The following is a 56,929-nucleotide window of genomic DNA, read 5'->3' on the forward strand; positions in this document are numbered from 1 at the left end:
TATTTACGTGGATGACGGCGGGACGACGGCGCAGGTGACGATGTGCGTTGATCAAAGAAAAATGACGATGCTTGACGAGAGCGGCAATGACGTGACGACGCAGGCGCACAGGATCCAGGTGCCGTTAGCGACAAGGATGACGCTTTCCGGTAATAACTCCTGGCTAGCCATTCAAGAACAGCAGGGAAAGGACGGGGAATGCTCTGTTGACTAAGGGGTGCGAGATGAGAAAGACGCGTTTTTCAAGGACTAGCTTATTCGTTATGCTCATAGTTGCAGGGCTCGTCTCATTTTCTTCTGTCGCAGAGGCAAGAAAAACTACTGCTGGTGGGGGTGCGTCGGCGTCGGGTGATGGTGGTGGTGAGATTGTGGCGTCGGTGACGGTGGAGTACACGACGGTCGGGTCGGGTGGTGGCGGTGGGGGTGTCACATCCTCGTCGTCGGAGACGGTGACGGTGGACCCGCTTTGCAAGTATGTTCACTTCATGAGTCCGGCCGAACTTGCGGCCAAGGGCGGGGGCAGCGCGAGCGGCAGTGTTGGGGACCTGGGCGGAGCGCAGACCCATTACACCGGTCAGGGTCTTCCGGACTATGAGAAGCACAAGAACGATACTCAGGGGAGCTGGTACGTGCGGTCCTGCGACATGCTGTACCTGTCTCCCGCTCTTGGTGGCTCTCCTGTCTCTGAGGAGGAGAGGGCTGAGGACGCTCGGGAGATCCGTGAGTTCTATGCGAGTAATCCTGATGAGTTCATCTGGGTCGAGCCCGGCGCCGGCCCGCCGGCTCCCCGCGTCTCGGCCGGTCGGCTCGCCCGGGCCGCATGGAAGGTCGTCAAGATCCCGGCCCCGACGGTGGAGACCAATCCCAAGGTCGGGGACCGGGGTGCCACCCTGGTGGGGATGGACACCTGGGTGTGGGCCACCGGGGAGACGCCGACGAGTGTCAAGGCGACGGCCACGGCTGGGGCCACGTCGGTGACGGTGAGCGCGTCGTCGTCGGGCTTGCAGCTGTCCGCCCCTGACGGCAAGGCCTCCTGCCAGGGCTTCGGTGTTGCGTGGCACCAGGGGATGCCGGAAGGGTCAAGTCCCTGCACGATCTCCTTCAACCGCTCCAGTGCTCACCTGGGCGGCACCACACCCTTGAGCATCCAGGTGGCCTACTCCGCCTCCTACACCGCCACCGACGGGACCAGCGGGACCCTGCCGGCCATCACCACCACCAGCACCGTGGACCTGCCCGTCGCCGAGGTCCAGACCCTGAACACCAACAGCAACAACCCACGCCAGAACTGACATGACAACAATGCCTGACCTCCAGGCCCCCACTGAAGTACCTCGCCCCCAGCGGGAAGGACGGGACCGTCAACACTGGTCGCGTGGAAGCGCTATCAAAATACGACTGGAGCTGGGACCCGGCAGGATTCGCAGGGCTCACGGCAGCAGTCGCCTCGGTGTCCAGCAAACGCGCCTCAACGGTGGAGAGCCCTACAGGCGGCGCCTCCGAAAGCGAGCGAGCGCACCAACTCACTGGTGTCGCCATTCATGAGCTTGCGGCGAACGTGCCTGACTACGATCCCGATGAGTGGCCGTGGCAGCAATCAGATAATGCCGTCAAGTATAATGGTGACGCAAAGGCCAACCTCGGGACTCTTCTGGCGAACTGCGCACCTGAGCTGACCCAGGCCTGGAACGCGGGCTCCGCGACCGATGCTCTAACAGGTTTCACAACAGTGGCCACAGGAGGCCTCAGCGCCCCATTCCAGACAGGAGCATCCCTGGCAACAACAACCCTGACAACCCCTCTGGTGACCGACGAGGTGTTCGGCGCAAACAAGGTCGAGTCGACCATGAATACCAACCCCGACGAGCAGATGTGGGCCTACGCGGTGCGGGACGCGGCGAACGCAAGACTGCTGGACGAGAAAGACTTCTCCGTGCCGGGCTCCGAGCAGTACGCTTGGATTACCACCAACAGCGATGGAACACACGGAATCGACCTGTCCAACGCATCCCAGGAGGATCTGAAAGACGTCAAGTCCTGGACCGACACCATCTCCAGGCACACCTCAACGATACCGGACTCCAGCGCGCCCGACGGACAAAGAACCGTCGCAGGAGACCCCTCCCTCACAGCACTAAGCAAAGAATTTATGGGAAAATCCGCTAAGGGGCGCGAAAACGGAATCGAAGACGCTAAGAACCGAAAAGGGTAGGAACAAGTTGAAAATGACAGTGAATACTCTTGTCTCACCGAGAGTGCTGTGCGGGGCTGCAACTGTTCTTCTTATTTTGAGTGGATGCTACCCTATAAACTCCATGAGAGCGGCGAAGGCATCCGCCTCAAGCACGGCAGCAGTAGCAAATAATATCCCACTGTGTGAAGTAGGCGTCACAGGAGACATCGAGAGAGTGCTGGGTCAGCAAATTCGAAAGTTTTTCTACTATCACGACAACAGTCTAAAACCTTCTTATTCTTGCACAGCGTACACATTCTCCGAACCGCAGGTTGAGGTAGCTCACTTTGAGGTGGAATATAAATCGTCTGCGGAAATAGATGTTGCAGCACTGTACGGCATCCACAATTACTCGGAGGCTGCAGCACAGCAGGACGCAACCCGCTTCACCATTGAGGGTGTCGACGGCGAAGGTGTGACGTTTCCGCTGGACACTAACAACTGGACAGCGGTGTGGCAGTACCCGGACGGCACGCTTCTCATCACACTCGTCGTACGAAACAGCTTCTATGTCGAGAAGATCTCGAACGGCGGTGAGATAGCGTCGTCTATCACCAAGATCTTCGCACCGAAAGTCCCTCAAATAGCAGCAGGACCCAGCCAGGACCTGACTTACTACCCATAGATCCAGCTAGCACTCGGAATGGACGACGCAGCACCCCTGACGCCACGACCCTCACCATCGCACTGACAACGACACCAGCCCTCCGTTATTCCAAACCAACACATGCACCGAAATAACGACGTCTAATTTACGGGTCTCAAGACAGATTATTGACGGCATGAGGATTACTCTCGGCGGCCTCAGTGGCCTCGGCAGACTCGCCCCGGAGGGCCCGGCGGCGCTCGCGGCGGGCGGCCTGCACGGCCGGGTCGGGCACGGGCACGGCCGCCACCAGGCGCCGGGTGTAGTCCTGGCGCGGGCGGGCCAGCACCTGCTCGGTGGGCCCGGACTCCACGACCCGGCCGCCACTGAGCACCACGGTGCGCGCGGCGATGGAGTCGACGACGGCCAGGTCGTGGGAGACGAACAGGCAGGCGAAGCCCAGCTCGGCCTGCAGCGAGCGCAGCAGGTCCAGGACCACCGCCTGCACGGAGACGTCCAGGGCGCTGGTGGGCTCGTCGGCGATCACCAGGCGGGGATCCAGGGCCAGGGCGCGGGCGATCGCCACGCGCTGGCGCTGGCCGCCGCTCATCTCGTGGGGGTAGCGCTCGGCCATGGCGGCCGGCAGGCGCACCGCCTCCAGCAGCTCACGCACGCGGGCCCGCCTGGCCGGGGAGTCGAAACCGCCGTGGATGAGCATGGGCTCGGCGATCGAGGCCCCCACGGTGCGCCGCGGATTGAGGGAGGAGGCAGGGTTCTGGTAGACGACGCCGGTCGATCGGCGCACGGGCAGCAGGTCGCGGCGCCTGGCCCCGGCCACCTCGACGCCGTCGACGCGCACGCTGCCCGAGGCGATGGGCACCAGCCCCGTGAGGGTCCCGGCGATCGTGGACTTGCCCGAGCCGGACTCACCCACCAGCCCCAGGACCTCGCCCGGCGCGATCGTCAGTGAGGCGTCCTGCACGGCGTGGACCGTGCGCCGCCCGTTGCGGTAGACGACGTTCAGGCCCTCGACGGCGACGACGGGCTCGGAGTCCTTCCCACCCGGCGCCTCGGACTCGCGCGCGACCGCGGCGAAGGGGTCCTCCTGGCGCAGGGAGTCCAGGCGCGGCACGGCGGCGAGCAGCTCGCGGGTGTATTCATGCCTGGGCGCCTCGAAGATCTCACGCACGGCGCCGCGCTCGACGATGCGCCCACGACGCATGACGGCGACGTCGTCGGCCACGTCCGCGACGACCGCCATGTCGTGGGTGATGAGCAGGACCGCCACGCCCTCGTCCCGGGTCAGGGAGCGCAGCAGGTCGAGGATCCCGGCCTGGACGGTGACGTCGAGGGCGGTGGTGGGCTCGTCGGCGATGAGCACCGGCGGGTCGCAGGCCATGGCCAGGGCGATGCAGGCGCGCTGGAGCTGGCCGCCGGAGAGCTGGTGGGGGTGGGAGCGGGCGATGCGCTCGAGCTCCTCGCCGCCCTTGCCGCCCAGGCCCACGCGGGTCAGCAGCTCGCGCACGCGGGCGTCGACCTCGGCGCGGCCGAGCCTGCGGGGCCCAGCGGACCGGCCGGCCCGTCCCGGTCGACGACGGCGCCCGGCACCGGCCGCTGCACCGGCCCCGCCGCCGGTCTTGCTGCTGGGCTCAGTACCGGCCTGGGTACCGGCCCGCCGGAAGGCGCCGGGGTGGGCGCGCACGGCCTCGCCGATCTGGAAGGCGATGGTCTCCAGGGGGTTCAGGGCCGTGGTCGGCTCCTGGAAGATGGTGCCGACGAGCCGCCCGCGCACGTCGTCGAGCACCGGGCGGGAGGCGCCCACGAGCTCGACGGCGAGGGCGGCGGCCCCAGCAGCGGCCCCAGCGGCGCCGGTCCCGTCTCCGTCACCGGCGGGGTCGACGACGCGCGCCGAGCCGGAGACGGTGGCGGTGGGAGGCAGCAGACCCAGGGCGCCCAGCGCGGTCACCGACTTGCCGGAGCCGGACTCGCCCACGAGGGCCTGGACCCGGCCGGGCCGCAGGTCCAGGTCGATCCCGGTGGAGGCGGGCGCGTCGGAACCGGCGAAGGTGACGCCGAAGCCGCGCAGGCTCAGCGCCGCCCCGACGGCGTCGAGCTGGGCAGGGCCGGCGGCACCAGCAGCGTCAGCCGCCCCAACCGCTCCGCCGGCGCCGTCGGCCGGGGGCTGGGGCACCTCGTCCCTCGGCGCACCGGCGTCCCGGGTCCGCTCACTCATGAGGCGCTCACTCCGATCACCTGGTAGCTGGGGTAGGCGGGGTAGGACTCGACGAAGAGCCCGGCCACGCCCGAGCCGTGCAGGAAGGAGTTGCGCCGGTAGGCCAGGGGCACCACGGGCACCTCCTCGGCGATCCTGCGGTCCAGGGCCGCCCACTGGGTCTGGGCCGCCGTGGCGTCGAGATCGGCCTGGGCCTGGGTGATGGCAGCGTCGACCTCGGCGTTGGAGTAGCGGGCGTAGTTGACGCCGCCGGAGCCGATCTCGGAGGAGGCGAACAGCGGCTGGATGTTGGCGTTGGCCGAGGGGTAGTCCGGGTTCCAGCTGGCGATGGCCAGGTCGTAGGTGGAGCCGTCGCCCTTGGTGGCGCGCTCGGTGAAGGTGTCGGGCTCGACCGCCTCGATGGTCACCTGCAGGCCGGCCTCCTTGAGGGACTGGCCCACGGCCTCGGCGACCGCCTTGGAGGCGGCACGGTTGTCGGTGAGCAGCACCAGGCCCGGCACGGTCTTGCCGGTCAGCAGCTCCTTGGCCCTGGCGGCGTCGTGGGGGTAGAGGTCGTAGTCCTGGCGGCCGGGGATGCCCGGGGTGATGTAGGTGGTGGCCGCCTGGGCGCCCAGCTCCCCACCCAGGGCGGCGACGACGGCGGCCTTGTCGACGGCGTGGGCGATGGCCTTGCGCACGTCGAGGTCGCTGACGCGCTCGACGTTGATGGCCAGGAAGGTCAGCGGCCCGCCCTCGGGACTGGTGGCCAGGCGCGACTTGGCGCTCTCGTTGGCCGAGACCTGGGCGAGCTGGGCGGCCGAGACGAGGTCGGCGCCGAAGGCGTGGCGGTCGTCCCCGGAGTCGGCGATGAGCCGCTGGGAGGCGGTGGTCTCGTCCTGGCCCAGGGAGAAGGTGAAGGTGTCGGGCAGGGCGAGGCGCACGTCGTCGGTGTCCTTGGACCAGCTCGGGTTGCGCGTCAGCGTGATGGACGAGCCCTGCTTGTACTCGCCGACCTGGTAGGGCCCCGAGGCGACGGGCTCATGGGAGTAGGTGGCGGGGTCGTCGCCCTCGGGGACCGGGGCGAAGGCCGGCTGGGCGACGATCCAGGGCCAGTCGCCGAAGGCCCGCGCGAGGTGGAAGACGATGGTGGACTCGTCGGGGGTCTCGATGGAGTCCAGGTGGGCGCCGGAGTAGGGGCCCTGGTAGCCCTCGGCGCCGGCCAGGAGGGACTTGTGGTAGCCCAGGCCGCCGGACAGGGCCGGGGCGAAGGAGCGCTCGACGCCGTGCTTGATGTGGGCCGAGGTGATGGCTGAGCCGTCGGAGAGCTTGAGGCCCTTCTTGAGGGTGAAGGTCCAGGTCCGGCCGTCGTCGGAGACCTTGCCGGTGTCGGTGGCCAGGTCGGGGGCGAGCTCGACGGGCTTGCCCGGCGCCAGCCTCCAGGTGGTCAGGCGCCGGTGGACCAGGCCCAGCGAGGTCATGGGCATCGACTGGCTCTTGGCGGGGTCCCAGCCGACGTCCGAGGCGGAGGTCAGGACCGTCAGGTTGCCGCCGGCCTTGGCGCTGGCCGAGGCGCCCGACGACGAGCGCGAGTTGGCCCCGCAGGCGGCCAGGGTCAGCGCAGTCAGGGCGGTCATGCCGGTGCCGGCCAGGAAGGCGCGGCGCGAGCCGATGAGGGTGCGGTGGGTGTCAGACATGGGTGTCCTTCCTGTGCTGCGGTCGACCCGTGGTGGGCCGCCGGGTCGGGGTCCCGACGCCGTCGGCGCCGGAGGAGGGGTGGGAGGGTCCGGCGGGGCCAAGAGGCTGCCGGCCGGCTAGAGGCGGGGGTCGATGAGGGTGGCGACGACGTCGGCCAGGAGGTTCGCGACGATGACGAAGGCGGCCGCCACGAGCGTGACTCCCATGACGACGGGGACGTCGGAGGTGCCGACGGCGTCCATGAGGAGGGCGCCCAGGCCCTGCATGGAGAAGACGCGCTCGGTGATGACCGCGCCGCCCAGCAGGCCGCCCAGGTCGAGGGCGAAGTAGGTGACCACCGGCAGGGAGATGTTGCGCATGACGTGGCGGCCCACGACCCGCCGCTCGGGCAGGCCGACGGCGCGGGCGGTGCGCACGTAGTCCTCACCGAGGTTCTCCAGCATCTCGCCGCGCACCATGCGGGCGTAGACGGCCGCGGAGATGAGGGCGAGCACGCACCAGGGCAGGATGAGGTGCCAGGCCCAGTCCAGGGGGCTCTCGGCGAAGGGGACGTAGCCGGACACCGGCACCATGTCGAGGGTGAAGCCGAACAGGAGGATGCCCAGCAGCCCCACGAGGTAGGCCGGGGAGGAGACACCCAGGACGGTGCCGGTCATGATGGTGCGGTCCAGGCGCGAGCCGCGCCTGAGGGCGGAGACAACACCGGCGCCCACGCCGATGGCCAGCCACAGGACGGCGGCGCCCACGGCGATCGAGGCGGTCACGGGCAGGCGGGTGGCCACGAGGTCGCTCACCGGCGTCGACAGGCGGAAGGAGTAGCCCAGGCAGGGGGCGGCGCAGGAGATGGCGCCGGAGCCCTCGCCGAAGGTGCGCCCGGCGACGATTCCCTGGAGGTAGTGCCAGAACTGGGTGTACCAGGGCAGGTCGTAGCCCATGAAGGTGCGGGCGCGCTCAAGGTTCTCCGGGGTGCAGGGCTTGCCGCAGGCCAGGGTGGCCGGGTCGGAGGGCCACAGGGAGAAGATGGCGAAGGTGATGAAGACGATGATGACGAGGGTGAGCAGGGTGCGGGCCAGCCGCAGGCTCAGGAAGCGCAGGCGGTTCATCGTCTCTCACCGGTCCTGGGGTCGAGGGCGTCGCGCAGGCCGTCGCCGAAGAGGTTGAAGGCCAGGGTCACCAGGAACAGGGCGGCGCCCGGAAAGACGAGGTACCAGGGGTCGGTGGCGACCCAGGTGATGGCCGAGCCGATGGAGCGGCCCCAGGACGGCGTCGGCGGGGGCACGCCCACCCCGAGGAAGGACAGGGCGGCCTCGGCGGTGATCTTGCCGGGGATGGAGATGGTGGTGAGCACGATGATGGTGGCCACGAGGTTGGGCAGGACCTGGGTGGTCATGATGTGCAGGCCTCCGGCGCCCATGGCGCGCGAGGCGCCCACGAAGGTGCGCTTGCGCACGGCCATGGTCCGCGAGCGCAGGACGCGGGCGGTCGAGGGCCAGCCGAGGATCCCGATGATGAGGATCATGACCGGTAGGCGCGGGGCGGTGGCGGGGATGATCGCGGAGATGGCGATCATGAAGACCAGATGGGGGAAGCCGAGGGTGATGTCGGTCAGGCGCGAGACGATGGCGTCCCACCAGCCGCCGAGGTAGCCGGCGCTCAGCCCCAGGGCGATGGCGATGGCCATCGACAAAACGGTGGCGCCCATGCCGATGGAGAAGGAGGTGCGGGTGCCCTCGACGACGACGGCGAACAGGTCGCGGCCCGTCTGCGGCTCGACGCCGAAGGGGTGGGCGGCGCTGACGCCGCCCAGGGGGCCGGCTGGGACGCCGGAGGGGGTGAGCAGGTCGAGGTGGTAGGTGTAGGGGTCCACGCCGAAGGCGCGGGTGATCCAGGGGGCGAGGAGGGCCACGAGGGTGGTGGCGATGACGACGGCGCCTCCGGCCAGGGCCCAGCGGTCGGCGGCCAGGCGGCGCCAGACCTGACGGGAGCCGCCGGGGCGCTCGTGGAAGGCGCGGTCGGCCGCGGGGGCCGGGGCGTCGGCGAGGTCAGTCGGGTCGGCTGCGCCGGTCGCGTCAACGGTGGAAGCGGCGTCGACGGAGTCAGCGGGGCTGGTCGTGGCGGCGTCGGAGACAGGGGTGTCCGGGGTGGACGAGTGCACGGGGGCACCTCACAGGGTGTCAGGAGCAGGGCGCTCAGCGAATAGGACGAGGGGCTGTCGTCAGCGACAGCAACAGCTCCACATTCGCTTGCCCATGACGTTCTCCTTGACGGCGCCTGAAGATAACGAGCAGACAGTAGCAGGAAGTCTGACGAACCGGGAAAGTCGTCTCAGTCACGCAGGCCGGAGCCGCGGGCGCGCCTCCCGACCCTCCGCACTCCGCAGCGCTCCTCATTGCTCCGCGGCTCGTATCGAGTTCGTAGGGTAGGCCTCGCGTTCGTACCCTCTACCCCTCGAATGCGAGACATAAGGTACGACCGCGGCGTCGGCGGAGCGCCTGCTCCGCTGCCTCTCACAGTCGGGCGGTGCGAGTGGGGTCGAGGCGCAGGTCGACGCGCTCGCCGCAGGCGTAGGGGCGCTGGGCCAGTGCGGTGGCACGGGCGGGTTCGCCTTCACTGTCATCACCGGCGACGGGTGCGGCACCGGCCCGCTCGGCTAACTCGGCCCGCTCAGTCAGCTCAGCCAGCCCGGCGAGCTGCGCGGGATCCAGCTCGACCTCGGCCTCCCACTGGCCACGGCGTAGTCGGGAGGCCCGCACGGTGCCATGCAGCATCGGGTTCTGCAACACCGGGAGCTCAGCCGCCGCAGACGCCTTGGTGTCCGTGGGCGACTGAGAGTACTCGCCCGCAGACCGGGACGTCACACCGACCTCACGAGCCTCACCAGACTCAAGGGCGTCAGTCGCAGCCCGCGACGCACCCTCCTGCCCGGGCTCCGAATCCTCCGAAGTGTCACAGCGGGAGACTTTTACCCCCGCACCAGCACCCGCTTTCCGGATTGCGGCGTTGGAATCATGCGGTTCCTCATCACCCGAGGCACTTAAAAGTCTCCGGGAGTGACACTTTTCGCCCTTCACACCCCCTTGTTCCTGCGGCCCGCCCGGCGCGCCGACCACGCGAAGCGCGCCGGGGGCCAGGGCGAGGTCGCCGATGACGTCGAGTCCCAGGAACCGCGCCACCTTGCGACTGCCGGGGTCGGCCCATAGGCGCTCGGGGGTGTCGATGCGCAGGAGCCGGCCGGCCTCCATGACGCCGACCCGGTCGGCCACGGTCATGGCCTCGTCCTGGTCGTGGGTGACGTAGAGCGCGGTGGTGCCGCCCCGGCGCAGGATTGCGCGCACATCGGTGGCCAGCTGCTCGCGCAGCGCCCGGTCCAGGGCGGACAGGGGCTCGTCGAGCAGCAGGACCCGGGGCGCCGGAGCCAGCGCCCGGGCCAGGGCCACCCGCTGGGCCTGACCGCCGGACAGGGTCGTCACCCGGCGCCGCTCGAACCCGGGCAGGCCGACGAGCCGGAGCATCTCGCGCACCCGCTCATCGCGGCGGGCGCGCGGCAGACCGGTAAGTCCGTAGGCGATGTTGCCGCCGACGTCGCGGTGCTCGAAGAGCTGGCCGTCCTGGAACATGAGGCCGAAGCCACGCTTGTGGACGGGTACGCGCACCATGTCCCGCCCGCCCCAGGCGACCTCGCCGCCGGCCACGTCCTCCAGGCCGGCCACCGCCCGCAGCAGCGAGGACTTCCCCGAGCCGGAGGCCCCCAGGAGGGCGACGACCTCCCCGGCGCTCACCTCCAGGTCGACGCCGTCGACGGCGCGCAGGTTCCCGTAAGTCACGGCGAGCCCGCGCACCGACAGGCCCGCAGAAGCGCTGGTACCACTGGTCTCCGGGCTCATCGCCGCCCACCTCCGTTCGCTCCGGCCACCGCGCGGCCGCCTCCACGTCCTCCTCCGGGCCCGAACCGGGTCTGGAGCCACTCGCAGCCGAGCATGACGGCGGCGCTGCCCACCGCCAGGACCACACCGCCGGCCAGGGCCATCCCCTGGTTCTGGGAGCCGGGGCTGCCGATGAGCCGGTAGACGACCACCGGCAGCGTCGGCTCCTGGGGCCGAGCCAGGAACGACGTCGCCCCGAACTCCCCCAGTGAGGTCGCCAGGGCGAAGCCGGCCGCCAGCCCGCCGGCGCGCAGCAGCTGGGGCCCGTCCACGGTCAGCAGCACCCGGACGGGCCCGGCCCCCAGGGCGGCCGCGGCCTCGCGCTGGCGCGGGTCGATGGCGCGCAGCGCCGGCAGCAGGGTACGCACCACGAGCGGCACGGCCACCACGGCCTGCGCCAGCGGCAGGATCCACCAGGAGCGGGTCAGGGCCAGCGGCGGGCGCGCCAGGGTGATGAGGAAGCCGAAGCCGACTGTCACGGCGGAGACGCCCAGCGGCAGCATGAAGACGGCGTCGAGCCCGGTGATGACCCGGGCCAGCGCCCGGCTGCGGGGCCGGCGCGAGACGACCAGGCAGACGGCCGCCCCCAGCGTCAGGGCGATGGCCGCGGCCGCCACGGCCACGCTCACCGAGTTGGCGGCCGCCTCCCACACGGTCACGAGCAGGGCGCTGCGCCCGCCGGTCGTGCCCAGGTCGGTGTAGTTCGCCAGGGTCCAGACGCCGTCGCGCTGCAGCGAGCGCACCACGAGCACCGCCATCGGCGCCACCAGCAGCCCCACGACCGTGGCAGCGGTGACCGCGAGCGCGGGGGCGTCGGCGGCGCGCAGCCGCGGGGCCGGGACCTCGGTGCGCAGGCGCAGGCGCGTCTGGGTGGCGGCGCGCGCCCGCTCGGCCACCCACAGGGCCAGCGCGATGACGCCGAGCTGGACCACGGACAGGACGGCGGCGCCCCGCAGGTCGAGGTACTGGGTGGTCAGCCGGTAGATCTCGGTCTCGATGGTGCCGATCCCCACCCCGCCGAGCACGAGCACCACCCCGTAGGCGGTGGCGCAGAACAGGAAGGTCAGGGACGCGGCCGAGGCGATCGCGGGCGCCAGCGCGGGCAGGGTGACGGTGGCGAAGGCCCGACCCGGCGATGCCCCGAGCGCCCGGGCGGCCTCCACGGCGCGCGGGTCGAGCCGCGACCACATGGTGCCCACGGTGCGCACCACGAGCCCGTAGTTGAAGAAGGCCAGCGCGGCCACGACCGCGGTCAGCGTCCCGTCCAGCCCCAGGGCCTCCAGGGGGCCGCCGCGGGTGACCAGGGCGTGGAAGGCGACGCCGACGACGACGGTCGGCAGCACGAAGGGCACGGTGACCACCCCGCGCAGCAGGTCGCGTCCGGGGAAGGAGCGCCGGTAGAGCACGAGGGCCCCGGGGACGCCGAGGGCCACGCACACGGCGGTGCCGAGGGTGGCCTGGGTGAGGGTCTGCCCCAGGATCCGCCAGGTGCGTTCGCGGGTGAGGACCTCGCCGAAGCCGCCCAGGTCCAGGGCGCCGTCCGGGGCGAGGCCGCGGCCCATGAGCGTGGCCACGGGCCAGGCGAAGAAGACCGCCAGGAAGGCCAGCGGGCAGGCCACGGCCAGACTCCAGCCGATGCGCTCGCCCCAGCCCGGGCGGGGCCCGCCGGGTCCGCCCGGCCGGCCCCGCCCGCTGCCGGTCCCGGCGTCGGCTCGCGCGGTGACTCCTCCGACCGGCCCTTCCGCCGACGGCTGCGCATCAGCGGCCACCCCGGCCGGGACAGCCGTCGCCATGGGCTGGGAGCCCCCGACGGCTGAGCGGGCTGAGGCGGTGGAGGCGGCCGGCTCGGTCCCGGCGCCGGCTCGCGAGCCGACGTCGGGTCCCGGGGTCTCCTCGCGCGGCCCGGTCACTTGCCGACGGCCTCGGTCCAGGTGTTCAGCCACTCCTCGCGGTGGGCGGTGATCTCCTCGGGCTCCACGCTCACCGGCGCGATGGACAGCGGCCCGAACTTGGTCAGGGCCTCGGGCAGGGTGGCGTCGGGCAGGACCGGGTACATGTACATCTGGCCGGGGATGTCCTCCTGGACGGCCTTGGAGAGCATCCACTCCACGAAGGCCTTGCCGCCCTCGGGGTTGGCGGCGCCCTTGAGGACCCCGGCGTACTCGACCTGGCGGAAGGCGGTGTCCAGCAGGGCGGAGGTGGAGCTGGAGGCGCCGTCGTCGGAGACCGTGAAGGAGGGGGAGGAGGCGTAGGAGACGACGACGGGGTAGGTGCCCTTGCCGCCGGCGGAGAAGTCGGTCTCGTAGGCGCTGGTCCAGTCCTCGGCGATCCGGGCGTCGTTGGCGGCGAGCTGCTTCCAGTAGTCGGCGAAGGAGCCTGCGCCGAAGTGGCCGATGGTGGCCAGCAGCCAGGCCATGCCGGGCGAGGAGTTCGTGGGGTTGATAGCCACGAGCAGGCCCTTGTACTCGGGTTTGGTCAGGTCCTCGAAGGTGGCCGGAGGCGTGAGGCCCTTGCCGGTGAAGTAGCCGGTGTCGATGTTGAGGCAGACGTCTCCGACGTCGATCGGGGCGAGGGCCGGGGTGTCGGCGACGACGTAGCCCTCGGCGCTCTGGGGCAGGGTGACGGTGGCGGAGGTGTCGATGACGCCCTGGTCGAGGGCGCGGGAGGCGTAGGTGTTGTCGATGCCGAAGACGGCGTCGCCCAGCGGCGCGTCCTTGGTCAGGACGAGCTTGTTGACCAGGGCGCCGGCGTCGCCGGAGGTGGCGACCTTGAGGGTGTAGCCGGTCTCGGAGGTGAAGGCCTTGATGAGGTCGTCCGAGACGTGGAAGGAGTCGTGGGTGACGACCGTGACGGTCTTGGAGTCGGTCTTGCCGCTCCTGCCGCAGGCGGCCAGGCCCAGGCCGACGGCGCCGGCGGCGGTGCCGGCGAGCAGTGCGCGGCGGCTGAGGGTCGGGCGGGCGGGCAGCAGTGCTCGGGCGGACGAGGCCGGGCGGGCGGGTCGGGCCGGCCGGCGGCCGGACTGAGTGGACTGGGTAGTCATATGTGCCTCCGATGGTTCTCCGGAGGGCCCGGCGGCCACCTGCGGCGCGCCGGGGAGATGTCTCGACTTCCTTCGCCGGTGCTAACCGGAGCAGGTTCGAGGGTCTGCGGGCTTCCGCACTCTCAGCGCCGTCGGCGGCGGCCCATCGGCCAGTCGGGGCCGGGCCGACGACGGGGCGCTCCCCTGTCGTTGCAGGTCAACTGTAGTTCCCCGCCCGCCGCCGACACCAACTCCGGCGCGAGGACCCTGAGACCGGTCTCCAGGGGATCCCAGTGGTATCGGTGTCCAGGCAGCGGACATGAACGCCGCGGACACGTCACGACCCGAACGCGAGCCGCAGGATTCCGCGGGGTCAGAGCACAGGCCCCTGAGGTCGGGGCGCCTCCTGAGCGCGGGGCCGTCTCAGCCGGGAACCCAAGCGCAGAAGCTCGGTGAGGCCGCCGTCAAAGTCGTCCCTCCTGGACACTTTCACACCGATCGCACCACTGGCGTCCACCAGCTCCGACCCCAGGGCGGCTCATCCGCTGAAACCGGATGACCCCACACCTCATGACGCCGAAGCTCTGGCGGCAACCGCCTCAACTGCGACGGCGAGCGGGTCCACATCATGATGCCCAGCGCTGCGATCCCAGCCCCTCGCGTTCGTGGGGTAGGTCGCGCGGTCGTACCCTCTACCCCTCGAACGCGAGACCTAAGGTACGACCGCGCGCCCGCAGCAGCCGGCGCCAGGCCCGTCGGACTCGCCCGCTCACCCGCACCCCCGCCGTCTGAAGCCCGCCAACCTCACCCCTGGGAGGAGCCGAGGAGAGCTCCGTCATCCCAAGGGCGGAGAGGGCCGCCCCGCGAATCGTCCCAAGGGCGCTCACGCCCACCTCGCGGCGCCTCCTAGCCTGGTCACAGGAGCGCGGGGCGGCACCGCCCGACTCCGGACCTATGATGAGCGCCGGCTCGTCGGCCCTCCGCCGTCCCGCTCCATGCCGGGAAGCGCTCACTCCCCAGCGACCAAGAAAAACGAGCCCCCTGCACCACGAGAGGAACCCACCCGATGCACGCACCCTGGTTCTTCTCCGCACTACTGGTCGACGTCGCCATCCTGGTGCCGTGGTGGCTGCTCCTGAGGGCCTCGCGGCGCCGCGACAACCGCCGGCTGCGCAACGGGGTCCTGTTCCTGCTCCTGGCTGGCTCCGCGTTGGGCGTACTGCTCCACCTCACCTCCCTCATCCCGACCCTCAACGTCCCGGTGGGGCTGGCAGCCGCCGCCTTCTTCCTGCTCATCACCCTCATGCCGTTCCTGCTCATGCTCAACGGCGTCGTCCTCATCCGCCGTGAGGGCCGGCGTCTGAGCAACCTGCTGTGCCTGATGGCCGGACTGGGCCTCATCGCCACACCGGTGGCTGCCCTGTTCCTGGTGGCCACCGCCAGCCCCTGGGCCCTGCTGGCGGCCGCCCTCATGTTCTGCGCCTGCGCCTACCTGGGTGTCTTCCTGCTCATCTTCTTAGCCCAGACGGTGGTGCAGCGGATCTGGGGCGGTCGCCGGGCCGTGCCGCACCCCGACGTCGTCGTGGTGCACGGCGCCGGCCTCATCAACGGGAGGGTCGGGCCCCTGCTGGGCTCGCGCATCACGGGCGGCATCGACGCCTGGCGCGACGAGGACGCCCTGCGCCCCGGGGTCCCGCTGCTGGTCATGAGCGGCGGGCAGGGCCCCGACGAGCCGGTCAGCGAGGCGCGCGCCATGGCCGACTACGCGATCGCCCGCGGCATTCCCGCCGAGCGGATCCTCCTGGAGGACCGCTCGACGACGACCCGCACGAACATCGCCTGCACCCGCGACCTCCTGGCCGAGCGCGGCATGGCCGACCCCCAGGTGCTGCTGGTCACCAGCTCCTTCCACGCGGTGCGCACCGCGATCCTCGCCTCCGACATGGGGGTGCCCTGGGCGGTGGCGCCGGCCCGCACGGCCTGGTTCTACATCGTCAACGCCTGGCTGCGCGAGTACATCGCCGTGCTGACCTACCGGCGCCGGCCCGCCCTCGTCTGCGCCGTGATCGCCGGGTTCTTCTTCGTTCCGTACGCGCTGCTGGTCCTCGGCGCCTAGGTCGGGCCGCGAAAGCCTGTCGGGCGTCGAGCAACTGTTTCAGAACACTCGTTCTTGACCGGTCGTTCCAGAATGCTTATTCTGGATTCGTGGGACGACGACGCACCTTCGTCGAGAGCGAGGCCATCGGTTCCGCGACGGCGGTCTTCGCCGAGCGCGGTTTCGCGGGAGCCTCCGTGGACGACCTGGTCCGGGCCACCGGCGTCAACCGCGCCAGCCTCTACGGGGTCTTCGGATCCAAGGACGGCCTCTTCCAGCGCTGCCTCGCCGAGGCACTGGCCGCTCTGAGCCCCCAGGCCCCTCGGGCCGACACCGCCGAGGCCGTCAATGTCTCCGCCGCCTCGACCGCCGCCTCAAGCAGCACTGCTACGGCCGGTCACGAGCAGCTCGACCTCATCCTCGTGGCCCTCATGGAGATCGCCCCCCGGGACCCGGCCGTGCGCGAGGACCTGGAGGGCGCCCTGAGCCGGGTGGGCATCACGGCCGAGACGCTCGGTCAGCGCCTGCTGGAGCGAGCCGGCGCTGCGACGTCGAGCCCAGCCGCGTCGACCACATCGGCCACATCAGCCACCTCGACCTCACCAGCACCGACCCCGCCGTCGGCGTAGCACGTGCCGGCCTCACCGCCACCAACCAGCCACAGCAGCATCCAGCCACCCTGCCCGCGAGAGGAGCAGACATCATGAGCCGCAACACCGTCACCCTCACCGACACCACCCTGAACGTCGAGCCGCACGGGTTGGACCAGATCTGGTCCTTCACCTCCCGGCTGGAGTTCCCGCTCGCGCACGTGCGCGGGGCCACCCACGACCCCGGCCTGCGCAACGAGCCCAAGGGATGGCGCGGCCCCGGCCTGCAGGTGGGAGGCAAGCTCTCCGGGACCTTCCACGCCAACGGCACGGCGCAGTTCTGGAACATCTCCGGATACGAGAACACGCTGGTCATCACCCTGGAGGACGAGCGCTTCACGCACCTCTACCTCACGGTCGACGACCCTGCCGGCCTGGCCGCCCGGATCAACGCCGCCGCCCGCTCCGCCCAGGCGTGAGCCCGCCTGAGCCCGCCGATGCCCGGCCGGGCAATCCGGCCGGGCGCCGGCGCCACGCGGGCGCGCACTGGCTGCGCCGTCGGCGCATCTGCGGCATGATCAGGACAAAGTGGTGCCGACGTCGTCGGTCCACCGCCATCACTCAGGCACCTACGCAACCGCCCGCCGGGGCTAAAGGAGGACTCAATGAGCGCACAGGACCCCGTCGAGATCGACCAGTCCACCGACTTCATGTGGAAGGCGACCGCGGCCGTGGCCACCCTCGCCTCCGGTTTCGTGGCCGAGAAGGTCGTGGCGCTGGGCTGGCGGGCGATCACCGGCAAGCCCGCCCCGCGCGAGGAGGACCAGCTCCTCAACTACCAGCTGGCCGAGGTCGTCGCCTTCGCGGTCATCTCCGGGGCCACCATCACCCTGGTGCGCGAGCTCGGGCTGCGCCAGGCCGCCAAGTGGTACAGCGCCCGCCGCCCCGACTCCCCCTACGCGCAGCGCGCCATCGGCAGCTGATCGCCACTCAGGGGCGCCCCGACACCGCCCGCTGAGGCTCAGAGGCTGAAACCGGCCTCGCCGCGCAGGAAGCTGCCGATCTCCTCGACCTCGGTCGCGGCGGCGTCCACGATCGCGACGATCTGCGCCTCGGTGACGCCCGCGGCCAGGCACCACGAGGCGCGGGCGATGACGTCGCCATCGGTGTCGGCTCTGGTCTCCGCAGCCGCATCCTCTGCCGTCGATGCAGCCTCCCCGGCGGCGGCCGCATCGCTGATCACCTCGCCCATGCGATCGGCGAAGCCCGTACGCAGCCCCAGGACCCGGCTGGAGACGTTCCAGTCGTTGGTCATCATTGGGCCCAGGACCCGGTCCACCGGGCCCATACCGCTCCATCGCGTCGCCACGACGAGCTCGGCCCCCTTCACCGCGACCACCAGCTCTCGGGCATCGTCACCGATCGGGATGATGATGGCGTCGTCCTTCTCCAGGAAGTCGTACTCGGGGCTCAGCGCCTCCACGACCAGTGGCAGGGTCAGCGCGGGCGGCTCAGGAGAGACGCGACCGGGATCCTGGGACCCGAACAGGTCCAGGATCGCGGCCTCGGCCTGGCCGTCGTCGAGCATGTTCGGCTCGGCGAACTCGTCAGGCTCGCCGGACTCGGCATCGTCACCATCGGCGTCGTCCCGCTCCATCCTGAGCGCCTCGAGCATGGCCTGCCCCAGTGCCTCCTCCCGGCTGCCCAGCATCTCGGGCTGCGCGAGCACCTTCTCCATCGTGGCGGCGAAGGCGTCGTGGATCCCCAGCTCCACCGGGTCCAGGCCCTTGGCCTCGGCGATTTTGGAGGCCTGGGTCAGGAGCATGGTGGCCCGGTTCATGTCGCTGTCGACGAGCCCCCGGGCCTGCTCGACCAGCTGGGCCACGGCCTCGGCGGGCTCCCCGTCCAGGTCGGCCAGCAGCTCCTCGGGGCCGGCGGGCACCTGGATCCCGGCCTCCTGGGCGAAGTCGTCGAAGCGAGTCTGCGGGAAGGTGCTCTCCAGGAAGTTCTCGAAATCCATGCACGCATCGATGGCGTCACGTAGGTAGTGGCCGAGCTGGTCGTTGGTCATCCCGGCGGACACCGGCAGCGTGGAGGTGGCGCACAGGCGCACCGAGTCGTCCCCGGGCGAGGAGATGACATAGGCCCGCAGCATGTCCTCGTTGTCCGGGCTCGCGTTCCAGGACTCGACGATCATGCACAGCGCCTCCTCCATGTAGAACGGCGCCCTCGAGTGCCACTGGATGGAGACGCTCAGCAGGCTGGGATCCGCCTGGAACCTCAGGGAGCTGTTGTCGGTCAGGCCCACGAGCGACCCGTCGCCGCTGCTCATCACCGGGGCGCCGACACCGTCCAGGATCTTCTTGACCCGGGCGAGCGTGACCTTCGTCGGCCTGGGGGTGGCGGGCTTGCGAGGCGTGGCGGACCGGCGGGTCCTACTGGTCGGCTTCTTGCGAGGGGGCACGGCTGCTCCTGTCACTGGTGGTCGGGCACAGGGTCGGTCGGGGGCTGTCATTGGATCAGGGCTGCGGGAGGCGGGAAGACGCGCGGCGCCTGGGCGCCGCCGGCCAGCACCGTAGCGATCCTCCCTGAGATCTCCATGGGTTGACACGCCGCTCCACTCCCAGGTGTCACTCCGGGCGACTTTTCCAGCCGCGAATCGCCCACCTGCACCGCGCGCGCCTCCGGCGCCGTCGCGTCTGCCCAGGTCAGGACGGGTTGGCCAGAAGTCGCCCGAAGCACCGCCGCTCACCGCACGCCGAAAAGTCGCCAGGAGTGACAGTTTCGCCTGCGGCGCCCATCTCACCCACACCGGCGCGCGCCCAAGAGAGGCTCGCGCCGCCCCGTCCCCTCGACCACGGCTCCTGACCGGCCCGCGGGTAGGCTGACGGGAGCGCCAACGGTGTGCCGCGCAGGCGACCCTCCGGGGCGCCGTCGGCCCACCTCCGCGCGTTTCCGCCTTTGCCTTCGGAGACCTGAGGAAACCCGACCCGATGAGTGCCGTGCAGATCGTCTGTGTCGCCGTCGTCGTCATCGCCACGACGATCGGCCTGGCAGTTTTCGCACGCGCCTGTTTCACTATTGGCGCCCGCATGGCCGTGGGTCGCGCGACCGCGCCGCAGCGGCTGCGTCCGGTCGGCCGGCGCCTGGCGCTCACGCTGGGCGCGCTCGTGGGCCACACCGCCTTCAAGGGCCGTCCCTTCGTCAAGGCCGCCCACTGGCTGGTCATGGTCTCCTTCCCGCTGCTGTTCCTCACACTGGTGGCCGGCTACGGGCAGGTGCTGGGCGGACCCAGCTTCGCGCTGCCGCTCATCGGCCACGCCGCCTGGTGGGCCTGGATCGTCGAGCTCATCGCCTGGCTGTCGACGGCCGGGATCGTGGGGCTGACGGTCCTGCGCTGGCGCCTGACCCGGGCCGGGCGGGCCGCCCCGCCCTACGCCCCCGACTCCGAGGGCGGCAAGCGCCCGCGCACCTCGCGCTTCGCCGGGTCGACGTCGGCTCAGGCGAAGTTCGTCGAGGCCACGATCATCGGCGTGGTCGCCTGCGTGCTGGCCCTGCGGATGCTGGAGCACGCCCACCTGGCCCTGTCCCCCGACCCGGCCGAGCGCGCCCTGGCCTCCTGGACGCACTTCCCGCTGACGGCCTGGACCGGCGGCCTGCTCACGCCCCTGGGCGCCGGGGCGCTGGGCGAGGCGATCGTCGTCGTCGCCACCGTCAAGGTGGTGCTGTCGATGAGCTGGTTCGTCGTGGTGGGCCTGCAGCCCTCGATGGGCGTGGCCTGGCACCGGTTCCTGGCGATCCTCAACGTCTACGCGCGCCGCGAGGTGGACGGCTCCAAGGCCCTGGGCCCGCTCCAGCCGCTCATGGTGGGCGACGAGCCCCTGACCGAGGCGACCATGGACACGCTGGAGGAGGCCATGGAGGCCGCCGACTCCGGCGAGGGACCGGAAGTGCGCCTGGGCGTGGGCCGCATCGAGGACTTCACCTGGAAGGGCCTGCTGGACTTCTCCACCTGCACCGAGTGCGGCCGCTGCCAGGACCTGTGCCCGGCGTGGAACACCGGCAAGCCCCTGTCGCCCAAGCTGTTCGTCATGGCGCTGCGCGACCACCACGCCGCGGCCGCCCCCTACCTGCGGGCCGCGGGGGCCCTCGGGGTCGAGCCCGACGACGTCACCGAGGAGATGGTGGCCGAGCGCCCCACCTCCGGCGGTCTGGTGGGCAAGGCGCTGGGCATGCACGACGGGCTGGCGCGCGAGACGAACCTGGGCCTGGAGCCGGGCACCGCCCACACCGGCGACGTCCTCGGCGCGCTGCTGGCCGCCAAGGCCGCCCCCACCGAGACGGGCGTGGCCACGCATCCGACCCCCTTGGCCGGGGAGGTCATCCCCGCCGACGTCCTGTGGGCCTGCACCACCTGCGGGGCCTGCGTGGACCAGTGCCCGGTGGACATCGAGCACGTCGACCACGTCGTCGACGTGCGCCGCCAGCAGGTGCTCATGGAGTCGGCCTTCCCCAAGGAGCTCGGCGGCATGTTCCGCAAGATGGAGTCCAAGGGGAACCCGTGGGGGCTGCCGGCGCGCAAGCGCATGGACTGGGCCAAGAACCTGGACTTCGAGGTGCCGGTCATCGGCGACGACGTCGAGAGCGCCGCGGAGGTCGACTACCTGTTCTGGGTGGGTTGCGCCGGCGCCTATGAGGACCGCGCCAAGAAGACGACCCGGGCGGTGGCCGAGCTGCTGCACACCGCGGGGGTGAGCTTCGCGGTCCTGGGCGACGCCGAGACCTGCACCGGCGACCCGGCCCGGCGCGCCGGCAACGAGATCCTCTACCAGATGCTCGCCGCGCAGAACGTGGAGACCCTGAGCGAGGTCGGGGCGCAGAAGATCGTGGTGACCTGCGCGCACTGCTTCAACACGATCTCGCGGGAGTACCCGCAGATCGGGGGCCGCTACGAGGTCCTCCACTACACCCAGCTCCTCAACCGTCTCGTGCGCGAGGGCCGGCTGCGCCCCCTGCCGCCGCAGGCCGCGGAGCAGGCTGCCGATGAGCCGACGGCGCCGTCGTCGCCTGCCGCTCCTGAGGGGGGCGACGGCGAGACCGCCGGCAACCGGGCCGCCGAATCCGCTGAGGTTCCGGCCGAGGCGACCCCCGCCTCGGAGGCGGGCAAGGCGGGCGGCGAGTCCGCCGCGACCGGAGACTCACCTGCCGACGACGCTCCGGCGGCGTCGGGCCGGGAGGCGACCAGTACGGCGGCGAGCGAGCCTGCCGTCCCGACTGTGACGTACCACGACGCCTGCTACCTGGGCCGCCACAACCAGGTCTACTCCCCGCCGCGCGAGCTGCTGGAGGCGACCGGCGCGACCACCGTGGAGATGCCGCGCAGCCGCGACCGGGGCTTCTGCTGCGGGGGCGGCGGGGCGCGCGCCTTCATGGAGGAGACGATCGGGACTCGCATCGCCGTGGAGCGCTCGCGCGAGGCCATCGGCACCGGCGCTCAGGTCATCGCCACGGCCTGTCCCTTCTGCACCACGATGCTCTCCGACGGTGTCGCCTCCGAGGGCGCCGACGTGCGGGTCACCGACGTCGCCACCCTCATGCTGGAGGCCGTGCGCCGCGGCGGCGAGTAGGCGGGGACATTCGACGCCGGCGGGGACCTCCTTTTCCGGGCGGGGACATCCTGCGCGTGCGGGTGCGGGTTTTCTGTCCCCGTACGCGTCAAAGGTCCCCGTACGCGCGGCGACGCCCCGCCGGTGCGTGTCAGCCCCCGTCCTCGCCGCCGGCGGCGCTCTCCCCCAGGCTCCCACCGCGCTTTCGCGCCCGCAGGCCCTCCCAGTACTCCAGGCGTTCGCGGATGCGCCGCTCGTGACCGTTGGCAGTGGGCTCGTAGAGGGGCCGCCGCTCGACGCCGTCGGGCAGGTAGTCCGCGCCGGAGAAGCCCTCGGTCGTGTCCGGATCGTACTCGTATCCCTCGCCGTAGCCGAGGTCCTTCATGAGTCGGGTGGGGGCGTTGAGGATGTGGGCCGGCGGCATGAGTGAGCCGGTCTCGCGGGCCAAGCGCGCCGCCCTGCCGTAGCCGCGGTAGACGGCGATCGACTTGGGCGCGGTGGCCAGGTACACGACCGCCTGCGCGATGGCGAGCTCACCCTCGGGCGAGCCCAGGCGCTCGTAGGCGTCCCAAGCCGCCAGCGTCATCTGCAGGGCGGCCGGGTCGGCCATGCCGACGTCCTCGCTGGCGAAGCGCACCAGGCGCCGCACCACGTAGAGCGGGTCCTCGCCCCCGCCCAGCATCCGCGCCAGCCAGTACAGGGCGGCGTCCGGGTCGGAGCCGCGCATCGACTTGTGCAGAGCCGAGATGAGGTTGTAGTGCTCCTCGCGGGACTTGTCGTACAGGGGCGCCCGGGAGGCGACGACGGCGCGCAGCCCCTCGACGTCGAGCAGCCGGGAGCCGGCTGGTCCGGCCCCGCCCGCACTGCCAGGCTCATCAGCAGCGCCAGGCGCGTCCGCGCCCGACCGAGCGCCACCCGCCCCGCCCCGGTCGGTCACCGCTCCGGCCGGCGCCCGGCCGCCGGCGGCCTGGGAGGCGAGGACCTGCTCGACCATGCCCAGCAGGTAGCGACCGTCGCCGTCGGCCATGGACAACAGGGCGGTGCGGGCCTCGGCGGTCACGGCGAGGCCGCGGCCGGTCAGGGACTCGGCGCGCGCCAGCAGCTCGGTCAGGGCCGTCTCGTCCAGGCGACGCAGCACCATCACCTGGCAGCGCGACAAGAGGGCGCCGTTCAGCTCGAAGCTCGGGTTCTCCGTGGTGGCGCCGACCAACACGACCGTCCCGTCCTCGACGTAGGGCAGGAAGGAGTCCTGCTGGGCGCGGTTGAAGCGGTGGATCTCGTCGACGAACAGGAGCGTGCCCTGCCCGATCTCGCGACGGCGGGCCGCGGCGGCGAAGACCTTGCGCAGGTCGGCCACCCCGGAGAAGGTCGCCGAGACCTGCTCGAAGACCAGGCCGGTGCGGTCGGCCAGGAGGCGGGCGACCGTCGTCTTGCCGCAGCCCGGCGGGCCCCACAGGATGATGGAGGACAGGCGGCCGGAGGCCACCATGCGGCCCAGCGGGGCGTCCGGGGCGAGCAGCTGGTCCTGGCCGACGACGTCGTCGAGCGCCCGCGGGCGCAGCCGGTCGGCCAGCGGGCGGGACGGGTCGTCGACGAGGCCGGAGCCGTCGGGACCGGCGGCGTCGAACAGTGAGGGCGAGTCCGGTTCGGGCGCGTAACGAGCCATGCCCCGAGCGTAGGGGCCGGTGCCGACACGAACACTGGTCGCACGCCGCCAACTCTGTCCGGGCGGGGACATCCTGCGCGTACGGGTGCGGGATTTCCGTCCCCATACGCGCAGGATGTCCCCGCCCAGAGCCGCACGCACCCGTCGGCGTCGAATGTCCCCGTACGCGTGACACGCCCCCGGCAGCGCGGCGAGGCCCCGCAGACATGGCACGCCCAACCCACAACGCCGCACGGCACAGTCGGGAGCAGTTGCACCTCTTCAAAAAATAGATATCATCTTGCTAACTCAAGGAGGTTCTCATGTCCGTACCCCCCACTCATTCCACCGACTCCCCCACTCCCACCAATGCCCCCGAGCACTCCTCCAGCCGTGTCGATATCACGGAGAAGCCGGCCCTGGCCGCGGGCTCGGGCGCCGCCTTCCTCGCATTCCTGCTCATCCTGGCAATCACTGCTGGATCAGTGGTTCTTGCCATCCTCGGTGCCATCGCCGCCGACGCGGGTGAGCCGGGTGGGAGGCTGTGCGCGATTGTCGGATCAGTCGGGTTCTTCGTCTCCTTCTTCCTGTACACCAGCTTCACCATCGTCGTTCCGGGCGAGACCAGCGTCCGCCGGTTCTTCGGCCGCTACATCGGCACCGTGCGGCGCCCGGGGCTCGCGCTCGTCCCGCCGCTGACCACTGGCCGGAAGGTCTCCATCAAGGTCCACAACTTCGAGACCAGTGAGCTCAAGGTCAACGACCTGGACGGCAATCCTGTCAACATCGCCGCCATCGTCGTGTGGCAGGTGGCCGACACCGCCCGCGCTGTCTTCGCCGTCGAGGCCTACGAGCAGTTCATCCGGGCTCAAGCCGAGTCCGCGCTGCGCCACGTGGCCACCACCCACCCCTACGACGAGCCGGGCCCGGGCGAGACCTCGCTGCGCGGCGGCACGGACCTCGTCTCCGCCGAGCTCGCAACGGAGGTCGCGGCCCGGGTGGCGCTGGCGGGCCTGGAGATCGTCGAGGTGCGCATCTCCTCGCTGGCCTACGCCCCCGAGATCGCCCAGGCGATGCTGCAGCGCCAGCAGGCCGGCGCCGTCATCGCCGCCCGCGAGCAGATCGTCGAGGGCGCCGTGACCATGGTCGACCAGGCCCTCAAGCGCCTGGAGGCCGATGACATCGTCACCATGGACGAGGAGCGCCGAGCCCAGATGGTCTCCAACCTCCTGGTGGTCCTCTGCTCCGACCAGCGCACCCAGCCCGTCGTCAACACCGGCTCCCTCTACGCTTGAGCCGTGGCGGGAAAAGAGCGTAAGCAGGTCCTGCTCCGGCTGGACCCCGCCGTCCACGCGGCCATCGCCAAGTGGGCGGCGGACGACCTGCGCTCGGTCAACGCCCAGATCGAGGTCCTCCTGCGACGCGCGCTCGACGACGCCGGGCGCGGCGTCAAGGCGGCCCCCTTGCGCGGCCGGGGCCGACCGCGCAAGGACACATCCGGCGACCCACGCGACGTCGTCGGCCCGTCGCACGGGCGGTGACCGCGGCGGCGCGTAGGGTGGGCGGTGCACCACCACTTTCCTGAAGGAGGGCCGCTATGGCCAAGATCGGCATCGTCCTCGGATCCATCCGTGAGGGGCGCCTCGGCGAGCAGGTCGCCGCCTGGGTCCTGGAGCAGGCCCGCCAGCGCGGCGACGCCGAGTACTCCCTCGTGGACGTCAAGTCCTTCGACCTTCCCCTCGTCACGGGTGCGCCGCCGGCCACGAGGAACAAGCAGTACGACGACGAGCGGGTACAGCGCTGGTCGGACACGATCGACGCGCTCGACGGCTACGTGTTCGTCACGCCCGAGTACAACCACGGCGTCCCCGGCGCCTTCAAGAACGCCGTCGACCACCTGGCCCCGGAGTTCTTCGGCAAGGCCATCGGCTTCGTCGGCTACTCCGGCGACGGCGCGATCCGGGCCGTCGAGCAGTGGCGCACCATCGTGGCACTGTGGGGCATGCGCGTGGTCGCCCCCGAGGTGCACCTGACTTTCGCCGCCGACGTGCGCAACCGCAGCGAGCTCGTACCGGCCGACAACCGCGCCGGCCAGCTGGCCAAGCTGCTCGACGCCGTCGTTGAGGCCGCTGGTTAAGAGGCCGCCTGCATCGGTTGGGTCGCACGCGAGACCTGACCAACACTCCGAGCGGGGCGGGCCGATCGGCCCGCCCCGAATTCCGTACGACAAGCGGGCTCGGTGTCCAAATCTGCAGCAAAGGCTGCTTTCGGGCTCAGAACCGACAAACAAAACCGCATGATTCCGGGGTTGTCGTCGGCGACGTAAGGGCGACCGGACTCCTTTGCTGCAGATTTGGACACGCAGGCGGCTCCCGATCCGGTGACAACGACGGCAACAAGGCCGCTCCCACGTCTACGCGCGGCACGGTCGGTCCGGCGCGCGCAGGAGCGGGGCCAGTGCTGCGGCCATGACCAGGGTGAAGGCGCGGTTCTTCAGGAAGTCCTCCCACGCACTGCTCGCCGGCCAGGCGTAGCCCAGGACCAGGATGAAGGCGAAGAAGCCCAGTGCCGCCAGGACCGCCAACCGTCGCACCCGCCCACGGGCGAGCAGCCCGACGCCGACGGCGAGCTCGAAGGCGGCCGCCATCAGGCTCAGCCAACCGATGTTCGTCATGACGAAGCCCCGCCACAGCTCGGCGAGCCAGGGCAACAGGGCCGTGTCCGCGAAGACCGCGTAGCTGTGCGGGGAGAAGCGCCCGATGTAGAGGTGCACCAGCGCCCCGCTCAGGAAGGCGATCGCGAAGACCACCCGCACCACCGTGCAGTACCGACTCATGACTCCGTCGCCCCCGCCGATGCTTCGGCCACCTGATCCCGCGCGTCAGGCTCCGCCGCGTCCGGAGCCTGACGGCGATGGGTCGTCCCGAAATGGCGCACGTGGGCCCGCAGCTGGGCCCGCGCGCGTTCCTCGACGTCGTCACCGGACTCGGCGAGCTGCAGCAGGGTGAGGATCGGCCCGAAGAAGGCCAGTGCCGTGGCCTGCGGGTCGAGGCCTTCCCGGAAGCCACCGACGCGAATGAGTCCGGCGAAGATGTCGGCCTGGAAGGCGAGGGGCTGCTCGATCCAGTAGTGGCGCAGCCGACGCCCGATCTCGGGGTCGCGGTACTGGCTGACGACGAACAGACGGCGCAGGGCCGCGAGCTCAGGGTCGTGCAGGACGGCGTCGAAGAACCCCTCGGCGACGGCGACCAGCCGGTCCTCGCCGATGCCGAGGTAGCCGGGCAGGGCGTTGCCGGGTGAGGCGACCGAGACGCCCAGGGCGGCGGCAACCTCGGCCATGCGCGTGTCGGCCCGCTGGATGAGGGCGTCGAAGATCGCCTGCTTGGAGCGGAAGTGCTTGTAGACCGAGCCCTCGCGCACGCCGACGTCGCGGGCCAGGTCGCGGATGGAGGTGCCGCCCCAGCCATCCCGGGAGAACCGTTCCAGGGCGGCGTCGAGCAGCCTGTCCCGCATCGAAGGTGAACGATCGTTAGCCACACGATCACGGTACCGGACGAACGGTTGGCTCGCAGACTGTTGCAGCCCTCCCGGCCTGCCAGCAGCCTCGTTCCGCACCCTACAGCCCGTTTCGAGGCGTTACTACAGAGGGGCTTTTCTGCCGGTCACCTCATTGACACCCGCCTCGGAACCACCAGAGACGACGACCCCGCCCGGGCACAGCGCCACAGGACTACCTACAGATTCGAACTGCGGCAACGAGATGTTAACCCACGGACGGTCGGTATCACCAGCGCGAACAGCTCCCCGATCCTGGCGAGTCGCGTCATTCTGCCTGATAACAAGATCATCATAAGATTCCGCGTGAATACCGTCATCAACACGCGTCGAGAAAACAGCGGTGTCCACCGCCCCGGAATACGATGTACCCGACGCACGACTGCCGTCATCCACGACAGTACGATATGTTCCAGCTGGATCAACAGTCATCACCTTTCCCGTACGCGTATCGAAGACATGCAGCTCCAGCGGGTGGCCATAATTTTCAGCCTCACCATCAACATAGTCCTGAACGCTCCAGGTGGACACGGCCTGAGCGCTAGCCTGAATTCCCACTATACGCCAATCAGTCGACTCACCCTCGTTGTTGAGGGACACGGTTGCACCGGTGTCAGCATTTTGAATCGTATTCTTATTGACATCATTGACAACCACCCAGCCACCAACATTGATGACTCGCCCATCAATTACCTGAGCATCAATATCATCATACAGATCGTCATGCGCCCATTGATCAGACGCAACCGCACGTAAATACTGATCGGACAGAGTGTCAACACTTACCCAAGAAGATCTCGACAGATCCTCCTCCTTACGCCGAGTAAGAACTGTGGAATGACCTCCCGGTCCCGGGATCGCGGCCTTCTCATCATCCAGCAGCGCAAGCTCCCGACCACTGGCGGTGTCATAGACCCGGCGATTGATGACGGTCGTGGAGTCGGTCAGTTGCACGACCGGCGCCGATCCAGCGACTTGGGTATCGAGAGCGACACGACCAGTGTCCGTATTAAGAACCACGACACGTGTAATGTCCTCTGGTGACCACTTACCACCGGGACTACCGTCTAGTGTAACGTCGAAGGCATAGGCGAGCCATGTACCGTCGGGGGAGGTGAAGGCCGACTCCTCGGCGTAGATATTCACGCCCCTCAGAGATCTGACAACCGTCTTGTCGGAAGAGTCCTTCAGACCGGCGGTGGCGAAGGACCACATGACGTCCCCGGTCGAGGAGTCCAGACCATAGACGCCCCTGTCAGTGATCGCGACCGCGCCACGCACCCCGGCAAGAATCTGTCGCACATTCATGTCACCGAAAGAGACCTTCCATGCCGGGTCCATGACTTTCGACGGGTCGCGGCCTGCAGCCGCAGCAGAAATCTGCTCGACCGTCGGATAGTCGTCATGACTGGCCGAGACGCTTGCTGTGACGCGAACAAACGGATCGAGGCGCTCGTTGATAACCATCGGCGCCGTCACAGCGATCGCCACGGCAGTCACCACCCCCACCGAAGCCGCCCCCAGACGCTGGACGTACTTGCTCATGCGTTTCCGACCGCTACTCTCTCCGCTCTCCTCACGCCGAGAGTCTCTGGGAAGCGGCAACCTGGAGGACATCGCGGCCAGAACCTCACTCATGGTCACGATCGAGACAACATCGTCGTCGGATTTAGGGGCGACAGACCTTTCGTGACCCTCTGAGGGAGACAGGGTGGCATGACCGTATGCACGCCCGGCAATATTGGCCAGGACGGCGATAGCAAAACATCCCCACGCGGTGAGCAGCTGACCAACAAAGTCAGGAATACTCATGCCCGACTCAATGAACGCATCAACACCCGACCCGACGAGAGGGTAGGCGAGGAAGGAAGTGAGGACGATTGCAATGGCCGCACCCAAGAAACTGCCAGCAGTCATTTTCCGAGACGGACGCAACGCCCAGCAGGCACCTGAGACGACCATCGCAACCAGCACCACCCAGATGCACCACGACTCATCGCTCACGGGAATCGGCGCCCGCCAGGCAGCGACAAACCCCCTGAGCACCAGGATGAATGTCGCAACCCCTGCCGCCAGGCTGATCCCAGCGAGAAGGCTGAAGACCAGCCACCGGCGCCGCAGCGGCCGCCTGCTAACCGCACCAGAGGAATCCAGCTGCTCGTCGGGGCCATCGAACCCTTTTGTCTCCTCGTTACTCATAGATCCAGTCTCAAATTCCTGAGGCGCGGCAAACAATGGGGAGTACAAACCGATCGGTCAACTGCGGGGAGGCCCGCACGACCGGGGACCTTTTCGCACGGTCGGGGACATCCTGCGCGTACGGGTGCAGGTTTTCTGTCCCCGTACGCGTGACACGCCCCCGCCGGCGCGGCGATGTCCCCACCCGCGCGGAAGGCACCCGCCCAACGCCGCACGGAAGGCACCCGCCCGACGCCGCACGCACCCACCGTCGGCCCACGAACCGCGCTCCGGGGAGAACAATCCCCCATCATCAGGGTGACAGGGGCCCGCCGCCCAGGGGAGACTACGAGGTGAGCGGAACCACTGGCGGCCCCCACCCCACGGGGCCGCACGCGACACGGCCGGCAGGACCGGCGGCGTCCCACCACGGCGTCTCCGTTCGGGAGGACACCACCATGACCTTCACCTACTCGATCACCTGCACACTCGACGGCACCGCGGCCTTCCCACCCGTGGCGGGCAGTGAGGAGCAGCGCGCCTACTGGCTCACCCCCACCCTTCTGGCGTGGCCACTGTCCTTGCTGCCCCGGGGAATGGACCGCGGGCTCGTCGTCACCGACTCCGGCGACCCCGTCCCCGGCTCCGGTCTCGCCCTGCGTCTCATCACGGCGCCCGACGGCGGCGCGGCGGCCGTCCACGGTCGGATCCTGGGCGCCGACGGCATGCCCGCCCCCACGGTCACGCCCCTGCGCGTCGTCGGGAACCTGCCCGGCGACATCCTCGCCACCCGCCCTCACCTGGAGGGCTACATCGCCCTGAGCACGACCGACACCGCCGGCGCCCCCCTGCTCGACGACGAGGCCGTCGCCGCGGCCCTGACCGGTCAGGTCTCGATCGCCCAGTACGTCGGGGTCCCGGACCCCACCGAGGCCGCCGACGTCAGCGACGCCCGGCTCGACGCCTTCACCGGCGTGCAGACCGCCATCCTCCTGGACCACCTCTACGCCGAGGCCGCCACGCGCGCCGAGCTGGGCGTCACCTTCCGCGGCTCCCGCCCCTCCTTCGCCCTGTGGGCGCCCACCGCCCAGGCCGTCACCCTCCTGACCTGGGAGACCGGCGACCCGCTGGGATCGGTTCCCGAGGTCCCCGGCCCGCCGACCCGCACCCCGGCCGTGCGCACGGGCGACGGCCGCTGGGTGGTCGACAACCGGCCCGATCCGCCGGGGGACACCGACCAGGACCGGCCCGGCGCCCCCATCGGGGCCGGCTGCCAGTACCTGTGGGAGGTACGGGTCTACGTGCCCTCCACCCTGCAGGTGGAGACCAACGTCGTCACCGACCCCTACTCGACGGCCCTGACGACGGACTCGACCCGCTCGGTCGCCGTCGACCTGGCCGAGGCGCACCTGGCCCCCGAGCAGTGGGCCCAGGTCCCGGCGCCCCCGGTCCGCAACGACTCGGCCCGCAGCATCTACGAGCTCCACCTGCGGGACTTCTCCGCCGCCGACGAGACCGTCCCGCCCGAGCTGCGCGGCACCTACCGGGCCTTCACGGTGGCCGGCTCCGCGGGCGTGCACCACCTGGCCGAGCTGGCGCAGGCCGGCATGAACACGGTCCACCTGCTGCCCACCTTCGACATCGCCACCATCCCCGAGCACCGCCGGTCCCAGCGCTCCCCGCGGATCCCCTCCGAGGCGCACCCGGCCTCGACCGACCAGCAGGCGGCCGTCGCGGAGGTGGCCGACGACGACGCCTACAACTGGGGCTACGACCCCCTCCACTGGGGCGCCCCCGAGGGCTCCTACGCCACCGAGGGCCACCAGGACGGCGGGGCGCGCGTCGTCGAGTTCCGCGAGATGGTCGGGGCCCTGCACGCCCTGGGCCTCCAGGTGGTCCTCGACCAGGTCTACAACCACACGGCGGCCTGCGGGCAGGACCCGCTCAGCGTCCTGGACCGCGTGGTGCCCGGCTACTACCACCGGCTCGACGCCGTCGGGCGGGTGACGAGCTCGACCTGCTGCGCCAACACGGCCACCGAGAACGCCCTGTGCGAGCGGCTCATGGTCGACTCGGTGGTGCGCTGGGCCCGCTGGTACCGGGTCGACGGCTTCCGCTTCGACCTCATGGGCCACCACCCGCGCGCCGTCATGGAGCACGTGCGGGCGGCCCTGGACGCCCTGACCGTGGAGGCCGACGGCGTCGACGGCCGCTCCATCTACCTGTACGGGGAGGGCTGGAACTTCGGGGAGGTCGCGGGCAACGCCCTGTTCGTGCAGGCCACCCAGGGCCAGCTCGACGGCACCGGGATCGGCGCCTTCAACGACCGCCTGCGCGACGCCGTCCACGGCGGGGGCGCCTTCGACCCCGACCACCGCGTCTTCCAGGGCTTCGGCACCGGCCTGCTCACCCAGTCCAGCGGCCTGGACCACCGCGGCTGGAACGAGCAGTCGGCGGACCTGGCCCACCGCACCGACCTGGTGCGCCTGGGGCTGGCGGGCAACCTCAAGGACTATGTCATGACGATCTCGGACGGGACGGTGCGCCGCGGGATCGACCTCATCCACAACGGGTCGCCGGCGGCCTTTGCCTCCCAGCCCCAGGAGAACGTCAACTACGTCGACGCCCACGACAATGAGACGCTCTACGACCTGCTGGCCTACAAGCTGCCTCGGGGCATGCCGGTGGCCGAGCGGGTGCGGATGAACACGGTGTGCCTGGCCACGGTGACGCTGGCGCAGTCGCCGGCCTTCTGGAGCGCGGGGACCGAGCTGCTGCGCAGCAAGTCCCTGGACCGGGACTCCTACAACTCCGGGGACTGGTTCAACGCCATCGACTTCTCGGGGCAGTCCAACGGTTTCGGGCGGGGGCTGCCGCCGGCCAGCCGCAACGAGGGCTCCTGGGCGATCCAGGGGCCGCTGCTGCAGGACGACTGGCTGCGGCCCTCGCCCGAGGAGATCGCGGCGGCCCGCTCCCAGGCCCTCGACCTGCTGCGGCTGCGCGCCTCGACGCCCCTGTTCAGCCTGGGCTCCACGCGCCTCATTCAGGACAAGCTGACCTTCCCGGGCGCGGGCTTCGGGGCGCCGGCCGGGGTGATCGTCATGCTCATCGACGACACCCGGGGCGGGCGGGACGTGGACCCCGAGCTCGACGCCGTCCTGGTGGTCATCAACGCCTCGGGGCAGACGCTCACCCAGCCGCTGCCCGAGCTGGCGGGCCGGGGCTTCCGCCTCTCCCCCATCCAGGCCGAGGGGGCCGACGAGGTGGTGCGCCGCACCGGTTTCGACCGCGCCAGCGGCACGATCTCCGTGCCCGCGCGCACCGTAGCCGTCCTGGTCCAGCCGCAGACCGCTTGAGCGCTTGGTTCAGGCCCGGCCCAGGACGTCGGTGAGGTCGACGACGCCGCCGCGCAGGGCCAGCAGCACAAGCTGGACCCGGTCGCGGCAGCCGGTCTTGGACTTAAGGTGGCTGACGTGGGTCTTGACCGTGGGCATGGACAGCCACTCGCGGTCGCAGATCTCCTGGTTGGTCAGCCCCAGGGCGATGAGCGCCAGGATCTCGCGCTCGCGCTGGGTGAGGACGGCGACCTGCTGAGAGGCCTCCGCCGCCCGGACGGCCTCAACCGAGTCCTCGGAGGCGTGGCGCCCGGTGGCGGCGCCGGCCCCGGCACCAGCACCGCTGACCTGTCCGGTGCGCACGGCGGTGAGCAGCCGCCGCGTGGGCCCCGGGGAGATGACGGAGTCGCCGTCGTGGACGGTGCGGATGGCGGCGATGAGGTCCTGGGGCGGGGTGTTCTTGAGCAGGAAGCCGGCCGCGCCGGCCTCGATGGCGCCCATGACGTAGCCGTCGGTGTCGAAGGTGGTCAGGATGACGATCCGCCCGGTGATGCCGCGGGCCATGAGCTCGCGGGTGGCGGCCAGGCCGTCCAGGCCCGGCATCTGCACGTCGAGCAGGAGCACGTCGACGGGGTCGGCGGCGTTGCGCATGAGGGCGTCGTTGCCGTCGACTGCCCGCCAGACGACCTCCATATCCGGCTGCGCCCCCAGCAGCATGGCCAGCCCCATGGTGAACAGCGGCTCATCGTCGGCCAGACCCAGGCGGATCACAGGCGCCTCCCCTCCTTGACGTCGACTCACCGGAAGTATCCGCTCTCCGGGTGCGACCTGTGCGGTTTTGTGCTGACGAAGTGCCGACGACGCTGTGCGAGGTTCGCCATATGAGCCCGATCGGCTCTTACTCTGGACCGGTGGGGAGCTCCGCCCTCACCCGCCAGCCGCCCTCGGGCACGGGCCCGGCGGTGAAGATGCCGCCGAGGTCGCTCACCCGGCCGCGCATCCCGATGAGGCCGTAGCCCTGGTGTACGGGTCGGTCCGGTCGGCTCTCGCCGGCCTCTGCGCCTCCGTGACCATCCGGTGCCCCGATCGCCGACGTCGAGCGTGCCGGTGAGCCCGCCGGGGCCGGGGCGTTCTCGACGACGAGGACGGCCCGGCCCGCCCCGGTGCGCAGCGAGACGATCGTGGCCGCACCGGGGGCGTGGCGCAGCACGTTGGTCAGCGACTCCTGGACCACCCGGTGGAGGACCTGCGCCACGGGCTCCGGGAGCCGGCCGGCCGGGTCGGCCTCCAGGGTGACAGGGAGTCCTGCGTGCTGCGCCTGGCGCACCGGCTCCCGTAGGAGATCCATGCCCTGCTCCTGGCCCGACGCCGCCTCTGCGGTTTCGGCACCGCCCTCGGCTTCGGGGTCAACGACGTCAGCACTGCCACCGCCACCGGTGGGACGGCCGGCAGCACCGAGACCTCCCGCATCGGCAACGCCGGCATCAGAGGCGCGACCAGCAGCGGAACCGGAACCAGGCGCGGCGGTCGCATCGCTTCCGATGGCTGCGGCGCCGTCGGACGGCCCGGCCTCCTGGGCGTCGGAGCGCAGCATGTCGACCAGGGCGTGCACCTCGTCCACCGAGCGGCGGGAGGTCTCCCCGATGACGGCCAGGGCCTCGTCAGCGGCGGCCGGGTCGGTGGCCAGGATGGCGCGGGCGCCCTCGGCCTGCATGGCGATGACGGTGAGGCTGTGGCCGAGCAGGTCGTGGACGTCGCGGGCGATGCGCTGCTGGGTCTCGATGACCGCGAGGCGCCGCTCGGCCGCCTGCTGCGCCTCGAGCATCGCGGCCCGCTCGAAGGCCTGGTTGTAGCGGTCTCGGCTGCGACGCCGCGCGGCACCGACGAAGGCGGCCACCGCCACCACCAGCCAGGCGTTGGTGAGGAGAATCAACCGTCCGACGCCCGCGTGGACCTGGTCGCCGATGAGCTCGTGCGCCCGCGTCGTCGCCACGGCCGCTCCCACCAGCTCGAGGACGAGTCCCACCCATCGCCACGGCGCCTCCAGCCGGGACTGGGTCGTCTCCACCGCGACGAGCCCGGTGATGATGAAGAAGATGGAGAACTCGCTGAACAGCACCAGGTGCGCCGTCAGGCAGGCGCCGGCCACGACGACGAAGAGCAGCGGGGAGTGCCGCCTCACCACCATGGCCAGGACGCAGACTCCCAGCAGAAGGAGGTAGAGCACCGGCGCTGCCCCTTGGCCGGACCCGAGCCCCGGTTCCGGATCCGGCCGACTGATGAGGGACAGGAAGGCGAAGGCCATGGCGATGACGACGTCACTCATCGTCGTCCACGGGCCCGAGCTCGGGTAGCGCCAGGCGGCCGGAATGGTGCCGGCCGGCGGCACGGGGCGGGGCGACGTCGGCCCGGACGTCACCGACCCCGCCCGCGCCGCACCGGCCCGTCGCCCTTCTCTCATGCCTGAACCGTACCGTCGCCCCCTCGCGCCTCGGAGGCCCCGGCCGGGATTTCATACTCGGGTATGAGCCTGGCCAGCACGCCGATTCAGGAAGCAGACCACGGGCTGATGATCGCCCGTCCGGGTGCGAGCAGGCTTGACGCCATGACGACTTCACACCGCTTCCCACCCAGTCCATCCGCACCACTGCACACACCGACGATGACCTCCGGCGCCCCGGCGCAGCCGGCCGGTCCACGACCCCGGCCCGTACCCGGCCGGACGATCCCGGCGCAGGCGCCCCGCTCGGGCGCCCCGGTCCAGACCATCCGGCAGCCCTTCCCCCGGGTCAGCCCCGACGTCGGCGCCCCGCCTCCCGGCGGGCCCGTGAACACCGCGGCGCCCGGCATCGTGCCTCCCGGCGCAGCACCCAGCACACCGGCTCCCCTCCCGCAGGCCGGCCTTGCGCACTCAGCCGGGGCCGACGACGCCGTCGTCCTCACCCAGGACCTCACCAAGACCTTCGGCAAGCGCACCGTCGTCGAGGGCCTGAACCTCGTGGTGCCGCGCGGGAGCGTCTACGGCTTCCTCGGCCCCAACGGTTCGGGCAAGTCGACGACCATGAAGATGCTGCTGGGGCTCCTGGCGCCCACGCGAGGGCGGATCAGCGTGCTCGGGCGGCCCTTCACCCCGGCCACGCGCGCCGAGATCATGTCGCGCACCGGATCCATGATCGAGAACCCGCCCGGCTACGGCCATCTCACGGGCGCGGAGAACATGCGGATCGCCGCGAAGATGCAGGGCCTGAGCGACCAGCAGGTCAGCCGCGCCCTGGCGCTCGTGCGCCTGACCGAGCACAAGGACCGCCTGGTGCGCACCTACTCGCTGGGCATGAAGCAGCGCCTGGGGATCGCCCTGGCGCTGGCCCGCGAGCCCGAGCTGCTCATCCTCGACGAGCCCACCAACGGTCTGGACCCGGCCGGTATCGAGGAGGTGCGCCGCCTCCTGGTCGAGCTCGCCGGCGAGGGCGTCACCGTCATGGTCTCCAGCCACCTGCTCGACGAGATCGACCGCATGGCCTCGACGCTCGGCATCCTGTCGGCCGGGCGCCTCGTCTTCCAGGGCACGCGCGCCGAGCTCATGGAGCGCTCGGTGCCGGACATCCTTATCGTCACCCCGACGCCGCAGGCCGTCCTGGACCCGCAGGTCCTGGCCGGGCTCGTACCGTCGCAGGCTCCGGGCCAGGCGGCGTCGACGGCGGCGCCCGGAGCGGCCGGCCCGGCCGATCCGGCCGCCGGCCCGGTGCTCACGGCGCAGGGCGTGCGTATCCCGGGGCTGTCGAAGGAGGCGGTGGCCGAGCTCATCAGCCGCCTGGCGGCCGCCGGCGTCGAGCTGCACGAGGTGCGTCGCGAGGCCCAGAGCCTGGAGGACGTCTTCATGGACCTCACCGGACGGGGAGGTGTCCTGTGATGACCGGCATCGCGCTCTCCTCAGCCCCCGCCGCCTTCCAGTCCGCCCAGTCCCCCGCCGTGACCGGGGCCGCCGGCGGGCGAACGGGCAGCCAGGTCGGGCCCGTCCCCGCAGCTGCCGCTCCGACGTCGGAGCGCGGCTCACAGGCCTCGCGCGGCTCAGCCAGGCCCGGCTTCCTGACCTCCGTGGGCGTCGAGGTCCTCAAGATGCACCGACTGCGCGTGCTGCTGGTGACCGCGCTGCTCGTCATCGCCTCGGTGGCGCTGAGCAGCATCAACCTGTTCAGCCAGTCGACGATCCAGTCCTTCGACAACCCGACCGCCAAGCCGTGGGCGATGCTGCTGCTGGGCACCGCCTTCTTCAACGCGATGACCGGGTCGGTCTTCGCCGCGGTCCTGGCCAGCCGGCAGACCGACATCGAGCACAGCGGGGCCGGATGGAACCTGGCGGCGACGTCGGGTCTGACACCCGGGGCCCTGTGCCGGGTCAAGCTCGCCGCGCTGACACTCGTCATTGTTCCGGCCGTCGTCATTCAGAACACGGCCCTTGTCGTCTTCGCCCGCATCATGGGCATCAGCGTCCCGCTCGACGTCGGCCCCTGGGTCACCTACACGGTTCTGCTCATCTCCGTGGACCTGGCCATGTGCGCCTTCCATCTGTGGCTCGCCACCGTCGTGGAGAACCAGCTGGTCGTCGTCAGTGCGGGACTGCTGGGCGGGTTCGTCGGGGCCTTCATGCTGCTGGCCCCGCCGGCGCTGGCGCGCCTGCTGCCCTGGGGCTACTACGCCGTCATCATTCCCGCAAAGTTCGTCACGTCCGGAGGCGAGGCGGCCGGTTACGAGTACATCAATCCGCCCTTGGCCTGGGTCACCGGGTTCCTGGCCCTGACCGCCCTTGCCTTCGCTGTCGCTACCCACCGGCTCGACCGGATAGAGAGGTGATCCCCATGAACGCATACGCATCCACCGCCGCTGCCCCGCTCACCGCTGCCACCGCACCGGCCTCAGCCACGACTTCTGCCATGCCCGCCACACCAACCGGCCCGGTTTCGGCACTCCCGCGTCCTGCCGGTTCGGCAGCCTCCAGCCGGCGGCGCAGTGGCTTCGGGGCCCTGCTGGCCGCCGAGGTCATCAAGCTCAGGAGATCCTCGGTGTGGGTGGTGGCGGTTCTCCTGCCACTGCTTGCAGTCATCACCGGCACAGCGAACTTCATGATGAATCGCGCATCATTCGAAGGGTGGATCTCGCTCAGCTCGCAGGTCACACTCTTCTACTCGATGATGTTCTGTTCCCTGGGGGTTGCCCTGCTGGCCTCGACCGTGTGGAGGACGGAGCACCGCGGCACCAGCTGGAACGCCATGCGGACGACACCGCACAGCCCCGTGACCGTCGTGGTGGCCAAGACCCTGGTCATCTTCCTGCCAGTGCTGGCCATGCAGGTCGTGCTGCTGGCACTGACCTGGCTGGCGGGTTCCACCGTCGCGGGCCTGGGGCCCGCAATGCCCGCGACCTTCATCATCTCGGGTCTGCTCGCGGTCGTGAGCGCGGCGCCGCTGGTCGCGGTGCAGTCGCTGCTGAGCATGCTCCTGCGGTCCTTCGCCGCTCCGGTGGCCTTGGCCTTCATCGGCTGCGTCGTCAGCTTCGGCCTGCTGCTGAAGCAGAGCCCCATGAGCTATGCGGTCCCCCAGGGGATCCTCAGCCGCACTCTCATGCTGGGATCCTCAGCCATGGATTACGCGGGTGATCTGACTGTCAGCAGCTTCCTGTCCATCATGGCCGCCATCATCACGACGAGCATTGTCTTCTGGGGCCTGCTGGCCCTCGTCGCCCGCCGCACCGGCGGCGTGCGCTGACAGGCCCGGGTCCCCAGGCCCCGCCCTGCGCGCCGTCGAGGACGTACCTTCGCGTCGAGGACTGCGATCTCCCGCAGACCACTGACGCCAGACCTCAGCCATTTGCGCGAAAAGTACGTCCTCGACACGAAACGCAGTCGCCGGCTCGCTTCAACGAAGCGGCCCGCAGCGTGCCGATAACTTCACTGCACTGCCACCCGCCCCCAGCCGGCGGCCACCCACGAGAACAGGGCGCACTCCAGAGGACGCAGCCCGCCCGGCTGGTCTCCCCCTTGAGGAGAAAAGGGGGAGACCAGCCGGGCGGGCTGTGGCAGGCGCTCGGTCCCGACTCAGGCGCGCCGGCGGGCGACGAGCAGAGCCGCCCCACCGACAAAGCCCAGCAGACCGGTCAGGGCGACCGCCAGGCTCAGACCCGTGCTGGCCAGAACCGGTGCGGGGGGAGCGGGTGGTGTCGAGGGGGTCATTCCGTTCGGGCTCGTCACCTCCGTAGTTCCACTGGGTGAGGGCTCAGCCGAGCTGCTCTGCGTGACGGACGCGCTCGCCGAAGGCGTCACGGTGTCCGGGGTCGGAGAAGGACTGGCAGTAGGCTCCGGGGTCGGAGAAGGACTGGCAGTAGGCTCCGGAGTCGGAGAAGGGCTAGGAGTAGGCCTGTTCGGGGTCGGAGAGTAGTAGTTGCGGAAGTACACATTGACAACCTCTCCCCCCTCGATCGTCACCGTATGGAATGAGCTCCAGTCCTCGAGGATGTACCCCTCGGCCTGAGCGCTGTCCAGATCCTCAGTAACCACGCACGTGGTTCCCGCAGGCAGCGCGGGCGACTCCACCGGATTCTCATCACCCTTGACCTTGAGCGTCCCCCTGGTCTTGGCGGCGTCATCGCACTGGTAGGTGAAGGTGAACTCCTTCTTACGCAGCTCATTCAGGTCGTCGGGGTCAAGACCCGAGTCGTCAGCGGCGTTGGTGACCCGGAAGCCGTCGGTCACGAGGAGGGCACTGCCCGAGGCGCCCGGATTGTAGGCGGCGGGCCTGGAGTCGTAGTCCGTAACCCGCTTGACCACGGCGAAGGTGCCGACGTCCCCGTCGCTCGTGTCATCCGCACGAGCAGCGGGGTGCGGTAGCACGAGCACCGAGGCGATCAAGGCCGCCGCAGCGACCTGGCCGACGGAACGCGGACGGAGGGAGGAAAGAGGCACGAAAAAAATCCTCTCGGTGGGACGATAGGGGGTGGGGGTGCAACAGCCCGTTGCCGCGTCTTCATCCGCGTCGTTTCGGCTTTTACGCCACGACAGCTCGACTGCGGCACTTTCGCACGCCGCTTGACGCTAGCAACGTAATATATTGCCGGTCAACGCCAAGGAATGGCTCTCCAGGGATCGAAACGATAACGAAGCTCGGAGCCGCCGTCCTGGCGGCTCCGAGCCTGACGTCACCCGGCCTTGGCGAAGAAGTTGAGCAGGGAGTCGATGTCCTGCTGCATGCGCCCCCAGCGCACAATGTGGGCACCGGTGTCCTCGTAGCGCTCGTAGCCGATGCCGGCGCCGTCGAGCGCCTTCTCGAAGCTCTGCTGGCTGGGCAGGACGATGCTCTCGTACCGGTCCCCCTCGGTGCCGCAGACGAGGAAGATGCGCTTGCCGCGGTAGCTCTCCACGTGCTCGACCGGGTTGTCGGCGCTCACCCGCGCCTGGTCCCACGGAATCCCGTAGATCGTGCCGCCCTTGAGGTCGGCGGCGCCGGCGGTGAAGTTCGCCCAGTTGACGACCGCCCCGTCCTGGATGCGCAGGTCGGCCGGCCCCGAGTGGCAGGAGACGGACCCGAAGAGCTCGGGGTGCTTCGCGGTGTACTTCAGCGCTCCGAAGCCGCCCATGGAGAAGCCGGAGACGGCGCGCCCGGCCGGCTGCGCGATGGTGCTGAAGGTGGCGTCGACCCAGGGGATGAGCTCCTTGATGTGGAAGGTCTCCCAGTTGCGCGGCCCCACATTGGAGGACTCGGGGTCGGAGTACCAGCCGACCGCCCCGCCGTCGGGCATGACGACGATGAGGTCGCGGCCCGCGGTGTGGTTGCGGATGTCGTACTTGGTGTCGAAGGTCGAGTAGTCCTCACCGCCGCCGTGCAGCAGGTAGAGCACCGGGTAGCGGCGCGTGGCGTCGTAGCCGTCGGGCAGCAGCACGTTGACGCGGGGCAGCCAGCCGATCGACGGCGTCACCAGCTTGTAGTACTGCATGCGGCCCTGATCCTCATGCTCGGCCACGTTGAGGGCGGCCTGCGCCGGGGCCGATCCGGCGACGACGGCGCCGGCCCCCACGAAGGAGGCGGCGGCGAGCCCGCCGAGCCCGCCCATGCCCTTGAGCAGGGTGCGGCGGTTGATCCGGTGGACGGACGGGCCGCCGGACCGGGGAGAGGTCTGTGAGCTGGTGCGCGTGGTGTTCGAGCTGAGAGGCATGGCAGGTCCTTGGGGTTGTCGACAGTGACGGAGACGGTGACGGAGGCATCGGGGCGGACCGGCCGCCCGCCCGTTGCCAGGTCGGCCGGCGGGCGCCGACCGACCCTTGCGATGACGTCCCACGGAAGTACCGCCATCGGCACCGACCTATGAGACTTGCTTCACACCATACTCCGACCGTGCGGTTAAATACACCCCCGACCGACGTCGGACACTCGAGCCTCAGGCGTCGAGCAGAGAGCGCAGGTTGCGCACGTACCGCTCGAAGGCGACCCGCCCCTCGGGCGTGAGCGCGAGGTAGGTGGCAGGGCTGCGCCCGGCATAGGTCTTGTTCTGCTGGACGTAGCCCGCCCCCTCCAGCTTGGACAGGTGGGTGGACAGGTTGCCGGCCGTCATGTCCAGCAGCTCGCGCAGCCGCGGGAAGTGCAGCTCGTCGCCGACCGGCACGGCAGCCAGGGTCGCCATGATCCGCAGGCGGGCCTGCGCGTGGATGACGGGGTCGATATCGACGTCGGAGGCGGCCGCACCGACCAGCTCCGCCGGCTTGGCCGCCCAGGTCTCCGAGCCGGCCGGCTCCTCCAGCCCGTCATCGACCTTCACCCTCCGAGACTTTCCGGCCATCTCACGCACCTCGCTTCGCCCCCGACACGGCACTGACGACGGCAGCCACCAGCATGCCGCCCCCACCGGCCACAGACATGACCCACCAGGCCCAGGGCATTCCGACCACCGTGACCACCAGGGTCACCAGGAGGATCCAGCCACCCAGCACCCCCATGACCGGCACATCCCACAGCGCGGCGCTCATGAGGAAGATGACGCCGACGACGAGGCAGGGAACGGCGTTGGACACCAGACTCGCGACCTCGTTGGCCCCGGGCGTGTCGATGGCGGCCAGGAAGGTGTTCGCCCGACTCAGGATGATGGTGCTCAGCGCCATGCCGAGCGACCAGGCGCAGCCGTAGTAGGTGCCTTCCCGGCTGCTTCGGCCGCGGACACCTCGTGTCTTGGGAATGATGTAGGCGAAGGTGAACAGCAGGGCCACCAGGAGGCAGCCGCAGAAGAACCGGTAAGGCGCGCTCGGCAGGCCGTAGTCGGGCTCGCGGTAGAGGGCGAGCGCGGCGTAGCCAACCAGCCAGGCCATCCCCCAGGCGGCCAGGAGCGGTGCCGGCCTGATCTCGTGCCGCTTGAGATAGGCGCCTCGCTGGGCGTCGACGACGGCGAGAGCCTCATCGGGTCCCGCCGGAACCTCGTGGTGCTGGGACACAGCACTCATCATGAACCCCCTTGCTCAAACTGGTTTGCATTTCAAACCAGCTCCAGGATAACCCTCACTGGTTTGCATCGCAAACTACTTCGCGGAACACGTATCCTCCACGTGAACGCATAGCTGTTGAGGCGGCGGCCGCGGCCCACCTCCACACGCGGGTCCTCCCGACGTAGAGGGCTTGCACAGCCTCGCCTCCTAGAATCGTCCTCATGACAGACGCGGCACCAGGTTCACCCCCGTCAGCAGGAGGCCCCACCGATGCCCCGGCACCCACCGAACCGCCCGCCGCCCCGTCAGTCACACCGTCAGCCGCACCGGCAACCGGCTCCGCGCCGTCGGCCGGATCGGCCTCCACCTCACCGGTGGGCATCCCGGTCATCGGCGTCGCCCCGGCGACCGAGCCCACCCCGGCCCCCGAGCCCGCCGCCCCGTGCTCGACGACGCTCCTGGTGGACACCACCGCGCACCGTCTGCGCCGCACCGAGGACCTGCTCGACCTGACCCTGACCCTTCTGGGCATCGGCGCCGTCCTCATCCTGGCGATCTACGCCCGCCAGACCACGACCGGCGTCACCCAGGACGTCCAGAACGCCCTGGCGCTGGTGCTGCGCCGCATCCTGGTCTTCCCCCTGCAGGCCATTGAGGGTCTGACCACCTTCATCGTGCCACTGGCCGTGCTGCTGGACCGCCTCCTGCGCCGCTCCTGGCGCTCCTGCGGCGAGGCCGTCCTGTCGGGGATCGCCGGGTTCGCGGTCGCCGTCGGAGCGATGACCGTTCTGGCCGCGTGGGGGCCGACCGCCCTGGTCATGGGGCTGACGGTCACCGCCTCGGGCACCGCCCAGCTGGGCGTCTCCACCGTCTTCGCCTCCATGGCCGGCCTGCTCACGGGTGCCGGCGACCGCAACAGCTCGACCACGATGCGCTCGGGCTGGGCGGCCCTGTGGACGATCCTGGGTCTGGCCGTCCTGCGCGGCGCCCTGACCCTGCCCGGCGCCGTGCTGTCCCTGCTGCTGGGCCGAGCCGTGGGCCTGCTGGTGCGCTACATCGTCGGCGTGGAGGACCGCCGCGCCCACGGGGTCACGCTCGTGCGCGCACTGCGGCGGGCCGGGATCGACGCCGTGCGCGTGGTCCGCATGGACCGCGCCCCCGAGGCGCGCGCCTGGATCGTCACCACCGACGCCCCCCTGGGCTACACCGAGCAGGTCCGTGAGCAGGCGCGCGAGAACCCGCTGACCTCGGCCACCACGACGGACGGTGCCGACGACGCCCCATCAGACCCGGCCTCAGTCTCCTCGGCAGGCCCCGGACGGCCCCCCGAGGAGGCGACCGGTACAGCCGGTACAGCCGGCGCAGACGGTGCCGGTCGTGCAGGTACTGTCCCGCAGGCCTCACCGACCGACGACCCGGCCGCCGCGGCGGACGCGGGAGCACCCACCGCCGCGACGAGTCGGCCGGCCCGTTCCCCGCTCGATCCGAGGTCGTCGGGCCCGGGCGGCACCAACACGATCAGGCCGGCCACCGACGTCGACCTGGCCGCCGTCCTGGCCGAGGCCTCCAGCGACGCCCTGTCCCAGGAGCGGGCCTCGGTCCACCGGATGTACGCCGTGTGGGACTCGGCCGGCGAGCGCCGCAACGTCACCCTCCTCGACGCCGACCGGCAGGTGGCCGGGTTCCTGTCCAACATCTGGGACCAGATCCGCGTCAAGGGCCTGTCCCCCACCCGTGACCTGTCCCTGCGGCCGGCCGCCGAGCACGCCGCCCTCATGACGATGGAGGCGAGGCGCGCCCGCGTGCGCACCCCCGGCCTGCTGGGCATGGCCGAGGCCGCCGAGTCGATCCTGCTGGTCACCGACCACGTCGTCGGCGCCCGCTCCATCCACGACCTGGGCGCCGAGGTCGACGACGACGTCCTGGACCAGTTGTGGGACCAGCTCCAGCGGGCCCACGCCGAGGGCCTGGCGCACGGCAGCATCGACGCCTCGAGCGTCGTCGTCGACGAGGCCGGGCGGCTGTGGCTCCTGGACTGGGCCTCGGGCGAGACGATCTCCTCCGAGCTGGCCCGCCGCGTGGACCTGGCCCAGGCCCTGGCGCTGACCGCCCTGACCGTGGGGGCCGAGCGGGCCATCGACGCCGCCTCCCGGTCGCTGACCACCGCGCAGCTGGCCTCGATCGCCCCCATGCTGCAGCGGGTGGTCCTGCCGCGCCAGACCCGTGAGGCCATGGGGCGGCGCGGGGCCAGCCGGCAGGTGCTCCAGGACCTGCGCGACGCCCTCGTGGCGCTCACCCCGACGGCCGACGCCGAGCCGGCCCGCCTCAACCGCTTCTCCACGCGCACGGTCCTCATGGTCGTGGTGGGTCTGGTGGCGGTGTGGACGCTCATGGCGCAGCTGGACTTCCAGCAGGTCAGTGCCGCCGTCTCCCAGGCCAATGTCTGGTGGATGCTGGCGGCGCTGGTCTTCTCCGTGGCGACCTACGTGGGCGCCGGGCTCACGCTGGTGGCCTTCAGTCCCGAGCGGCTCTCGCTGTGGCGCTCCACCGAGGTGCACCTGGCCAGCGCCGTGATCTCCCTCGTGGCGCCGGCCGGCGTGGGCGGGGCGGCCATCAACCTGCGCTTCCTCAACCGCAAGGGCGTGCCGACGGCGGTCGGTGTGGCCACGGTGGCCCTGGTCCAGGTGGTCCAGTTCATCGTGACGGTGGTGCTGCTCGTGGTGCTGGCGGCGATGACCGGCCAGTCCACGGGGCTGACCCTGCCGTCGGGCTGGGTTCTAGTAGCGGCGGGCGCCGTCGTCGTGGTGGCGGCGATCGTGCTGGTGATCCCCCGGGCGCGCGCCTGGGCGTGGGCCAAGATCGAGCCCACCTACCGCCAGGTGTGGCCGCGGCTCGTGTGGGTCATGTCCAACCCGGTGCGCCTGGCCCTGGGGGTCGGCGGCGCCCTCATGCTGAGCCTGTCCTACATCCTGTCCTTCAGCGCGAGCCTGTGGGCCTTCGGCTACACGGTGCCCTTCGCGGTCCTGGCCATCACCTACCTGGCCTCCAACACGGTGGGCTCGATCGTGCCCTCCCCCGGTGGTATCGGGCCGGTCGAGCTCGCCCTGACCGCGGGGCTCGTCGCCGCCGGCGTCCCCTACGGGGTGGCGCTGTCCACGGCGGTCGTCTACCGCCTGGTCACCTTCTGGATCCCGATCCCGGTGGGCTGGCTCAGCCTCCAGCGCCTCCAGAAGGTCGGGGACCTGTAGACCGACGGCGGCAGGCGCCGGACGGCAACGGAGCGCCCATCCCGTAGCCTGGGGACATGGAGCACAGGCCCGAGTCGTCGTCGAGCCCGGGGGAGGTTCGTGCGCCGTGGCCCAGGCAGTGGTTGGAGCGGCACCGCAGCGCCGTCGACCTGGTGGTGCTCGCCCTGCTCCTGGGGTACAACCAGCTCGTCCTGCCGGTGACCGCTGCGTCGACCGCGCACCTGTGGCTGCTGGAGGCGGTCAGCGCGGGGCTCGGGCTGTGCTGGCTGCTGAGGCGCCGCCGCCCCGAGGCTGCTTTCGCGGTGGCGGTTCTTCTCGCCGGGTCCCAGCTGCTGGCGGGTCCCGGTTCCAGCGTCCTTCCGGTGGATGTGCTGCTGGCGCTGCTGGTCCACCACCTGGCCGCCGTCCGTCGATGGAGGGTGTCCCTTCCCTGCGCGGCACTCATCATCGCCTGGATCGTTGCGGCCTTCATCCCCATCGTCCGCATGGGGTACAGCCGCCTGAGCCTACCGGCGCTCTGCGTCGTCGCCGTCCTGTGGGCCTGGACGGCCGGGGTTCTGCAGCAAACGCGCCGCGAGCATCTGGCCGCCCTGGCACACAACGCCGAGTACCGGCTGCATGAGGCCGAGCTGCGCCACGAGCGGGCCGAGCGCCAGGAGCGCTCGCGGATCGCCCGAGAGATCCACGACATCGTCTCCCACGGTCTGGGGGTCATGGTGGTGGTCTCCGACGGCGCAGCGGCGACGGCCCCCTCGGATCCCGACCGGGCAGCAGCGGCCATGCGCCGTGTGCGCGACACCGGGCGGGAGGCCCTGGGTGACATGCGCCGGATGCTGTCCGTCCTGCGCGGCGAGGACGATCCACCACGCGATCCCCAGCCCGGGGAGCAGGACCTGGAGGGGCTGGTCACCGAGGCACGAGTTACAGGGCTGCCGGTCCACCTCGAGATGCCGGATGCCCTGAATCTGCCCGCGGGGCTCGGCCTGACCGTCTACCGCATCGTCCAGGAGGGGCTGGCCAACGTGCGTCGCCACGCCGGCACCGTCAGCAGCGTCGAGGTCCGCGTGCACGCGGAGCCGTCGGGTGTCGTCGTCGAGGTTCACGACGACGGCGGGGGCCTGTCCGCGGCGGGCACCGCGCCCCCGGTCCCCGGGCACGGCCTGACGGGGATGCGCGAGCGGGTCGCCTCCCACGGGGGCGTCCTGCATGCGGGACCTCGCAGCGACGGCGGCTTCGCCCTTCGGGCGGTGCTGCCGTGGGGAGGGCAGCCGGAGGAGGAGCCCTCGAAGCCACTGGAATCCGCGGCACCCACTGAGGAGGACGTATGACTCTCCGACTCATCCTCGTCGACGACCAGGAGATGTACCGGCTCGGTTTCCGCATGCTGCTGGAGACCCAGGCGGAGGTCGAGGTGGTCGGCGAGGCCGCGGACGGCCGGGCTGCCCTTGAGCTGCTCAAGCGGGTCGAGGCGGACATCGTCCTCATGGACGTGCGCATGCCGCGGATGAACGGGATCGAGGCGACGCGCGCCGTCGTCCAGGGCGGCGCCGACGGCCCTCGGGTGATCGTCCTGACCACCTTCGACCTCGACGAGTACGCCTACGAGGCGATCCGAGCCGGCGCCAGCGGCTTCCTCCTCAAGGACGCCTCCCTGGAGGAGCTCATGGCCGCGATCCGCCACGTGCACGCCGGGGACGCGGTCATGGCGCCCTCCACCACCCGGCGACTCATCGAGCACTTCGCTCTCCCGCCCCCGGTGGTCGACGACGGCGATCACCGGGTTCGGGCACTGGAGGACCTGACCGCCCGCGAGCGCGAGGTCCTGGCGCTTCTGGCCCGCGGGCTGTCCAACGAGGCCATTGCCCGGGACCTGTGCGTTGCCGAGGGGACCGTGCGGGTCCATGTCAGCCGGGCCCTGGCCAAGCTGGGGCTGCGGGACCGGGCGCAGGCCGTCGTCCTGGCCTACGAGACGGGCCTGGTCACCCCGCGCAGACACGCGGGCCGGGCGGATCGGGGCGAGTCGCGCACCCGTGACGCACAGGGGCAAGCACGACGCCGGCGGCGTAGGCACCCTGTAGGCCGCTATATGCACACTGCATAGTCGAGGCTGCTCCTCGCGGCGGAGGCGGGCACCGCCTCATCCGGGGGAGCCTCGAGGTCATGAACGACCTCGTGCAGACCATCGACCTCACCAAGCGCTACGGGCGGCGGACCGTCGTCGACCGCCTCAACCTGCGCGTGCCCGCCGGCGCCGTCTACGGCTTCCTCGGCCCCAACGGCTCGGGCAAGTCCACGACCATGAAGATGCTGCTGTCTCTGGTACAGCCGAGCGGCGGCCAGGTGCTCATCGATGGGGAGCCGATGAGTCGGCGCACTCGACGCCGGCACCTGGCCCGTATCGGCTCGCTCATCGAGTCCCCGCCCGGCTACGGGCACCTCACCGGCGCCGAGAACATGCGGATCGTCCAGCGTCTGCTCGACATTCCCGACCGGTACGTCAAGGACGCGGTGGACACCGTTCGCCTGGGCGAGCAGATGGACAAGCGAGTCCGTGAGTACTCCCTGGGCATGAAGCAGCGCCTGGGCATCGCGATGGCCCTGGCGCGCAGACCGCGGCTGCTCATCCTCGATGAGCCGACCAACGGCCTCGACCCCGCCGGCATTGAGGAGATCCGCCGGCTCCTGGGAGCGTTGGCGGCCGGCGGCGTCACAGTCATCGTCTCCTCCCACCTGCTGGGCGAGATCGACCGCGTCGCCACCATGCTGGGGATCGTCTCTCGCGGTGGGCTCCTCTTCCAGGGGACGCGCACCGAGCTCATGAGCGCCTCGGCGCCGGACACGCTTCTGGACTGCTCGGACCCTCCGGGCGCCGCCCGCCTGCTGTTCGCGCGGGGAGCGGCGTCGGCCCCCGAGCACGGGCTGCTGCGAGTCCCCGGCCTGAGCCGTGAGGCCAGGGCCGACGTCGTCGCACTCCTGGTGCGCGAAGGCATCGCAGTGCACGAGGTCCGCCAGGAGGAGCAGACCCTGGAGGACGTCTTCATGAACCTCACCCGAGGAGGCGGGCTATGAGCGTCAGTGCCGAGGCAGCTGTTGTGCGCGCTGTGCGCAATGAGTACGCCAAGATGCGCCACCTACGGATCGGGCTCGTGGCCGCACTCCTCGTGCTGGGTGTCTGCGCACTCACCGTCGTCACCGCGATGAACTCGGGGCTGGCCCGTCACCGGCTCGACGACGACGGCTACGGATGGCGGCTCCTCATGGTCAGTCTTCACGGGGCCGTCACGCTGGCGGCGCCGCTTCTCCTGGCGGTCATGGCGAGCCGCCAGGTGGAGGTGGAGCACTCGGGCCGGGGCTGGATGGCCTCCGCCACCGCGGGCACGACGCCGGGACGGCTGTGCCGGGCGAAGCTCCTCGCCCTGGGGAGCATCATCTCGCCCATGCCGGTGGCCTGGGGCGCGCTCGTGCTCGTCGTGGGCCGCGCCGTCGGGCTGACGGCGCCGGTGCCGGCGGCCCGGCTGCTGACGCTGGCGGTGGGGCTGGCGGTCGTCGACCTCGCCGTCCTGGGTACGCAGCTGCTGATCTCAGCTCGAACGGAGAACCAGCTCGGGCCGCTGGCGCTGGGGCTGATCGGCATTCTCCTCAGCGTCTTCTCCCAAGCGATGCCGCTGTGGATGCGGCACCTGAGCCCGTGGACCGCGTTCGGGCTCATGGTCCCGGCGGACTTCGTCGGCACGGACCTGGTGGACCTGCATATGTACCTGGTCAACCTCGCGGTTCTGGCGGGCATCGGCGCCGCGCTATTCGTCCTCGTCACTACCCACCTCGACCGGCTGGAGGTGTGAGATGGCCTCCGTCATCACCGAGATGCTCAAGCTGCGTCGCTCCGCGAGCTGGGGCGTGGTTCTCGTACTGCCCGTGGCCTCAGTCCTCGGTGCGTGCCTCCTCGTGAGACCCACCGACTGGCAGCTCCTGTGGGTGCGGTCCACCGGCTTCTACGGGATGGTGCTGCTTCCCGTTTCCTTGGGCGTGCTGGCGTCCCTCGTCTGGCGGGTTGAGCACCAGGGATCCAACCGGCTGGCGCTCATGAGCGCGCCCGTCCCCACGTGGAGGACGGTGGCAGCCAAGGCCGCTGCTGCCTGGCTGCTCGCGGCCGTCATGCAGACCGTCCTGGTGCTCGCCACAGCCGCCGCCGGTTCGCTCTTCCTCAGACTGCCGGGCGGGCTGCCGTCGCGGTACCTGGCCGCGGGGCTGCTGATCGCTGTGGCCTGCGCGCCCGTGTGCGCTCTCCAGTCGGGACTGTCGGCCTTCACCCGCTCATTCAGCGTTCCGGTGGCGATCGGCCTGGGGCTGACGGGAGCGGGGACGACGGCGCTGCTGGTACACGTCCCGGCGGCCTGGCTCCTGCCGCATGCCCTGGTCACCCGCACGACGCAGATCGGTGCGATGAGCGAGGGTGCTGCCCTTGTCTTCGCCGCCCGCGAGCTCACCTGGGCGAGCGCCGCTGCCACGGTCGGCACCAGTGCGGTGCTGTGCGCCGTCGTCGTGCTGGCCACCTCCATGGCGCTCGACCGCGCCGATGCCCGGGCCTGAAGGCGGTGTCTTCCGCGCGGGCGAGCCGGGACGCCCGGCCCACCCGCCTACGCAGCGGCTACTCGTCGCTGGTGGTGCGCGTGCGGCGCTTCGCCTGCACGCGCACCACCAACTGCGTGGGTCGCCATCCTGTCGGTACGTGGACCAGGCGCCGGGACACCGTCCCACGAGCCTGCCCCTGGGTCCCGCAGGACCGGCAGAACGGGTCCTCGAAACCTGAATCGCCCCGGGTTTGATGGAGGCAGTGATGACACGGAAGGATCACTGTCATGGGACAGAAGAAGTACCCCGATGAGCTGCGCGAGCGAGCCACGAGGATGACCTTGGAGGCACTGGCCGACCCGGCGCGGGCCAAGGGCGCGATCCGCAGGATCGCCGACGAGCTGGGTGTCCACCCCGAGGCTCTACGCACCTGGGTCAAGAAGGCCCAGGTCGACCAGGGCACCCGGCTCGGCACCACCACCGACGAAGCGCAGCGGATCAAGGAGCTGGAGAAAGAGGTCCGAGAGCTGCGAAGAGCCAACGCGATCCTGAAGAGTGCGTCGGCTTTCTTCGCGGCGGAGTGTGAGCGCCCGTCCCGCTGATCTGCCAGTACATCGAGGCCAAGAAGGAGGAGTTCGGGGTCGAGCCGATCTGCACCACACTCAGCGAGGCTGGTGTGCAGATCGCCCCGAGCACCTACTACGCCCGTCGTAGCCGGCCTGCTAGATGATTGATTCCAAGGGGGTTGGTTAGTGGTCGTAGGGGGTCAGGGAGCGTAGTTGGGGGTTGCCGGTGTTGTCGTTGTGCCAGATGGCGGCTGTCAGGGCCAGGATGCGCTGGGCGACGCGTGCGGTGACTCCGGTGGGGGTGCGCCCGTTGTGGCGCTCGAGCCCGAGCTGGTCCTTGAGGGTGTCGAAGACGGACTCGATCCTCTGGCGCAAAGGGCGCAGGAGGCCGGCGCCGGGGCGCGGGGCCTCGTTGCGTGCGGCCGGGCGCAGCAGGGTCAGCCCGGCCTGGTTCAGGTCGTCCTCCAGGTCCTTGGAGCGGTAGCCCTTGTCGGCGATGATCGTGCGGGCGCCGGTGGGGGCCAGGTGCTCGAGCATGCTGCGCAGGACCTCGCGCTCGTCCTGGCTGGGGCTGGTCAGGGCCCAGGCCACTGGAAGGCCGGTGGGGGTGGCGATCAGGTGCAGGCGCAGGCCCCAGAAGAAGCGGGAGTGCGAGGCGCAGTACCCGTAGCCGGCCCAGCCGGCCAGGTTCGAGCGTCGCACGGTGGGCCGGGAACGGGCGCACTCGATGGGGGTGGAGTCGACCAGGTGCACGTCGTCGGTGTAGACGCTGGTGGTGGTGGCCAGCACGGCCGCCAGCCACCCGATGGTGCCGGCCAGGGCACGCAGGCGCTTGTTGTAGCCGGACTGGCCCGGGATGTAGGGGAACATGCCTCTCAGGTGCTTGCGGGCGTAGCGCAGGAAGCGTCTGTCGGTGTCAATGCCCACCAACGGTGCGATGGCGGCCAGGGTCAGGACCTCGGCGTCGGTGATGGACGGGACGATACCCACCCGCGGGCGGGGCGGGGTGATCTCGGGGTGGGCCTTCAACAGGTCATCAGCAGTGACGTACAGTGCGGTGGCGAGGGTCTCCAGGTCGGTGTCCACTTTCTCAAGCTCCCAGCGCGAGGAAACGGTTCTAGCAGCACCGATCCTGCGAGACCCTCGTCCCCACCCCAAGCACCCACGCCGACCCACACCCCCTTGGAATCAATCATCTAGGCTGGGCGGCGGCCGCGAGGACGCGTAGTACCAGGAGGACCTCATGACTTCGACAGCACCGGCAGTATCAGTGGCATGCGGCATCGACATCGGCGGCTCGGGCGTCAAGAGCGCCCTGGTCGACCTGACCACGGGCACGTTCATCGGTGAGCGCGTGCGCATCGACACCCCCGAGGAGTCCACCCCCGAGGCCGTGGCCGAAGTGTGCCGCGAGCTCCTCGAGCAGCTTCAGGTCGCCGACGACGTCCCGGTCGGCGTCGCCCTGCCCGCCCCGATCGTCCACGGGATCGTCCCCTTCATCGCCAACCTCGACAAGTCCTGGACGGGCGTCAACCTCACCCGGCTCATGCGCGAGCACCTGGGGCGGCCGGTCACCGGCCTCAACGACGCCGACGCCGCCGGCATGGCCGAGGTCGCCTTCGGCGCAGCCAAGGACGTGCCCGGAACCATCATCGTCACCACGCTGGGCACCGGGATCGGCTCGGCCGTCGTCGTCGACGGGACCCTGGTCCCCAACACCGAGCTCGGTCACCTGGAGATCGACGGATACGACGCCGAGAGCCGTGCCTCGGCCGGCCAGCGCACCGCCCAGGACCTGTCCTGGAAGAAGTGGGCCAAGCGCCTCCAGCGCTACTACTCCCACGTGGAGATGCTCTTCTCCCCGGACCTGTTCGTCGTCGGCGGGGGCGTGTCCCGCAAGCACGAGAAGTACCTGCCGCTGCTCGACCTCAAGACCCCGATCGTTCCGGCACAGTTGCTCAACACCGCCGGCATCGTCGGGGCCGCCTACCAGGCCTCCCGCGCCGCCGTGGCCTGAGTCGGGGCCTTGTCCTCCACGAGAGCCGACGGCGTCTGCTGGTGATGCCGGCCGGTCGCCATCGGACCACTACCTGCGTATGAGGTCTGGAGATGTCGGAACTGTCCGTATGGACAGGCGGTACTGTGCTTCGGGCGGGGGTGATCGGCTGGCTGGCTCATGACACTGGAGGCATGAGCGATGCAGTGAAGATCAGTTCCGTTAGTTCCGATGCAGCCGGCTCTCACGCGGTGGAGCCCGCCGGCAGGGGGACCGGCCGTCGCGCGTCGGTGTTGTGGAAGGTCATGGCGGTGCCCCTGGCGGCGGCGATCGCGCTGGGGGCGGCCGGGGGCACTGCCTCGGCCGCGCCGTCGAAGGATGAGGCCGCGCACCTGAAGTCCCGCGCTCAGGGGCTGGTGGATGCCGGTTACCCGGCGGTCCTGGCGGCGCAGACGGATGCCAAGGGGGAGTCGACGGGCGTGGCCGTGGGCAAGAGCAACCTGGAGACGGGCCAGGCCCCGCCGCTGGACGGTGAGGTGAGGATCGGGTCGAACACGAAGACCTTCGTCGCCGTTGTCATTATGCAGATGGTCGAGGAGGGCAAGGTGGGGCTCGATGAGCCGATCGAGACCTACCTGCCGGGCCTCATCAAGGGTGAGGGCATCGACGGCTCGCGGATCACGGTGCGCCAGCTCCTGCAGCACACCAGCGGCCTGCCCGAGTACACCGACACCACCCCGGGGGAGGCCGATATCTTCCAGGTCCGAGACCACTACGCGCAGCCTCGGGACCTGCTCGATACCGCGCTGAGCAAGCCGGCGGCCTTCGAGCCGGGGACGCAGTGGAGCTACACCAACACGAACTACATCGTGCTGGGTATGCTCATTGAGCGGGTGTCCCAACGTCCCGTCGGGGAGCAGATCGACCAGCGCATCGTCAAGAAGCTGAAGCTCTCCCACACCTACTTCCCGGCCTCGGGGGACAGGAGTATCAAGGGGACTCATCCGCAGGGCTACCACGTCAACGCCGACGGCAAGCTGGAGGACATCACCGAGATGGACCCCTCCTGGGGGTGGGCGGCTGGGGCGATGATCTCGACCCCTAGTGAGCTCAACGCCTTCTTCCAGGCCCTCTTCGACGGCAGGCTGCTCAGCCGGGCCAGCATTGAGGAGATGAAGGCCAATGCGCTCGATGCCAGTTCCCGCTTGGGGCCTGGTGCTGTCTATGGACTGGGCCTTATCGGTTACACACTGAGCTGCGGGGGTACCGCCTGGGGGCACGGAGGCTCTATTCACGGATACGAGACCCATAACGCCGTCGGTCCCGACGGCACCGCCGCCACGTTCGCCCTGACCGCTCTGCCCGCCGCCATCGCCGATCAGAGCAACCTGGAGAGCTCGGCCACGGAGAAGGGAGAAATGGCGCGCGACGCCGTCGACGTGACCTTGTGCCACAAGTGATGAGGTCGCAGGCGGAGTCGGGCACCTCGACGTCGCGCATGTGCTTGACTCAAGCCGTGCCCGGCTACGTGCCCGATTCCTCCGTCCAGGTACGGACACCACCGCGCCTTCCCCGGACCGCGGTGGTGTGCTGCTTGCTCAGCGCGCTGCCCTATATCGGCATGGTGCTGGCCGATCCTGAGCACGTCAGCAGCTATGGGGCCAGTTCGGTTCCCCGGGCGATCCTCTTCTTCGTCCTGGTCACCGTCCAGGTGGTGGCCGTGACGGTGACGGTGCGTTACCCCTACGGGGTGCTCGCGGTCGTGACCGCCGCCGATCTCGTCATCCTCGTCGCCAGTGATCGATTGGGACTCGGATCCACCGCGGTCCTGGTGGTGATCTGGTACCTCGTGCGCTACCGGATCCCGGGCTGGCAGGTCGCACTGGCCATCAGCACCGTCGTCTTCAGCGTCGTCTTCCTCATCGGGGAGGCGCACTCCGGCCGGCGCGGGGTGGTCGCCATCGTCATCTTCCTCGCGGTGCATCTGATTCAGCGCTACCTCCTGGCAGTGGTTGTGGCGGAGTACATGCTGGGGCGTGAGCGACTCCACCGGGCGCTGCGAGACAAGGCCGAGCTCCTCGAGCGGGAGAAGCAGCTGCTCGAGACTCAGAGGCGTGAGCGGGTCGCGCGCGAGCTGCGGGCCAGCCGCGACGCCCTGGCACGCGACCTCCACGACATCGCCGGCCACCACCTCTCCGGCGTCATCGTGAGCGCCCAGGCGGCGGCGGCCCTGCGGCACAAGGATCCGGAACGTTCCTACCAGATGCTCCAGACGGTTCAGGACAGCGCGCGAACCGCACTGGCCGACCTGCGACAGGTCGTCAGCCTGCTGCGCAGCGAGGACAGCGGCGGCTCTGGAGACGAAGGCCGGGGTGGGGACGGACAGGACGGGTCGACGTCGTCGGCCGCCGGACCGAGAGGCGAGGTGACGGGTGAGATGACGAGGGAGCCGGTGCCCCTGCCATCGCTGGCGGCCGTGCCCCGCCTCATCGAGGAGTCGCGCCGTCGGGGGCAGCGCGTCGGCTACGCCGCCAACGGGCGCCCCCACTCCCTCAGCCCGCTGGCGGACACCGCCGCCTACCGCATGGTTCAGGAGTCGCTTGCCAACAGTGCGCGGCACGCGCCGGGAGCTCCCTGCCAGGTATGGGTCACCTACCAGGGCGGATGTGTCGAGATCGTGGTGAGCAACCGGCGGCCGCTGAGCCCGCAGTCCGAGCAGACAGAACGAGGCGAAGGAGACCGCACCGGCAGCGGATACGGACTGTCCGGCATGGCCGAGCGCGCGGCCCTGGTAGGTGCCGAGCTGAGTACCGGGCCGGCCCCCGACGGCGGCTGGTGCAACCGGCTCATCATCCCCCTCCCCGAGGACAGCGTCGCTGACTCTTGTGCCGGCGACGCTCACACCAAGACGAAAGCGACTCTTCCATGATTCGACTTGTCATCGCTGATGATCAGGCCGTGGTCCGCGCCGGCCTGAGCATCCTCCTGGGCACGGAGGAGGACATCGAGGTCGTGGGGGAGGCGGCCGACGGTGCCGAGGCCATCGTGCTGGCTCGTGAGCTGCGCCCCGACGTCGTGTGCATGGACATCAGGATGCCCGGGACCGATGGCATCGCGGCGACCCGGGCGATCGTCTCCGACCCTGATCTGGATGTCGACGTGCTCATCCTGACCACCTTCGACGTCGACGACGACGTCCTGGCCTCGCTCGAGGCCGGGGCCGCCGGCTTTCTCCTCAAGGGCGCCGATGAGGACACCCTGCTGGGAGCGGTCCGATCCGTGGCGGCGGGGGAGGGGACCCTGGACCAGCGCGTCACTCGACGCATCCTGCACGAGCTCTCCAGACGAGGTTCACGAGGTGCGCTCACCAGTGGGGACGGCGGAGCCCAGGACCGGAGGGAGAGTGGAGTGACCGGGGCTGGTGACGTGTCCGAGGCCGCGATGCGCGTAGGGGCGGCCTCTACGGGGGTCAGCCTGACCGCACGGGAGCTGGAGGTGCTCAGGCTGCTGGCTCAAGGCATGTCCAACGGTGAGATGGCCTCGCGACTGTACGTCGAGCCGACGACGATCAAGTACCACCTGACGGGAATCATGCAGAAGACCGGGTCCCGGGACCGCCTCCAGGCGGTGCTGTGGGGGATCCGTGCCGGCCTGGTTCATCCGTGAAGGTGAGCGAGCTGTGCTGGGAGGCCATAAGTGGCGTCAGCACAGGGAAAACCGGGGATGACAGGCAGCGACACTAAATGTGGTGCAGGCCATGTGGAATCTGTTTGACAGACCGGGTTGGCGTCTGGCTATAGTACTCCTCGCTGCCGGAGCGACCCAAGGGTCAGACGGCGGTACCGGACGAAGGGATCGTCGAGTCAGCGGGTGAGAGCCCGGTTGGGACGGCGACAGCGGAAAAGTTCAGAGATCAGGGTCACGCGATCCGAATTTGATTCCAGAACTCCTATCTGCTTATTCTAGTCCGGTCGCCTTCGAGAGGCAAGCGAAGATAATCTCTCCGCCGAAATCTTGCTGGGTGTGTTGTTTGAGAACTCGATAGTGTGTCATGTTTTTTATGCCATGGGTCCTGGGGGCTGTGCGCATGTTTGCTGGGTTGTCTGCCTTTGTTTGGGTGGTTTGGTTTGGTGTGTGTGGTTTCTGGGGCTTGTTTTGTTTTGGTTTGCCTGGTTCTGATTTGTTTTGGGGTTGGGTGGGGCCATGTGGTCTGGTTTTCTGGACTGTGTAACTGACTGTTGGTGTTCTGGTTGGCTGCCTTACTTGTTTGGTGGTTGGTTGGGGTGCCTTTTTTTGTTGGTTTTGTTTGGAGAGTTTGATCCTGGCTCAGGACGAACGCTGGCGGCGTGCTTAACACATGCAAGTCGAACGGTGAAGGAGCCAGCTTGCTGGTTCTGGATGAGTGGCGAACGGGT

44 protein-coding genes, 1 rRNA gene, 2 pseudogenes, 1 riboswitch and 1 other annotated feature are annotated in these 56,929 nt (G+C 70.1%); of the genes and pseudogenes, 28 read left to right on the forward strand and 19 right to left on the reverse strand.

All coding sequences use genetic code 11. The features are described from left to right. The 4 genes and pseudogenes from HCR68_RS13980 to HCR68_RS10325 all read left to right on the forward strand — a co-directional run. A pseudogene (locus HCR68_RS13980) lies at window positions 1-214 on the forward strand (hypothetical protein); the annotation flags it as partial. Between the two features lie 271 nt (window positions 215-485). After that, on the forward strand, window positions 486-1,292 hold the full coding sequence (locus tag HCR68_RS10315; protein ID WP_243859052.1) for a hypothetical protein: 807 nt from the start codon (window positions 486-488) through the stop codon (window positions 1,290-1,292). Window positions 1,293-1,324: 32 nt separating this feature from the next. Further along, window positions 1,325-2,212: a DUF6571 family protein gene (locus HCR68_RS10320; RefSeq protein ID WP_347878330.1), complete on the forward strand. Its 888-nt coding sequence runs from the start codon at window positions 1,325-1,327 to the stop codon at window positions 2,210-2,212. Window positions 2,213-2,315: 103 nt separating this feature from the next. Beyond that, window positions 2,316-2,858 carry a hypothetical protein gene (locus HCR68_RS10325; RefSeq protein ID WP_243859053.1) on the forward strand — a complete coding sequence of 181 codons (543 nt, stop codon included), beginning with the start codon at window positions 2,316-2,318 and terminating at the stop codon, window positions 2,856-2,858. A 136-nt stretch (window positions 2,859-2,994) separates the two neighbouring features. Here HCR68_RS10325 and HCR68_RS10330 read toward each other — a convergent pair whose 3' ends face one another. From HCR68_RS10330 to HCR68_RS10360, 7 genes and pseudogenes are all read right to left on the reverse strand, one after another. Further along, window positions 2,995-5,052: an ABC transporter ATP-binding protein gene (locus tag HCR68_RS10330; protein ID WP_243859054.1), complete on the reverse strand. Its 2,058-nt coding sequence runs from the start codon at window positions 5,050-5,052 to the stop codon at window positions 2,995-2,997. Continuing rightward, a complete protein-coding gene (locus tag HCR68_RS10335; RefSeq protein ID WP_167149208.1) occupies window positions 5,049-6,725 on the reverse strand; it encodes an ABC transporter substrate-binding protein in 1,677 nt (558 codons plus the stop codon). The genes HCR68_RS10330 and HCR68_RS10335 overlap by 4 nt, the downstream gene beginning before the upstream one ends. 117 nt (window positions 6,726-6,842) lie before the next feature. Beyond that, window positions 6,843-7,829: an ABC transporter permease gene (locus HCR68_RS10340; RefSeq protein WP_167149210.1), complete on the reverse strand. Its 987-nt coding sequence runs from the start codon at window positions 7,827-7,829 to the stop codon at window positions 6,843-6,845. Further along, entirely contained in the window at window positions 7,826-8,881 is a 1,056-nt protein-coding gene (locus tag HCR68_RS10345; protein WP_167149212.1) for an ABC transporter permease, read from the reverse strand. Before HCR68_RS10345 ends, HCR68_RS10340 begins: the two co-directional genes overlap by 4 nt. A 919-nt stretch (window positions 8,882-9,800) precedes the next feature. Further along, window positions 9,801-10,610: pseudogene (locus HCR68_RS14540) on the reverse strand (ABC transporter ATP-binding protein); the annotation flags it as partial. Further along, entirely contained in the window at window positions 10,607-12,559 is a 1,953-nt protein-coding gene (locus tag HCR68_RS10355) for an iron ABC transporter permease (RefSeq protein ID WP_243859056.1), read from the reverse strand. The pseudogene HCR68_RS14540 and the gene HCR68_RS10355, both read right to left, overlap by 4 nt. Continuing rightward, on the reverse strand, window positions 12,556-13,689 hold the full coding sequence (locus HCR68_RS10360; protein WP_243859057.1) for a thiamine ABC transporter substrate-binding protein: 1,134 nt from the start codon (window positions 13,687-13,689) through the stop codon (window positions 12,556-12,558). The genes HCR68_RS10355 and HCR68_RS10360 overlap by 4 nt, the downstream gene beginning before the upstream one ends. Window positions 13,690-13,739: 50 nt before the next feature. Further along, a riboswitch (TPP riboswitch) is annotated at window positions 13,740-13,884 on the reverse strand. Window positions 13,885-14,734: 850 nt separating this feature from the next. Between HCR68_RS10360 and HCR68_RS10365 the strand changes: the two genes are divergently transcribed. The 4 genes from HCR68_RS10365 (at window position 14,735) to HCR68_RS10380 (ending at window position 17,336) form a co-directional block, all read left to right on the forward strand. Further along, entirely contained in the window at window positions 14,735-15,784 is a 1,050-nt protein-coding gene (locus HCR68_RS10365) for a YdcF family protein (protein WP_167149214.1), read from the forward strand. An 89-nt stretch (window positions 15,785-15,873) separates the two neighbouring features. Continuing rightward, entirely contained in the window at window positions 15,874-16,392 is a 519-nt protein-coding gene (locus HCR68_RS10370; RefSeq protein WP_167149216.1) for a TetR/AcrR family transcriptional regulator, read from the forward strand. Window positions 16,393-16,466: 74 nt separating this feature from the next. After that, entirely contained in the window at window positions 16,467-16,832 is a 366-nt protein-coding gene (locus HCR68_RS10375; RefSeq protein WP_167149218.1) for a hypothetical protein, read from the forward strand. Between the two features lie 186 nt (window positions 16,833-17,018). Continuing rightward, complete coding sequence (locus HCR68_RS10380; protein ID WP_167149220.1) at window positions 17,019-17,336, forward strand: DUF4235 domain-containing protein; 318 nt, start codon at window positions 17,019-17,021, stop codon at window positions 17,334-17,336. Between the two features lie 38 nt (window positions 17,337-17,374). On the opposite strand, the gene HCR68_RS10385 is transcribed toward HCR68_RS10380, so the two are convergent. Next, a complete protein-coding gene (locus HCR68_RS10385; protein ID WP_167149222.1) occupies window positions 17,375-18,817 on the reverse strand; it encodes a YbjN domain-containing protein in 1,443 nt (480 codons plus the stop codon). 529 nt (window positions 18,818-19,346) lie between these two features. Between HCR68_RS10385 and HCR68_RS10390 the strand changes: the two genes are divergently transcribed. After that, a complete protein-coding gene (locus HCR68_RS10390) occupies window positions 19,347-21,980 on the forward strand; it encodes a (Fe-S)-binding protein (protein WP_167149223.1) in 2,634 nt (877 codons plus the stop codon). A 130-nt stretch (window positions 21,981-22,110) separates the two neighbouring features. Here the strand turns inward: HCR68_RS10390 and HCR68_RS10395 are convergent, their stop codons facing one another. Further along, window positions 22,111-23,625, reverse strand: a complete 1,515-nt coding sequence (locus tag HCR68_RS10395; protein WP_167149225.1) for a replication-associated recombination protein A — start codon at window positions 23,623-23,625, stop codon at window positions 22,111-22,113. A 302-nt stretch (window positions 23,626-23,927) separates the two neighbouring features. On the opposite strand from HCR68_RS10395, the gene HCR68_RS10400 reads away from it, so the two are divergent. The 3 genes from HCR68_RS10400 to HCR68_RS10410 are packed head-to-tail and all read left to right on the forward strand — an operon-like array spanning window position 23,928 to window position 25,741. Further along, window positions 23,928-24,899 (forward strand): SPFH domain-containing protein, encoded by a 972-nt coding sequence (locus HCR68_RS10400; RefSeq protein WP_167149227.1) that lies wholly within the window; start codon window positions 23,928-23,930, stop codon window positions 24,897-24,899. A 3-nt stretch (window positions 24,900-24,902) separates the two neighbouring features. Then, complete coding sequence (locus HCR68_RS10405) at window positions 24,903-25,145, forward strand: hypothetical protein (protein ID WP_167149229.1); 243 nt, start codon at window positions 24,903-24,905, stop codon at window positions 25,143-25,145. Between the two features lie 56 nt (window positions 25,146-25,201). After that, window positions 25,202-25,741, forward strand: coding sequence for an NAD(P)H-dependent oxidoreductase (locus tag HCR68_RS10410; RefSeq protein WP_167149231.1), 540 nt, complete (start codon window positions 25,202-25,204; stop codon window positions 25,739-25,741). A 276-nt stretch (window positions 25,742-26,017) separates the two neighbouring features. Here the strand turns inward: HCR68_RS10410 and HCR68_RS10415 are convergent, their stop codons facing one another. The 3 genes from HCR68_RS10415 to HCR68_RS10425 all read right to left on the reverse strand — a co-directional run bounded on the left by HCR68_RS10415 (window position 26,018) and on the right by HCR68_RS10425 (window position 29,358). Further along, entirely contained in the window at window positions 26,018-26,440 is a 423-nt protein-coding gene (locus HCR68_RS10415; RefSeq protein ID WP_167149233.1) for a hypothetical protein, read from the reverse strand. Further along, a complete protein-coding gene (locus HCR68_RS10420; RefSeq protein WP_167149235.1) occupies window positions 26,437-27,141 on the reverse strand; it encodes a TetR/AcrR family transcriptional regulator in 705 nt (234 codons plus the stop codon). Before HCR68_RS10420 ends, HCR68_RS10415 begins: the two co-directional genes overlap by 4 nt. A gap of 102 nt (window positions 27,142-27,243) precedes the next feature. Beyond that, window positions 27,244-29,358 carry a DUF2029 domain-containing protein gene (locus HCR68_RS10425; protein ID WP_167149237.1) on the reverse strand — a complete coding sequence of 705 codons (2,115 nt, stop codon included), beginning with the start codon at window positions 29,356-29,358 and terminating at the stop codon, window positions 27,244-27,246. A gap of 437 nt (window positions 29,359-29,795) precedes the next feature. Here HCR68_RS10425 and pulA point away from each other — a divergent pair, with 437 nt between their 5' ends. After that, entirely contained in the window at window positions 29,796-32,693 is a 2,898-nt protein-coding gene (gene pulA, locus HCR68_RS10430; RefSeq protein WP_167149283.1) for a pullulanase-type alpha-1,6-glucosidase, read from the forward strand. A 9-nt stretch (window positions 32,694-32,702) separates the two neighbouring features. Here the strand turns inward: pulA and HCR68_RS10435 are convergent, their stop codons facing one another. Continuing rightward, window positions 32,703-33,443: a response regulator transcription factor gene (locus HCR68_RS10435; RefSeq protein WP_167149239.1), complete on the reverse strand. Its 741-nt coding sequence runs from the start codon at window positions 33,441-33,443 to the stop codon at window positions 32,703-32,705. A gap of 127 nt (window positions 33,444-33,570) precedes the next feature. Then, the gene (locus tag HCR68_RS10440; protein ID WP_167149241.1) at window positions 33,571-35,133 is read right to left on the reverse strand and encodes a histidine kinase; all 1,563 of its coding nucleotides are present in this window, start codon (window positions 35,131-35,133) and stop codon (window positions 33,571-33,573) included. Between the two features lie 144 nt (window positions 35,134-35,277). Here HCR68_RS10440 and HCR68_RS10445 point away from each other — a divergent pair, with 144 nt between their 5' ends. Genes HCR68_RS10445 through HCR68_RS10455 form a run of 3 tightly spaced genes read left to right on the forward strand, consistent with a single transcriptional unit; the run spans window position 35,278 to window position 38,434 of the window. After that, the gene (locus tag HCR68_RS10445) at window positions 35,278-36,582 is read left to right on the forward strand and encodes an ATP-binding cassette domain-containing protein (RefSeq protein ID WP_347878329.1); all 1,305 of its coding nucleotides are present in this window, start codon (window positions 35,278-35,280) and stop codon (window positions 36,580-36,582) included. After that, window positions 36,582-37,523, forward strand: a complete 942-nt coding sequence (locus HCR68_RS10450; RefSeq protein ID WP_243859058.1) for an ABC transporter permease — start codon at window positions 36,582-36,584, stop codon at window positions 37,521-37,523. Before HCR68_RS10445 ends, HCR68_RS10450 begins: the two co-directional genes overlap by 1 nt. Before the next feature lie 5 nt (window positions 37,524-37,528). Further along, window positions 37,529-38,434 carry an ABC transporter permease gene (locus HCR68_RS10455; RefSeq protein WP_243859059.1) on the forward strand — a complete coding sequence of 302 codons (906 nt, stop codon included), beginning with the start codon at window positions 37,529-37,531 and terminating at the stop codon, window positions 38,432-38,434. A 329-nt stretch (window positions 38,435-38,763) separates the two neighbouring features. Here HCR68_RS10455 and HCR68_RS10460 read toward each other — a convergent pair whose 3' ends face one another. The 4 genes from HCR68_RS10460 to HCR68_RS10475 form a co-directional block, all read right to left on the reverse strand. Next, window positions 38,764-39,627 carry a DUF5979 domain-containing protein gene (locus HCR68_RS10460; protein ID WP_167149245.1) on the reverse strand — a complete coding sequence of 288 codons (864 nt, stop codon included), beginning with the start codon at window positions 39,625-39,627 and terminating at the stop codon, window positions 38,764-38,766. Window positions 39,628-39,860: 233 nt separating this feature from the next. Next, entirely contained in the window at window positions 39,861-40,874 is a 1,014-nt protein-coding gene (locus HCR68_RS10465; protein WP_167149247.1) for an alpha/beta hydrolase-fold protein, read from the reverse strand. 222 nt (window positions 40,875-41,096) lie between these two features. Next, entirely contained in the window at window positions 41,097-41,474 is a 378-nt protein-coding gene (locus tag HCR68_RS10470; protein ID WP_243859060.1) for a transcriptional regulator, read from the reverse strand. 22 nt (window positions 41,475-41,496) lie between these two features. Beyond that, window positions 41,497-42,150, reverse strand: a complete 654-nt coding sequence (locus tag HCR68_RS10475; RefSeq protein WP_167149251.1) for a hypothetical protein — start codon at window positions 42,148-42,150, stop codon at window positions 41,497-41,499. A 203-nt stretch (window positions 42,151-42,353) separates the two neighbouring features. Here HCR68_RS10475 and HCR68_RS10480 point away from each other — a divergent pair, with 203 nt between their 5' ends. The 7 genes from HCR68_RS10480 (at window position 42,354) to HCR68_RS10510 (ending at window position 50,554) form a co-directional block, all read left to right on the forward strand. Then, window positions 42,354-45,380: a lysylphosphatidylglycerol synthase transmembrane domain-containing protein gene (locus HCR68_RS10480; RefSeq protein ID WP_167149253.1), complete on the forward strand. Its 3,027-nt coding sequence runs from the start codon at window positions 42,354-42,356 to the stop codon at window positions 45,378-45,380. A 56-nt stretch (window positions 45,381-45,436) separates the two neighbouring features. Then, window positions 45,437-46,708: a histidine kinase gene (locus tag HCR68_RS10485; protein ID WP_167149255.1), complete on the forward strand. Its 1,272-nt coding sequence runs from the start codon at window positions 45,437-45,439 to the stop codon at window positions 46,706-46,708. Then, entirely contained in the window at window positions 46,705-47,481 is a 777-nt protein-coding gene (locus HCR68_RS10490) for a response regulator transcription factor (RefSeq protein ID WP_167149257.1), read from the forward strand. Before HCR68_RS10485 ends, HCR68_RS10490 begins: the two co-directional genes overlap by 4 nt. A gap of 59 nt (window positions 47,482-47,540) precedes the next feature. Further along, the gene (locus HCR68_RS10495; RefSeq protein ID WP_167149259.1) at window positions 47,541-48,449 is read left to right on the forward strand and encodes an ABC transporter ATP-binding protein; all 909 of its coding nucleotides are present in this window, start codon (window positions 47,541-47,543) and stop codon (window positions 48,447-48,449) included. Further along, complete coding sequence (locus tag HCR68_RS10500; protein ID WP_167149261.1) at window positions 48,446-49,222, forward strand: ABC transporter permease; 777 nt, start codon at window positions 48,446-48,448, stop codon at window positions 49,220-49,222. Before HCR68_RS10495 ends, HCR68_RS10500 begins: the two co-directional genes overlap by 4 nt. A gap of 1 nt (window position 49,223) precedes the next feature. Continuing rightward, complete coding sequence (locus HCR68_RS10505; protein ID WP_167149263.1) at window positions 49,224-49,970, forward strand: ABC transporter permease; 747 nt, start codon at window positions 49,224-49,226, stop codon at window positions 49,968-49,970. A gap of 269 nt (window positions 49,971-50,239) precedes the next feature. Next, complete coding sequence (locus HCR68_RS10510) at window positions 50,240-50,554, forward strand: transposase (protein WP_167149265.1); 315 nt, start codon at window positions 50,240-50,242, stop codon at window positions 50,552-50,554. Next, window positions 50,515-50,643, forward strand: a sequence feature (AL1L pseudoknot). Its footprint overlaps the gene before it by 40 nt. Window positions 50,644-50,701: 58 nt before the next feature. On the opposite strand, the gene HCR68_RS10515 is transcribed toward HCR68_RS10510, so the two are convergent. After that, entirely contained in the window at window positions 50,702-51,604 is a 903-nt protein-coding gene (locus HCR68_RS10515) for an IS982 family transposase (RefSeq protein ID WP_167149267.1), read from the reverse strand. Window positions 51,605-51,761: 157 nt separating this feature from the next. Between HCR68_RS10515 and ppgK the strand changes: the two genes are divergently transcribed. From ppgK to HCR68_RS10540, 5 genes are all read left to right on the forward strand, one after another. Next, window positions 51,762-52,535, forward strand: coding sequence for a polyphosphate--glucose phosphotransferase (gene ppgK / locus HCR68_RS10520; RefSeq protein ID WP_167149269.1), 774 nt, complete (start codon window positions 51,762-51,764; stop codon window positions 52,533-52,535). Between the two features lie 173 nt (window positions 52,536-52,708). After that, entirely contained in the window at window positions 52,709-53,974 is a 1,266-nt protein-coding gene (locus tag HCR68_RS10525) for a serine hydrolase domain-containing protein (RefSeq protein ID WP_167149271.1), read from the forward strand. Window positions 53,975-54,030: 56 nt separating this feature from the next. Then, on the forward strand, window positions 54,031-55,443 hold the full coding sequence (locus HCR68_RS10530) for a histidine kinase (RefSeq protein ID WP_243859061.1): 1,413 nt from the start codon (window positions 54,031-54,033) through the stop codon (window positions 55,441-55,443). After that, window positions 55,440-56,180 carry a response regulator transcription factor gene (locus tag HCR68_RS10535; protein ID WP_167149275.1) on the forward strand — a complete coding sequence of 247 codons (741 nt, stop codon included), beginning with the start codon at window positions 55,440-55,442 and terminating at the stop codon, window positions 56,178-56,180. Before HCR68_RS10530 ends, HCR68_RS10535 begins: the two co-directional genes overlap by 4 nt. 637 nt (window positions 56,181-56,817) lie before the next feature. After that, window positions 56,818-56,929 (forward strand): 16S ribosomal RNA (locus HCR68_RS10540); the annotation flags it as partial.

It is taken from the genome of Actinomyces sp. ZJ308, from assembly GCF_011752065.1.
Lineage (GTDB): Bacteria > Actinomycetota > Actinomycetes > Actinomycetales > Actinomycetaceae > Actinomyces.

Coding starts and splice junctions, on each gene's coding strand:
- HCR68_RS10400 (WP_167149227.1), top strand. CDS start 23,928: ATGTCCGTACCCCCCACTCATTCCACCGACTCCCCCACTCCCACCAAT.
- HCR68_RS10535 (WP_167149275.1), top strand. CDS start 55,440: ATGATTCGACTTGTCATCGCTGATGATCAGGCCGTGGTCCGCGCCGGC.
- HCR68_RS10475 (WP_167149251.1), bottom strand. CDS start 42,150: ATGAGTGCTGTGTCCCAGCACCACGAGGTTCCGGCGGGACCCGATGAG.
- HCR68_RS10415 (WP_167149233.1), bottom strand. CDS start 26,440: ATGAGTCGGTACTGCACGGTGGTGCGGGTGGTCTTCGCGATCGCCTTC.
- HCR68_RS10395 (WP_167149225.1), bottom strand. CDS start 23,625: ATGGCTCGTTACGCGCCCGAACCGGACTCGCCCTCACTGTTCGACGCC.
- HCR68_RS10495 (WP_167149259.1), top strand. CDS start 47,541: ATGAACGACCTCGTGCAGACCATCGACCTCACCAAGCGCTACGGGCGG.
- HCR68_RS10360 (WP_243859057.1), bottom strand. CDS start 13,689: ATGACTACCCAGTCCACTCAGTCCGGCCGCCGGCCGGCCCGACCCGCC.
- HCR68_RS10510 (WP_167149265.1), top strand. CDS start 50,240: ATGGGACAGAAGAAGTACCCCGATGAGCTGCGCGAGCGAGCCACGAGG.
- HCR68_RS10380 (WP_167149220.1), top strand. CDS start 17,019: ATGAGCGCACAGGACCCCGTCGAGATCGACCAGTCCACCGACTTCATG.
- HCR68_RS10485 (WP_167149255.1), top strand. CDS start 45,437: ATGGAGCACAGGCCCGAGTCGTCGTCGAGCCCGGGGGAGGTTCGTGCG.
- HCR68_RS10325 (WP_243859053.1), top strand. CDS start 2,316: ATGAGAGCGGCGAAGGCATCCGCCTCAAGCACGGCAGCAGTAGCAAAT.
- HCR68_RS10525 (WP_167149271.1), top strand. CDS start 52,709: ATGAGCGATGCAGTGAAGATCAGTTCCGTTAGTTCCGATGCAGCCGGC.
- HCR68_RS10445 (WP_347878329.1), top strand. CDS start 35,278: ATGACGACTTCACACCGCTTCCCACCCAGTCCATCCGCACCACTGCAC.
- HCR68_RS10410 (WP_167149231.1), top strand. CDS start 25,202: ATGGCCAAGATCGGCATCGTCCTCGGATCCATCCGTGAGGGGCGCCTC.
- HCR68_RS10340 (WP_167149210.1), bottom strand. CDS start 7,829: ATGAACCGCCTGCGCTTCCTGAGCCTGCGGCTGGCCCGCACCCTGCTC.
- HCR68_RS10505 (WP_167149263.1), top strand. CDS start 49,224: ATGGCCTCCGTCATCACCGAGATGCTCAAGCTGCGTCGCTCCGCGAGC.
- pulA (WP_167149283.1), top strand. CDS start 29,796: ATGACCTTCACCTACTCGATCACCTGCACACTCGACGGCACCGCGGCC.
- ppgK (WP_167149269.1), top strand. CDS start 51,762: ATGACTTCGACAGCACCGGCAGTATCAGTGGCATGCGGCATCGACATC.
- HCR68_RS10365 (WP_167149214.1), top strand. CDS start 14,735: ATGCACGCACCCTGGTTCTTCTCCGCACTACTGGTCGACGTCGCCATC.
- HCR68_RS10500 (WP_167149261.1), top strand. CDS start 48,446: ATGAGCGTCAGTGCCGAGGCAGCTGTTGTGCGCGCTGTGCGCAATGAG.
- HCR68_RS10425 (WP_167149237.1), bottom strand. CDS start 29,358: ATGAGTAACGAGGAGACAAAAGGGTTCGATGGCCCCGACGAGCAGCTG.
- HCR68_RS10390 (WP_167149223.1), top strand. CDS start 19,347: ATGAGTGCCGTGCAGATCGTCTGTGTCGCCGTCGTCGTCATCGCCACG.
- HCR68_RS10455 (WP_243859059.1), top strand. CDS start 37,529: ATGAACGCATACGCATCCACCGCCGCTGCCCCGCTCACCGCTGCCACC.
- HCR68_RS10450 (WP_243859058.1), top strand. CDS start 36,582: ATGACCGGCATCGCGCTCTCCTCAGCCCCCGCCGCCTTCCAGTCCGCC.
- HCR68_RS10375 (WP_167149218.1), top strand. CDS start 16,467: ATGAGCCGCAACACCGTCACCCTCACCGACACCACCCTGAACGTCGAG.
- HCR68_RS10440 (WP_167149241.1), bottom strand. CDS start 35,133: ATGAGAGAAGGGCGACGGGCCGGTGCGGCGCGGGCGGGGTCGGTGACG.
- HCR68_RS10315 (WP_243859052.1), top strand. CDS start 486: ATGAGTCCGGCCGAACTTGCGGCCAAGGGCGGGGGCAGCGCGAGCGGC.
- HCR68_RS10490 (WP_167149257.1), top strand. CDS start 46,705: ATGACTCTCCGACTCATCCTCGTCGACGACCAGGAGATGTACCGGCTC.
- HCR68_RS10480 (WP_167149253.1), top strand. CDS start 42,354: ATGACAGACGCGGCACCAGGTTCACCCCCGTCAGCAGGAGGCCCCACC.
- HCR68_RS10335 (WP_167149208.1), bottom strand. CDS start 6,725: ATGTCTGACACCCACCGCACCCTCATCGGCTCGCGCCGCGCCTTCCTG.
- HCR68_RS10465 (WP_167149247.1), bottom strand. CDS start 40,874: ATGCCTCTCAGCTCGAACACCACGCGCACCAGCTCACAGACCTCTCCC.
- HCR68_RS10330 (WP_243859054.1), bottom strand. CDS start 5,052: ATGAGTGAGCGGACCCGGGACGCCGGTGCGCCGAGGGACGAGGTGCCC.